We start from the raw sequence: 55800 nt of genomic DNA, 5'->3' as shown, positions 1-55800 counted from the left end.
ACTGATCGGGCTTTGGCGTTTTATAGGCACCGTTCGTCGCGGCAGACGCAACTTTTCTAAACCTTTGTGGCCGTAAAAATTCAGATTCTATGCGGGCCCTGCTCGCTGCAATCAATCATAAGAGGAAGAGAATCATGCCTACCTCAAAAACCCCGAACATGGGAAGCACCGCCAACGACCGTAACAAGGCTTCTGAAGCCGGCCGTAAAGGCGGGAAAACCACAACCTCCAACGTCGATAAAGAAAAAGGCGAAGCCGGTCGCAAAGGTGGTCAAACCCCCCCAGGAAGTGGCCGCAGCTAACCAGTGATCGAGAGGCGGGGGCGCAAGCTCCCGCTTGAATTTTTTAAGGAGGCACAATCAATGAGCCGGATAACCAGCCGATTCCGCACCGCCAGTTTCGCCGTGCTGCTGGGACTTGGCGCCAGCAGTGCCTTTGCCCAAACGCCTGCCGAATTCATCAACGAAGCCTCTGCCAAAGGCATCGCCGACATCGAAGCCAGCCGCCTGGCCCATCAGAAAACCTCCTCCAAAGATGTCAAGGACTACACGATCCAGGTGATCAACGACCGCACCACGGCCAACCAGCATCTGGCGAAAATTGCCAAAAAACTCGAGCTGCCGATTGCCGGCAGAGAAGAAGTGGTGAACAAGGCCAAGACCCTGATGCCCGATGTCCAGGAAGGCGAGGCGTTCGATGAGGCCTATGCCGCCAGTCAGGTGAAATCCACCGAAGAGGCCATCCAGCAGTTGCAACAGGAAGCTCAGACTACTCAGGTGCCTGAAATAAAATCCTTCGCCGAAGAAACCCTGCCCAAGCTCGAATACCATTTGCAAAGAGCCAGGGAGTTGCAAGCCAGCCGATAAGGCTTGATCAGATTTCGCATGTTGGCCGGGCTCATCCCCGCGCCAACTGGCCCTCTCAAGGAGACGCACCATGTCGACTCGCCGAGAACCCAATCAATATGCGATGCAGAACCCGCTGACCCAATACCCGCAACCCGAATTTCCCGATCAGCCGCAGTCTGCGCCCGGCATCGATCAAGACATGATTCCGCAACCCGATCACGGTGAGCACAGCTACCAGGGCTTCGGTCGACTCGCCGGGCGCAAGGCGCTCATTACCGGTGGCGACTCGGGCATCGGTCGTGCCGCCGCTATCGCCTTTGCCCGCGAAGGGGCCGATGTGGCGATCAACTACCTGCAGGTGGAGGAGCGGGATGCGCGGCAGGTCATCGAATTGATCGAAGCCGAGGGGCGCAAAGCGGTTGCGATTCCCGGTGACATCCGCGACGAAGCGTTCTGCAAAAAACTGGTCAGCACGGCGAATGAAAAACTCGGTGGTCTCGACATCCTGGTCAACGTTGCCGGTAAACAGGTCGCGCAAAAAGCCATCGCCGAGATCACCACCGAACAGTTCGATGCCACGCTGAAAACCAATATCTATGCGATGTTCTGGATCTGCAAAGCCGCACTACCGCTGATGCCGCCGGGGGCGACAGTGATCAACACCGCGTCGATCCAGTCTTATGACCCCTCGGCCACCTTGCTCGACTATGCCACCACTAAAGCGGCGATCGTCGCCTTCACCAAGGCCCTGGCCAAGCAAGTGATCGAGAAGGGGATTCGGGTCAACGCGGTCGCCCCGGGTCCGATCTGGACCGTGCTGCAACCCAGCGGTGGCCAGCCCCGGGAAAAAATCCCGACCTTTGGTGGCCACACCCCGATGAAACGCCCCGGCCAGCCGGCCGAATGTGCGCCGTTGTATGTGCTTCTGGCCTCGCAGGAGTCCAGCTACATCACCGGCGAAGTCTTCGGTGTGACCGGTGGCAATCCGCTACCTTGAGCAACTGTGACAGAGGCCTGCGAGTCGCCGAAAGCCACCCGCAGGCCGCTGCTCAGCACTGATTCCAATCCTGTTTTGGCTTTTCATTAGGGGCAGTGCCGTCCAGCGATTTCGCTTCGTCTTCACCCATTTTCCGGTACTGCTTCCTGAGCGCCTCCAATTGCTTGAGGTCCAGCCCTTCCAGGCCCAGCATTGCGTTCTGCGCATCCTCGGTGACCCGCAGCAATTCATCGACCTTCAGGTGCAGGATATCGGTATCGCGGTTTTGCGTGTTCTGAATCAGGAACACCATCAGGAAGGTAATGATCGTGGTCGAGGTGTTGATGATCAGTTGCCAGGTGTCATTGAAATGGAAAATCGGGCCACTCAGTCCCCAGAGGAAAATCAAGGTGATTGCGCCCAGAAAAGTCTTTGGGCTGCCCGCCCACAGGGCCAGTTTCTGTGAGATTTTTGCGAACTTCATAGCCGTGTTCCTTATTGGGATGCGCCTGATTTTCAGACAGCGACGGCTACGCGGAATTTCTTTTTACAACGCGACATTCAATCAAACTGACGCTTGTCGCCAAGCGGACTAAAAGTCGCAACCATTTGCTTCCAAACCGGGTCACAACTCAAAGTCCCCTACACCGGAGCACCCTCATGAACATCGCCCGCGCCCTCTGCCTCACCTGCTGCCTGTTTGCCCTGCAAGGCTGCTTCGACAACTCGGACAACGAAACCAAAGACAACACCGACGGCACCAAATCCTCGGTGCAGATGCAGGAGTCGGGTGACGATAAATAGGTGGAGGATGTCCCAAAAGATCGCAGCCTGCGGCAGCTCCTACGCCGACTATGTTTCACCCGCAATATGTGGCAGGTGTACGCAAAACCCCTGTAGGAGCTGCCGCAGGCTGCGATCTTTGCGATCTGGCATACGCCGGCGAGTCTCCTACAAGAAGTCACGGTCACACGTACAATATAGAAAACCGGCAGGAGCCGGTTATTTAAAAAAGCCTTCAACTCGCCAGCTTCACCTCAACCCCCCAACTGAAGTAACCCACCACCTCGCACCTAGTGTTAACCACCATAAAACTCAACTCGCACTTCTCCACACCAGCGGCCAATTGTTTGCATTGCCAGTAGTGGTCATCAGCGTTGTGGCTGACCGGTTGGGTTGGATTCTCGGGGTTGGGCGCTGGCAAGGTCAGGCCGCTGTGGACGATCAGCTGTGGGGGCGAAAGCACGCCGGCATCGCCCAGCGTAATCTCGTAAAGCACCACGCTGTGTTCAGCCTGAAGACCTACGGTACGGCCACGGATGCGGAAGGTATTTCCGTTGATACTGTTGAGTGTAATTATACTGTCATTTTTAACGGTTGTTTTGGTGTGAGTACCCCCCGCGACGAAGATGAATCCGTCTTCAATCAACGTCGGGTTATCCGGTTCAAGGCTGGGTTGCGGGTAACGTGACAGCAAGGTTTCAGCGTCGACAATAAGCAACACATGGTTGCTGGGTTCAGCGCTATCTGAAGGGGAGACCAGCTTGTCTGTGGACATCACGGATTCCTTTCATGATGTTGGCGAGTTGCGACAACCGCTCCGGCTCACGCAAGACATCCAGTTCCAGACGGGGCGGCAACGAGATCGGAAAGCCCCTTGTCGCCAAGGGGCCGTCAACGTCAGTTACGGATAGTAATGAACGGATCCCACGAGCAGCAGCCGACGACCTGGCAGTCGCGATCCACGATCAGGAAGTGGAAGTGGTACGTCACGCTGCCGCAGGACAGGGTTTCCGAAGACCAGTAATGGTTATCGACTTTCTGGCAGCTGGGGACGGACGGATTGCTGGTGTTGGGGACCGCGACGCAGGCGGTAGCCTTGCGCGGCGTGGGTGTCGAGATCAGTTCATTGCCCTGGTTACCGATGAACTTGTAGAAAATAACCGCGGTTTCAAAGCTCTGCGACAGGCTGGTTTCGCGCCAGCGAATCAGGTCGCCGACCTGGGCCTTCAAATTGAGTTCGCCACCGGCCTGGCCACTGACCACGTTGTTCTGGTTGGTGACCATGTACACATGGTTGACGTCGATAAGCGTCGGCGAAGCGGGGTTCTTGCTGATGTTCGGGTAGTTTTTCAGAATGGTTTCTGTATCGATAGAGACCAACACATCCGTGACTCTGGACATCATAAAGCTCCTTTTCATAGTGATCGCCTGGCATCAACCAGACGCGACAGCACAAACTCCATTGCGGCTGTTGTAACTTCACACTACTAATGGAACCCAGCGATTACAGGGTACGAGCTGGCCTGGCTCCTGCCTTGAATACGACGGTCCGGGTTCCTTCCAACAGGCCGCGGTAGGACTATAGGTCGCAAATCGAGGCTGTCAAAACAGACGGCTGTAAGCTCGACGAATGGTACGATTTCCGACTAATTGGAAATTAAAAAACCATGATCGAGAGCGGTTTTGTAAGTTGTGTGAATCAGAAAGAAACATCCCGATGTCACGTTTTACCACCCGCGTCGCAAAGCCCGACGCAAATTGCCATCTTCAGCGCCGGACCTGACTCAACCCTTACGACCTTGGCGTAATCACCTTCACCACATCATCAACCACCGCCTTGCTCATCTCGAGTTGCTGCAAGTTTGGAGGCAAGAGGAAATCTTGCCCTGATATTCGGGTGGTCAGCGATCAAATCGAAAGTAACAATTAACTTAGGAAACTCTGAAAAAGACTTCCATCTCTGGTGAAATACCCATCTCACACGAATCGAACGGTTGAGCCCCGATGAAACAGATGTCCTTCGCCGATGCCGAGTATGCCGGTAAACGTAAGCAGACCCGCCGCGAGCGCTTCCTGATCGAGATGGATCAAGTCGTGCCCTGGAAGGGTTTGATTGCCTTGATCGAACCGCATTATCCGAAGGGTGAAGGTGGTCGTCCGGCGTATCCGTTGCTGGCCATGTTGCGGGTTCATCTGATGCAGAACTGGTTCGGCTACAGCGATCCGGCGATGGAAGAATCGCTGTATGAAACGACGATCCTGCGCCAGTTTGCAGGGCTGCATCTGGATCGAATTCCTGACGAAACCACGATTCTCAACTTCCGCCGCTTGCTGGAGAAACATGAGCTGGCGGGTGGGATTTTGCAGGTTATCAACGGTTATCTGGGTGACCGTGGATTGATGTTGCGTCACGGAACGATCGTGGATGCGACGATCATTCATGCACCCAGCTCAACCAAGAATAAAGACAAGAAACGCGACCCCGAGATGCATCAGACCAAGAAAGGAAATCAGTACTATTTTGGAATGAAATCCCACATTGGCGTTGATGCGGATTCGGGCTTGGTTCATAGCGTTGTCGGTACTCCCGCCAACGTGGCGGACGTGACACAAGTGGATCAATTGCTTCACGGAGAAGAAGTTCACGTCTGTGGCGATGCCGGTTACACCGGGGTGCAGAAACGCCCAGAACATCAGGATCGCAAGATGATTTGGTCGATTTCTGCCCGGCCCAGTTCGTACAAAGAGCATGGCAAAGACACGGTGATCGGTAGCGTGCTACGCGGGATTGAGTATGCGAAAGCGCAAGTCAGAGCCAAGGTTGAGCATCCGTTTCGAGTGATCAAGCGCCAGTTTGGCTATACGAAAGTGCGCTTTCGTGGTCTGGCGAAAAACATCGCTCAGCAGACGACGTTGTTCGCCTTGTCGAACCTGTGGATGGTGCGAAAACGATTGTTGAATGCAGGAGAGGTGCGCCTGTAATGCGGGCTAATCGCCCTGAAACAGCGCGATTAGAGGAAAAATCATGAATTAAAGAGTGGAAAGGTCCGATTTTCGACCGAATCAGCGTTTTTTGAACCTCTCACAGAGAGGGCATCAAAAATCGGTGGGTACTTCAGACCTTCCCTTACTGGGGTATTTGGATTTCCGGGGTACTTTTTAAGTTCAGAGCATTGTCGTGCCTGCTATTACTGTCAGGCGTGAGGTTGCCTTGGTTCGTCAGACTTAATTAACGAAGGCCATAACATAATTACCCCAATCCCAAGGGAATCAGGAGCTTCATGACATGGATAGCAACCCTTTAATAACAACCGAACGCCATCATGGTGTCCTACAGAAACTGTCGCTTCATCTGCTGACGGGGGCAGTCGTCACTTTAGCGCTGATGATGGGAGCTGCCAGCGCCTACGCCGCTGCTACCACGACCATCGGGCCGTCGTTGGAGATCAAGTCGATACCGGCAGGCGATAGCACTTGGTCCTATTACGAGGGAGGAGAGGGGCCCACCTTATTGCTCGTCCATGGTTTTTCTTCAAACAAGGATGTCTGGCTTTCACTCGCGCAGAAGCTGGTCACGCGTTTCCATCTCATCATTCCTGACCTGCCAGGCTGGGGCGAATCGACACGCATTGAAAATGGAAACTACGACATAGATGCACAGGCGGCGCGGCTTGATGCATTCATTCTTGCGCTCGACTTGCAAAACGTCGTGTTGGTCGGCCACTCCATGGGTGGCGCGATCGCAGGTGCCTATGCGGTTGACCGCCAAGGCCGGGCCAACCGGTTGGCCCTGCTTGGTCCGCAGGGCTTGAGTTTCGACGAGAACGACTTCATTCGCGATCTGGACGCCGGCAAGAATCCGTTTGTGTACGACGATCGCGCAGGCGTTGAGCGCACGGCGGACCTCGTGTATCTAAATCCTCCCGTTATGACGAATCAGCAAGTGGACGCAGCCATTGCAGGCAATCGGGTAAATCGAAATTTCATTGAAACCACCCTCAAACAGATCCGTAACCCAACGCAATGGCTTGCACTCGATTCCCGTTTGGGAAAGATGTCCTTGCCAGTGCTGGGAATTTGGTGCCGTGAGGACAAAGTGATTGATATCTCGGCTTCGGAAACCTTGCGAAGCGGACTTGCCGACAATCGATTGAAGGATAATTTCACTCTTGAAGGCTGCAATCATTTACCGATGATTGAGCGCCCAGGAGAAACAGCAAAAATTCTTACCGACTTTGTTATCGGGAATTGAGGCTTTCTCGGGAGAGACCGGCTTTCTCGGCAATCTCGGCCATACCACCTCGAGCCTCTACCACGTGACGGAGTGCGGCGAGGAAGCCGACTTCACCTGCTTCTTCGTCAAGTTCTTCGAATGCAACCCAAAGATATTCAGCGGCAAACTCTGGATCTTTACGGATCATTTCGACGACAGCCTCATCGTGGCTACGTGTTCTGCTCATGGCTTTCTCCTCTGATAATCGCCAGCCTTGTCGATGGGGAACGCGCGCTGAGGCCTGTCTCTTGTCAGTATCCAAGATACTTGGTCGTATCGATATCAACTACAGCCCAAGTGCAGCCGGCGTATTGCGGATTGGCCGCATGAACGGTGACGTCATTGGCTGGGGGGATCGGAGCACCGTCCTCAGCCAGGATTTCGAAGTGACCTTCGATGGCTTCCTGAGCCATGAGAATCACATTGTCTTGATTGTCGCAGGCTGAAAAGCAACCAGGAACATCAGGCACTTCGATGCCCCAAGCGTGCCCGTCATTGCTTATTGAAATGGCAATTGGATAAAGCATATTCGTGTTTTTTCCATGGTCGGTGATTAGCGTTGAAGGGGAGAAGTGTAGAGGTGAAAGAGGGGGGGCGGGGAGACGGGAAAAGAGACTACGATGGGTTTCTGTATTTCTGAATCTTTCGAAACGTTAGCGCAGTCGTACGTTCTGGGTCAGATTTTCGACAGGACTCAATATACGTTGGTTGCGCTGGCGCCTTCGCGGGCAAGCCCGCTCCCACAGGTATTGCGCAGGCCTTGTGGGAGCGGGCTTGCCCGAAATCGATATTTCAATCCATCAAAGCAGCCGTGGCTGATTCTTAAGAGAAAGTGCAGGCGTTGTTGGCAGCGTCCATTGCACCTGCCTAGGCTCAAGCTTCCACAAGAAACATAACGTGAGGTGCGTCATGAACCTGAAAATCTTGAGCTACACGGTGATAGCCCTTGTGCTGTCAGGCTGCGTCTCTTCGGGTGGCGCTCCCACAAAACCCGTCCCCCCCGCTGCCAAGGCTCTGAATGACGCTCAGATCCGAAGTGCTTTTATCGGGAACAAGCTCAACAATGTTCAAAAACCCACGTCGATGAGCTTTAACGCTGATGGAACGGAGATCTTCCAGCGCTCTGGCGCGAAACCTCAAACGCTATACTGGACCGTCAATGACGGGGTTCTTTGCTTCGCGGCAACGGGATTACGTACTGAGTGTTATCGAGTGAAAGCACATAACAAAGATTACTGGTTCGTTGAGCCAGACAGCGGAGAACCGCGTTATCAATACACCCTGACTCCCCAGTGAGGCGCGGTAAGGATAGCGGGAATTTTTTCGGCGGCTTTGCAGCGATTGCCCGAATGAGATCGGTCTACCCGTCAGCACAAAGAACCAAACCGACAGGAGCGCACGATGAGTTGGTCTGCCAAGCAATATGTTGCGTTTGAAGATGAGCGCACGCGTCCGGCACGTGATCTGCTGGCCGCTGTACCCACGATGCAAGCCCGTTCCGTCATCGATATCGGGTGCGGCCCCGGTAATTCAACAGAGTTATTGGCGGCGCGCTTTCCAGATGCAACGGTCCGCGGGCTGGACAGTTCGCCCGACATGATCGAAGCCGCCCGCAAGCGCCTGCCGAATGTTCAGTTCGACACGGTGGCCATCGAAGCGTGGGATGAGCCAGGTCCGTTCGATGTGATTCTGGCCAACGCCGTTCTGCAATGGGTGCCTGACCATACGACCCTGCTGCCGTCCCTTGCGGCTCGGCTCGCTCCGGGTGGCAGTCTGGCCATTCAGATGCCGGATAACCTCGACCAACCCGCCCACCGCCTGATGCGCGAAACGGCAGCCCAAGGCCCATGGGCCGACAAGCTCGCCGGCGCCGCTGGCCAGCGTCCGGCGATGGCCGATGCAAACAGCTACTACGGATTGTTGCGTTCAAGCTGTGCCCGGGTGGACGTGTGGCGCACCACCTACCATCACCCCCTCGCGGGCGCCGCTGCGGTGGTGGAGTGGTTCAAGGGCAGTGGCTTGCGGCCCTTTCTTGAACCACTCGACGAAGCTGAGCGTGAGGAGTACCTGATGCGCTATACCGCGGCGATCGAACGGGTCTATCCGGTGTTGGCTGATGGCGAGGTACTGCTGCCCTTTCCACGGATGTTTATTGTGGCGACGCGGTAACAGCAGCACTTGAACGGCGCCCACAAAAAAACCGGCCACGTGGGCCGGTTTTTTGTTGTCTCTGCATCCCCCGTCAAACCATCGCGACGTTGGACTCAATAAAGTGGAGCGGGTGGCGGGAATCGAACCCGCGTGATCAGCTTGGGAAGCTGGAGTAATACCATTATACGACACCCGCTCAGAGCGGCTGACTTTGTACCAGATGTGGGCGGGGATTTGAAGTTTTTCTTTGTGTTTTACGCGGATTTTTACGGATAGCGGCGAGCAACCTTCAGTCGTCGACGGCGGCTGGGGTCAGCGCTGACGATTGGTGCAGAGGTGAAATGACGACCGCATTGCGGTCTTTCGCGGGAAAGCCACGCTCCTGCAGGTGTTGCGTGATTCCTGAGAGCGCTAGCTGACCCGCGATGACGCTATTTCAAATGGCCAATGCATGGTGGTCCTGGACGTACTGGTAACGCGGTCGGTTTTCGTGTTGGGCCGGTTTCAGGAAACCCAGCAAGGCGTTGCGGCTGTCTCGGCAGGCTGACTTGTGTTCCATGTCGAGAAAGTGCCCGGTGGCCTGGAGGGTGCTGAAGGTGCTGTGCTGCACGTGGTTGCCAAAGATTCGCGCGTCGGCGGCGGCGGTGTACTCGTCCCATTCACCATTCATGAACAGCACCGGTATGTCGATTTTCTTTGCGGCGTTGATGTAGCACAGGCGATCGCTGTTGAGCACGTTGCTGATGTGGAAGTGCATCTGCCCGTATTCGTGCTCGGCCAGGGTGCTGACGTGGCGGTAGTTGAAGCGCTTGAACAACGACGGCAGGTGTTTGCCGATGGTGCTGTTCACCAGGTTGCCGACCCGGTCGCCATCCCGGCTGCCAAGATAGTCGACACCGCGTTCGAGGTAGTCGCGCATCGGTTCGTTGATCACTGGGGAGAACGAACTGATCACGGCTTTTTCGATGCGCCGTGGACGGTGTGCCAGGGCGACCAGGGTCGCGGCGCCGCCCCATGAGAACGACATCACATGATCGGCGGCGAAGTGGTCGATCAGCTCCAGGAGAATCTGCCCTTCGACTTCCTTGGTGAGCATTTTCTCATGCAGGTTGTGGGCTTTGGACTTGCCCGCGTAGGGCTGATCGTAAAGCACGACGTTGAACTGCGGGTGCAGGTTCTTCACGGTCTGGGCAAACGATGCAGTGGTGGCCAATGAGCCGTTGACCAGAATGATGGTCTTTTCTGCGGCGTCTGCGCGATAGAACTCCGTGTAAACCCGGTACTGACCCTGTATGTCCAGCACAGCGATTTCTGGCCTCATGTCATAAGACTCCTGGCAAGCGTGTATGCGCGCAATGAGATTGCACGAACTTTGTGACAGGTAGGCATACGCCTGGAATTTAGAGGCCCATGTCGATCCGTTACAGCCTGGTCGACGGGTATTGTTATTGGCGGGCAGTCTGTCGGGGGAGGTGGAGTCTTGAGGCTCTCTGCCGACAAAAAGTTTCTTAGAAGTATGTTGGTGACTCATCGGTCACAATTCGGCCGACGGCTTGATTCAAGCAGGGTGCGACTCATCCTGCAAGTGCCGTTGGTGAGTTGATCGGCAACTTTCTGCTGAATGGTAGTGACTTGGCAGCGGGTTTTAGATGTGCTGGATTTCTTCGGCCGTCAGCGGGCGGTATTCGCCGGGTGCGAGGGCGTCGTCGAGCACCAGCGGCCCCATGCGTTCCCGATGCAGGCGCAGGACTTTATTGTTGAAGTGGCCAAACATCCGTTTCACCTGATGGTAGCGGCCCTCGACGATGCTCAACCGCGCGGATTTTGCCCCCAGCACGAGCAGTTCAGCCGGCTGGGTGGTGAGGTCTTCGAAGGCGAAGTACAAGCCTTGAGCGAAAGTCTGTGCGTACTCGGGGCCGATCTGCTGTTCGGTTTCGACGTAGTAGATCTTCGCCAGTTTGGTCTGCGGCTGGGTCAGGCGACGCGACCAGCTGCCGTCGTTGGTGATCAACATCAGGCCAGTGGTGTTGAAGTCCAGCCGCCCGGCGATGTGCAGTTCGTGCTTGTCCGGCTCATCCATCAGGTCGAGCACGGTCGAGTGTTCTGGATCGCTGGTGGCGCTGACGCAGCCCGGCGGTTTGTGCAGCATGAAGTAGCGCGGCGGCTTGCCGGCCTGCAGCACTTCATCGTCGCACTCGACGCGGCTGAACTCACGCACATCGAAGTGCGGGTCGCTGACGACCTGGCCGTCGACCTTGATCCGCCGTTCCACCAGCAACAAGCGCACTTGTTTGCGGTTGAAGCGGGGCAGGTTGCTGAGGAAACGGTCAACGCGCATGACTATCGGCAGATCGGAAAAGGGCCGCGTATCTTACGCCATTGCCCGGGCGGCTGCTTGCAACTGCACCTCGACCTGGGCGCAGCCTGGGCACAGGCAGGACGTATTGCGCAATTCTGCGGGCAGCGCCTGGAGCACTGCCGGGTCGATGCTGACGGCATAGCACCAGCAGGCCTGGTCGGCGGTTCGCGGATCGGCCAGGCTGCAGTCGTTGCGGGCGCCGCAGGCTGGGCAGAGGTCAGGTTTGTTCATAGATGAAGTGGGGTGTTTCCACGCAGGTTCGGTTACGGCCAGATTGTTTCGCACGGTACATTGCCTGGTCGGCACGCGATAGCAGGTTGTGCAGGGTGTCGTCCTCTTGCAAGGTGGTGAGGCCGATGCTGACGGTGACCTGCAGCGATTGCCCCTGATAGGTATAACGCTGTTGTTCGATCTGTTGACGGATCTTCTCGGCAATCATCAGGCCTTTGCTGCTATCCGTGTCCTTGAGCAACACGATGAATTCTTCTCCACCCCAGCGGCAGACAATGTCGGACTGGCGCAGGCAGCTTTCCAGGTCGCGGGCGAAACCGCTCAGCACCTGATCGCCGGCAAGGTGGCCATAGGTGTCGTTCAAGCGTTTGAAGCGGTCCAGGTCCAGCAGCAACGCGGTCAGTGGTTTCGGTTCGCGCTGGGCTTCTTGAATGGCCTGGATCGCCAGCAGGTCGAAGCCGCGGCGGTTCGGCAGGTCGGTGAGGCTGTCGAGGGTGGCATAAGCTTCCAGTTTGCGCTGGTAGCGGTTGACCACGCGGTTGAGCAGGGCCAGTACCGCCAGCGTGACGACCAGGCAGATCAGCAGGTTGAGGTACAGCGACTGGCGGATCTCGCTCAACGCACTGTCTTCGCGTTTGTCGACGAACAGGTACCAGTTCAACTCGGGGATGAACCGCACGTTGAGAAAGTGCCCCTGGCCCTGAGCCGAATACTCATAGCTGCCGCTGTGGGGTTTGGGCAGTTTGCTCAGCAGGTCTTTCATGCTGTCGAGTTCGTTGAGGGACTGGCCGACCCGCGCGCCTTGCGGTCCACCCTCGGCACCGGTGAGGACGATGCGGCCGAAGGTGTCGACGAAGTACACGCTGCGCTGGTAACGCTGCTGGTACTTGTCGATCAGCTTGATCACCGCATCGACGGTCAGGCCGACACCGGCCGCGCCGATGAACTGGTCTTTGTAGTCGTAGACTTTGTAGTTGATGAAGAAGGTCAGGCTGTCGTGGTTGGCCAGGTCCGGATCGACGTTGATCTCATACGGCTCGGTCATGTCGCGCACGCGGAAATACCAGGCGTCACGGGGTTCGTTGGCGCTGACTTGCTTGAGCACGCCCTTGGCGTGGTAGTAGGTCAGGCTGCTGTTGGAAACGAAGAATGCGGTGTAGGCGTTGTAGTGGGTCATGACCTCGTTGAGGTAACGGGTCATTTGCTCGGGGTCGCGTTCGCCAGCGACGACCCAATCGCGCATGAAGGTGTCGCGAGCCATCATCGAGGAAATCAGGATCGGTCGGACCAGGTCTTTCTGGATCTCCGAATAGACCGTGTCGGAGGTCAGCGGTAGCTCGGTATTGACGATGCTGTCGCGAATCGACGCCCGCGAGGCGTAGTAGCTGAGCAATGAGGTGGCGAGGAAGCCACAGCCCAGCAACGCGATCAGTGTGAGTACCAGCGAGCGTTGCGAATACAGCGCAGAGCGAAGCAGCATAGCGATTCCGTTGGCAGAGACCGAGTGCAGGCATTCTAATAGCACGGGACGGAAATAACTGCTTCATTTGCAGGGGTATTCGGCCGATCAGCAGTCGCAGCTTGTGTTGACTGCGATGCCGACTTGCCCGCGAATAGTCGCCTCAACCGCGGTTTTGCAGATACGCTCGCCACCCGCCCAGGTGACTGATATCCGTCGCCCCTTCCAGTCCATAAGGTTCACAGATGAACCCGCTCTCCCAGCGTCCGTCGGCCAGCTGCACTTTACCCAGCCCGAGCGGTGCGGGAATGCCGGTCAGAAACGAGCCCAGTTCACTGCTTGGCAATTCCCAGACTTCTACCGCGATCGCCACGCCTCCTTCCACCACGCGGACCATGCCCGGGCGCAACAGTGGGCCGCCGGCCAGGGCGTAGAGTCGGTAGTGCGTTGAGCTTTGAGTGGTTTCAACCAGCCGACCTCCGCGTTGCTTGAGCTGCCAGTTCAGTGCCAGCCCCTCCAGGTGTGCACCACACACCACCAGTCGGGCGCGGTCGTTGCGGGCCGGGTTGACTGGGGCGGGCGAGGTCGAGCCTTGCTGACGTTGCAGGGCATCGGCCACGCTCAGCAGGTACTGATCGGTAAACGCTCGACCAAACAGGGTCACACCCCACGGCAAGCCATTACTCATGAAACCGCTGGGCACGGCGACGGCGGCGTAGTCCAGCAGGTTCATGAAGTTGGTGTAGTAGCCCAGTTCCGAGTTGCGCAGTACCGGTTCTGCTGCAAGCTCGGCCAGGGTCACCGGGCGGCCGATGGTCGGGGTCAGTACGCAGTCGAGGTTGTCCAGGGCTTTGTCGCACAACGCTCTCAAAGCCTGCAGACGGTACTGGGCGCGAAAGGTTTGCACGCCGTCGACCGCTGGTGCCTTGGCCAGCACGGCGCGGATCACTGGCAGTACGGCTTGCGGATTGTGTTCCATCAGCTCACCGGCCACGCTGTAACGCTCGGCCACCCACGGCCCTTCATAGAGCAAACGGGCGGCTTCGAGGAACGGCGACAGGTCGAGTTCCACTGCTTCACCGCCAAGGGTCTTGAGCCGTTCGATAGCGTCAGCGAACAGTAGCGGACCTTGCGTGCAGCCGAAAAACTCCAGGTCTTCAGCCCGTGGCACTCCAAAGCGAAATGGCCGTGGAGTGCCGAAGGCCGATCCGTCATTCCACGACGGGTTGCTGCGGCTGTACTCGTCACGTGGGTCCGGTCGGGCGGTCAGGGCCAACAACTCGCTGGCCTCGCGGGCGGTGGCGGTAAAGGTCGTCACGCAATCCAGGGTGCGACAGGCCGGGACCACACCGGCGGTGGAGATCAGCCCTTTAGTGGCCTTCAACCCCAGCAGATTATTCAACGCCGCCGGCACTCGGCCGGAGCCTGCGGTGTCGGTGCCCAGGGCAAAGCTGGCGACCCCGAGCGCCACGGCCAGGGAGGAACCGGCACTGGAACCCCCCGACGGATATTCCGCCAATACGCTGTTCGGGCAGACGCCATAAGGCGAACGACTGCCATTGAGGCCGGTGGCGAATTGGTCGAGATTGGTCTTGCCCAACGGGATCGCGCCCAGGGCCAGCAGTTGTTCGACTATGGTTGCTGAGCGCTGCGGCACATAGGCGAAGGCCGGGCAGGCGGCGGTGGTCGGAATGCCTGCCAGGTCGATGTTGTCCTTGATCGCGAAGGGCACGCCGTACAGCGGCAGGCTATCGATGTCGCGGCCATCCAGGGCGCCGAGGTACAGCTCCAGTTCGGCAACGCTGAGCAGGTGGATAAACAGGTGATAGTCCGGGTTCAGCGCCGTGGCCTTTTCCCGCAGGCTCAGCAGCAGTTGCCGAGGCGTGGTGCTGCCGGCGCGGTAGGCGGCACGCAGGGCGTCGAATTGCAGATTGATGGTCATGGCTTATAAGTCCTTATTCGATTGATTCAGTCGAGTTCCAGCACAACGACCCGCTGCCCGGCGCGCACCGCGGAGCCGGGTTGCACGCGGATTTCCCGGACCACACCGGCCATGGGCGCGAGTACCGGGATTTCCATCTTCATCGACTCCAGAATCACCAACACATCTCCGGCTGCGACCCGGCTGCCGGTTTCCACCTGGACCTGCCAGAGGTTGCCGGCGATGTGGCTGTCGACACTTTGCTGGCCGGTTTCCAGTGGTGCATCTTCAGCCTGTTCCGGCGCCAGTTCCTCGCTATCGAAATGCGCCTGGCCGCTGGCGATCCAGCGTTCGCGCTCTGCATTGAACGCGCTCTGTTGCTGCTGACGAAACGCGGCGATGCTCCCGGCTTCTTTGTTCAGGAAGGCCTGATAGTCGGCAAGCTTGAGCTGGCTCTGTTCGATGCTCAGCTCAAAGCGCCCCAGTGGGAAATCGCGACGAATCTGCAGCAGCTCATTGGCGCTCACTGGGTAGAAGCGGATCTGGTCGAAGAAGCGTAGCAGCCAGGGTTTGCCGTCGAACGCGGCAACCTCGCGGTAGCGGTTCCACATCTGCAGAGTGCGGCCGACGAACTGATAACCGCCGGGGCCTTCCATGCCGTAGACGCACAGGTAGGCGCCACCGATGCCCACCGAGTTTTCCGCGGTCCAGGTCCGTGCCGGGTTGTACTTGGTGGTCACCAGCCGGTGCCGTGGATCGAGCGGGGTGGCGACCGGCGCACCGAGGTAGACGTCGCCCAGGCCCATCACCAGATAGCTGGCGTCGAACACCGTGCGCTGCACTTCGTCGAGGTTGGGCAGGTCGTTGATGCGGCGGATGAACTCCAGGTTGCTCGGGCACCAGGGCGCGTCCTTGCGCACGGTGGTCATGTATTTTTCGATCGCCAACTGGCAGGCCGGATCATCCCAGGACAGCGGCAGATGGACGATGCGCGATGGCACTTGCAGGTCTTTGGCGGCGCACACCGCATCCCATTCTCCAGAGACTATGCCGAGCAGATCGGCCAGTGGCAGTTGCTCGGGTTGGTAATGCACTTGTAGCGAACGGATACCCGGCGTCAGGTCGATCACGCCGTGCAGGGCTTTGGCTTCCAGCGCCTGCATCAGCGCGTGGGCACGGAAACGCAGCACCAGATCCAGCTCGGGGGCGCCGATTTCCAGGAGTAGATGGGTATCGCCGCTGAGGCGGGCGACGAGGCGGGTGTCCTCTTGCCCTAGATCCAGAACAACAGGCGACACCAACCCCTGTAGGAGCGTATCACCTGTGGCGAGGGGGCAAGCCCCCTCGCCACAGTTGTTGTGTATTGCCAGGGAGCGAGCGGTGGCCAGGTCGACCGGGAAGAACCGCACCTTGTCCCCGGCCTTGAGCTGCCCCAGCTGCCAAAGATCCGCCTCGATCACGGTCACCGGGCAGACGAACCCTCCGAGACTCGGGCCGTCGGGGCCGAGGATGACCGGCATGTCGCCGGTGAAATCCACCGCCCCGATGGCATAGGGGTTGTCGTGGATATTCGAGGGGTGCAGCCCGGCCTCGCCACCGTCGGCGCGGACCCATTCCGGCTTGGGTCCGATCAGCCGTACGCCGGTGCGGCTGGAGTTGAAGTGGACCTCCCATTGAGTGGCGAAGAAGGTCTCGATGTAGCCTTCGGTGAAATACTCCGGCGCGCCGTGGGGACCGTAGATCACTCGAATCTGTCGCACTTCAGGCAACTCGACCACCTGTTCAACCGCCAGGCTTTGCCCGGCACTGTGGTCACTCAACGGGCAAACATGCAGCACGTCCCCGGCACGCAAGGCACGCCCGCCATGGCCGCCGAACTGGCCGAGGGTGAAGGTGCTTTTGCTGCCCAGATAGTCCGGCACCTGCAGCCCGCCACGCAGGCACAGGTAGCTACGTGCGCCGGCTCCAGCAATGGTGCCCAGGCTCAGGGTGGCACCGGCCGGGATCAGCAGGCTGGTGTTCATCGGCACGGGCTGTCCGTTCAGCATCAGCGCAATCACCGCTCCAGTCACCGCCACCACGGCTTCGCAGTTGAAGCGCAGCAAGGGCCCGCTCATGGTGATTTCCAGCGCCGCCAAACCTTCGTCGTTGCCCAGCAGAAGATTGCCCATTCGCAGCGCGCGGCTGTCCATTGGCCCCGATGGCGGCACACCGACCGCCCAGTAACCGAGGCGCCCGGGATAGTCTTGCACGCTGGTCTGGGTCCCGGCGCTGAGCACTTCAAAGGTGTTGGCCTGGTAGACCAGTCCTTCGAGGCAACGGGTCCAGGGCTGACCGCTGGCGAACGGCGCGTCCAGCAGAATTTGCTGCAAGTAATCACAGTTGGTTTCCACGCCATACAGCAGGCTGTCGCCCAAGGCTTGATGCAGATCGGCGCAGGCCTGTTCACGGGTCGGCGCCCAACTGATGAGCTTGGCGATCATCGGATCGAAGTACGGCGCAATCTCGCAACCGGCCTCGACCCAGGTGTCGATACGCAGTTTCTTGCCGTCGGCGGCCGGGAAATTCACGGCGGTCAGCAGGCCAGGGCTCGGCTGGAAATCCCGGCCTGGATCTTCGGCGTACAACCGCGCCTGGATGGCATGGCCTGCAGGTTTCAAGGTGCCGCTCAGCTCGCTCAATGGCGGCAGATCACCGGCCGCCAGTTGCACCATCCAGCGCACCAGATCCACCCCCCACACTTGTTCGGTGACGCCGTGTTCGACCTGCAAGCGGGTGTTCACTTCCAGAAAGTAGAAACGCTGGGCGTCGCTGTCGAAGACGAATTCCACGGTGCCGGCGCTACGGTAGTTCACCGCTTTTGCCAGTTTGATCGCCGCCATGCACAGTTCTTCGGCCATGCCTTCAGGGAGGTTCGGTGCCGGGGTTTCTTCGAGGACTTTCTGGTTGCGCCGCTGCACCGAACAGTCACGCACGCCGAGGGCGATCACTTCGCCCTGGCCGTCTCCGAACACCTGAACTTCCAGGTGCCGGGCACGCTGGATGTACTTCTCGATAAACACCCCGGCGTCGCTGAAGTTGTTCTGCCCGAGGCGCTTCACCGCTTCAAAGGCATCGCTCAACTCGTCTGCGCTGCGACACACGCGCATGCCGATGCCGCCACCGCCGGCGGTGCTTTTGAGCATTACCGGGTAGCCGACCTGAAGACCTGCAATCAGCGCAGCCTCGAGGCTGTCCAGCAACTCGGTACCTTCGAGCATCGGCACACCCTGTTGTTTAGCCAGGGCGCGGGCGGTGTGCTTGAGGCCGAACACCCGCAGTTGTTCTGGCGTCGGCCCGACGAAGGCAATATGGGCCGCTTCGCAGGCTTCGGCGAACGCGGCGTTTTCCGAGAGAAAGCCGTAACCGGGATGAATCGCCGTCGCGCCGGAGGCTTTGGCGATGGCGAGGATTTTTTCAACCGCCAGGTAGGTGGCCGATGCGGCGCCTTCACCGAGGCTGTGGGCTTCATCGGCCTGCAGGATATGCAGGCTGGCGACATCGGCCTCGGAGTACACGGCCACACCCTTGACCTGCAGTTCACGCAGGGTCCGCAGAATGCGGCAGGCAATGGCGCCACGGTTGGCGATCAACAGTTTTTCGAACATGGCAAAACCCCTGGAGGCTGATGGCAACTCAGTCTCGACCTGGGATGCGGGCCGTCCCGCAGTTTTCGATGGGCGCCGGGGTCGTCCCTGGCGGCAAAATCAATTGGGTTTAACGGCGATCACTTGTGGCGAGGGGGCTTGCCCCCGTTGGGCTGCGAAGCGGCCCCAAAATCTGCAAAACCGTTGTGTCAGGTACACCGCATGGGCCGTTTTGCGACTGCTGCGCAGTCGAACGGGGGCAAGCCCCCTCGCCACAGGATTTTGCGTCGCCTTGGTTATTTAATGCATTGCCCCGAGCGGCTCTGGCACAGGGCAAACAACCAACGGCGCAGGCGTGCGAGTTTCAGTTCCATACCAGTAGCTCCGCAGGGGTCGGGTTGTAGGCGTTGCACGGGTTGTTCAATTGCGGGCAGTTGGAGATCAGCACGATCACGTCCATCTCGGCCCGCAGGTCGACGTACTTGCCCGGTGCCGAGATGCCGTCTTCGAAGGTCAGGCCACCGTCGGCGGTCACCGGCACGTTCATGAAAAAATTGATGTTCGGCCCGATGTCGGCCTTGCCCAGTCGCCCGTCATGGGCACAGGCCCGCAGGTAGTTGTCGCGGCAGCTGTGCATGTAGCGTTTCTCCAGCGCGTAACGCACGGTGTTGCTCTCCTGGGCACAGGCACCGCCGAGGGTGTCGTGCCGGCCGCAGGTGTCTTCGACGATGGTCAGCAGCGGCCGGCCGAGGTTGGAATAGAGCACGCTGCCGGTGCTCAGGTAGACGCTGTTTTGCCGACGCAGAGTGCGCTGCACGTCGTAGCGTTCCCTGGGGTTTTGCAGGCTGTAGAACAAGGTGTCGACCGCCTGATTGCCTTCCAGGTCGAGGATGCGCAGGGTCTGGCCGGCCTTGACCTCCATCAACCACGGTTCGCCGGACGGGATGGTCGCGCGGTACACCGCGGCTTCAGGATGCTTTTCGGTGCTGGCGATGGCTAAAGACATGGCTGATCCTCAGGCGAACAAACGGTCGGTGTTGATGAAGCCGCGCTCGTTCGCAGGAAGCGAGGTGCGGCAGTGCTCGGCGACGCTGGAGTCGGCGTTCATCCAGCTCAGCTTGAGCGGCTTGGGCGCGTATTCCGGGTTCGGGTCCATGGGATGCTGCAGGGCGGTGAGTACCATCAGGGTGTCCATCGGCGCATAAAGCTCGATGTAGTCACCGGCTTTGGAGTTGCCTTCGATGAAGTGGAAACACCCGTCGGCATCGACGCTGACTTTGCTGAACAGGTTGAGGGTCATCAGCAGGTCGGACAGGCCCAGGCCCCATTTGCCCAACTCCACCAGCAAGTTGTCGGTGCCATTGCGGTAGAAGCCGTTGCGCAGCTCCTGAAAACGCCCCTGGCCGTATTTTTCCGCGACTTCCTCCGCGCAGAGCACGCCGCCGATGCTGTCACTCCAACCACAGGTGTCGGCAGTGATCGCCGCCAGCACCCGGCCCATGTCCGAGTACAGGCAATGGCCGCTGGTGAGTTTGGCGGTGTGTTGGCATTTAAGGCTGTCGGGCAAGTTCAGCCGCTCGGTTTTCTCGTTGGCGTTGAGCAGGGTAAGGCTGACATTGGCGCCACCGCGAAGGTCAGTCAGACGCAGCAGTTGACCGCGTTTAAGCACGAAGGAACGGTGACCTCCGCCGGGAAGCATTTCTTCGGCGAAGGGTCGGAACAGTTGAGTCGAATCAGTCATCTGAAATAGTCCTCTCAAGCGGTGCGAAGCTTGCCCGCCAGCGCAGCCGGCAGGGCGTCGACGGCTTTGCTGTTGGCGCGGCGGTCGCTGTTCAAAGGGATGTCGTAGGTGATGCGTGCGCCATAGGCGCCGGGGGCGTGCGGGTCGAGGCGGACCTTGTCGAACACCAGCAGGCGGGTGCCGAGGCTGAAGCCTTCGGACAGATCATGAGTGACCATGAATACCGTCAACTGTGTCTCGCGCCACAGCTCCAGCAGCAGGCTGTGCATGTCTTTGCGAATGCCCGGGTCGAGGGCGCCGAAGGGTTCATCGAGCAGTAGCACCCGGGGTTTCATGATCAGTGCCTGGGCGATGGCCAGCCGTTGCTGCATGCCGCCGGACAGCTGCGCGGGGTATTTGTCCAGCGAGTGACCGAGGCCGACTTTGTGCAGCAGCACGGATGCCTGCTCACGCGCCTCACGCTTGGCGCTGCCGAACAAGCGCCCCAGCAGTGGCGAACGTGGCAGTTCAAGACCAAGGGCGACGTTGTCCAGCACCGTTAAATGCGGGAACACCGAATAACGCTGGAACACCACGCCACGGCTGGCATCCGGTTCGCTAGCCAGCGCTTGGCCGTCCAGCAGGATCTCGCCACGACTGGCTTTTTCCTGGCCCAGCAGCAGCCGCAGAAAGGTCGATTTTCCGCAACCCGATGCCCCTACCAGGGTGCAGAACTCGCCCTCGTTGACGCTGAGGTTGAGCCGTTCGAGCACCACCTGATCGGCGTATTGCTGCCAGACGTTGTTCACGGTGATGAAGCTCATGCCCGCGCTCCTTCATACCAGGGGAAGGCCCGCTGGGTCAGGCGTTTGAGGCCCCAATCCATCAGCCAGGCGAGCAGGGTGATCCACACCACGTAAGGCAAGATCACGTCCATCGCCAGGTAGCGGCGCACCAGGAAGATCCGGTAGCCCAGGCCATCGGTGGAGGCGATGGCTTCGGCGGCGATCAGAAATAGCCACGCTGAACCGAGCATCAGCCGCAGGGAGATCAGCAAGCGAGGCAGCAGTTGCGGCAGCACCACCCGCAGAATCACGGTCCAGGTCGAGGCGCCGAGGGTCTGCGCCTTGATCAGCAACTCGAGGGGAATTTCCCGGGCGCGCTGTTCCAGATCGCGGGCCAGGCACGGGGTGATGCCGATCACGATCAGCATCACCTTCGACAGCTCGCCGAGGCCGAAGACGATGAACAGAATCGGCAGGATCGCCAGCGGCGGCACCATCGACAACACCGTCAGCAAAGGCGACAAGGGCGCGCCGAACAACGGCAGGGTCCCGGCGGCGATGCCCAGGCAAAGCCCGGCCAGGGCGCTGATGCCCAGGCCAATGGCCAATCGACGCAGACTGGAAGCGCTGTCCTGCCACAGCAGGTAGTCGCCACTGCGCGGATCGGCGCTGAAGGCCAGGCGTTTCACCGCGTCGGTCATTTGCACCGCGCTGGGCAGCAGCTTGTCGTTGGGGTTGTCCGTCAGCCGCTCGGCCGAGCCCATGAAATAGGCGAACAGCACCAGGGCGAACGGCAGGATCACCAGCAGCAGGCGACTCGGGCGATCCGGGTGGCGATTGATCAGGCGCATGGCCGTGTCCTCCGCAGGCTTAAAGTTTGCTTTCGGCGGCCAGCTGCACGTAGCTCGGATCGAAGTGCAGCTTGAGGTTGGTCTTGTCGCCACTGGTCACGCCATTGGCGAAGGACATGCCGACGGCACTGGTGTCCTTGGCGCCTTCACCGAGCAGTCCGTGCTGGAAGGAAAACTCCGCGACCTTGCGCATGGTGTTGGGCAGTTGGGCACTGGTGGCGAAATCGAGGGCTTCCCTGGGCGTGGCAAACAGCTTGGTGGTGTCCAGTTGCGACTGGAAACCCGGCAAGTCGGTGCCCGATGCCTTGGCCATATGTTCCAGCGCTGCGTTGCTGGCGGCGGATTTACCGCTCATCAGGCCGACCACTTCAAACCACGCGCCGGTGAGTGCCTTGCCCAGTGCCGGGTTGTCCTTCAGGGTCTGGGTGTTGACCACCATCATGTCCATGATTTCGCCGGGCACCTTGCTCGAGTCGAACACCTGGGTAACCCCAGGCTTGGCTTTGATGTCCGAGAGCATCGGGTTCCAGGTGGTGAGGGCTTGTACCTCGTCGGTGTTGAAGGCCGCCGAGATATCGGCGTCGGAGGTGTTCACTACCTTCAAGTCTTTCTCGGTGAGGTCGACCGAGTCCAGCGCCCGCGCCAGCAAGTAGTGGGAGACCGACAGTTCGACCAGATTGACGTTCATGCCTTTCAGGTCGGCAACTGTCTTGCCTTCACCTTTGAGAACGATGCCGTCGTTGCCATTGGAGAAATCACTGACGATCAGTGCGGTGCTTTCGACGCCACCGGCGGCGGGAATGGTCAGCGCGTCCATGTTGGTCATGGTGCAGCCGTCAAACTGGCCGGCGGTGTACTGGTTGATGGATTCGACGTAGTCATTGAGCTGCACCACATCGATGGTAATGCCGTACTTTTTCGCCCACTTGTCGACGATGCCTTGGCTGCCGGCGTATTCCCAGGGCATCCAACCGGCGTAGATAGTCCAGCAGACGCTGAAGTGGTCTTTCTGTGCGGCTTGGGACGAGAAGCTCACGATGGCCGCGAAAGCGGCGGCGAGCAGGGTGGGTAAACGAAGCTGGGACATGGATGGTTCTCCAGTTGATCAAGGGCGGACAGGAGCAACGCGGCACCGTTAACGGTGGCTTGTCTCCCGGGCTTTTATCCCGCCGTGTAACCTCAACTGGAGGTCGCCGACTCTCGGACCAGCCACTCGCCTAAGCGAGCCGGAACCCTAGTCAGCCATTGCAAATTGTGGTGCCGCGAACCTGTGATGACTCCTGCACGCTTATGACTAAGCGAGAGCCGTGCCAAGTATTGCCGAGCCCCGATCCAGAGGGCTTGGCGCAAATGTCTGACGAGCGGGAAGGGCAATCCCTGCATGGTTGTGGTGCTTGTCCGCACTGGGATGGGGCGATCATGGCTGTAGGCTAGTTGTATCAGCGTATTGCGGAGGCGCACCAGATACCGTTTTGGCTGTCAGATGTTTCGACGGTTGACTATTTGTTGATTGTCGCCGACCAGCGTCGCTGGTGTGTGCCCATTAGCGGTCCGGGAGGCCGCCATGTATCGACGACTTCTTCTGATTGTTGTACTGGGTTTGTCTCTTTCTGCGTGCGCGCCCTACGATGGAGGATCGAGCTACTACCGTTCTGATGTCTATACCTCGCCGAATCCGGGCTACTACGGAGGCGGGTCTTACTACCAGGACCGGAGCCGCTACTATGCTCCGCCAGCGCGATACTACTCGGCGCCCAGGTATTACCAGCCTTCTCCAAGGTATTACCAGTCGTCTCCACGGCATTACCAGTCTTCACGGCACTACCAGTCTCCACGGCATTACCAGTCTCCACGGCATTACCAGCAGGCTCCACGCTCGGTACACCGGTCTTACCCGAATCGTGGCTGGGATTCCCATCACCGCCAGAGCGACAATCGCCACGGCGATCGCCACAATCGAGGTGAGCGCAACGGACGTGGCGATCATGGCGACCGAGGTAATAGAGGAAGCCATAACCGCTAAAACCTCCCATAAAAAAGCGGCGCATCATGCGCCGCTTTTTTTATGTGCGCCCAGCATGGGCGCAATATTGTGGGTGAAAGTCCTACGGATTGATTTTTTTAAATAGAGGATAAGGCTTGTGACCTGTAAGACTTGACAGTAGACAAGCAGTTATTTTTTCGAGAGTCTGCATGCGAGGATGGTGTGAAATTAGTGGATCGAACGAAAGCCTAGTGCATGTAATGAGTGTGGAGTAGCCGCCATGGAAGAGGTCAGTAACGTAGCGAATGCAAGTGTCGAAAAAATGGGCGCTTTTGCGAACATGCTGGTCGAATACGGATCTGCTTTTGGTCTCAAGATTATTTCCGCCGTCGTGTTCTGGATTGTGGGGCGGTGGATAATAAATTTAGTGGTCGAGTTTGTGCGCCAGTCCATGACGCGGCAGAAACTGGACCCTACGGTCCTGCGCTATGTCGGGTCTTTTGTGACCGTCACTTTGAATATTATTTTAGTCATTGCCATTCTGGGCTATTGCGGCATTGAAACCACCAGCTTTGCGGCCATACTGGCGGCAGTTGGCTTGGCTATCGGGATGGCGTGGTCAGGTTTGCTGGCGAATTTGGCGGCTGGCGGCTTCATAATTGTGCTGCGCCCGTTCAAGGTGGGAGACGAGATCAGTGCGGGCGGCGTCATTGGTACGGTAGCCGAGATCGGACTTTTCGCGACCACCATTATTACGGCGGATAATGTCGTGACGTTGGTCGGCAATAATAAGATTTTTTCCGACAACATTCAGAATTTTTCCAGCAATTCTTTTCGTCGCGTTGAATTGACCGTTGCGCTGCCTATCGAGCAGGATGATCAACTCGTTATTGCTTTGCTCAGGAGACGGTTAAGTGCAGTTCCTGATGTGTTGGTTGAGCCGGGAATTGATATCAGGGTCTCCGAAATTACCGCAGATATATTAATGTTGGTGGTACGCTCATATTGCCATAATGACCATTATTGGTCGGTTTATTTTGCCGCGAACGAAGTTATTCGGGATGTGCTGAAAAATAGGGCTGACGGCGCGGCTTTGATTGAAGGATAGTTGAGCATAACCGCTAACCCCTCTAACGAAAAAGCGGCGCATCATGCGCCGCTTTTATGTTCAGTAGTCGGACAAATCCGCCAGCGGATGCCGACCTTCCCACACCTTGTGGAAATGCGCCTCGATCACCGCATCCGGAATCGTATTGATATCCGGCCAATGCCAATGGGGCTTCTGATCCTTGTCGATCAGGCGGGCGCGCACTCCTTCACTGAGCTCTGGATGGCGGCAGCAGTTGAGGCTCATGGTGTATTCCATCTGAAATACTTCGGCCAGTGACAGGTGGCGGGCCCGGATGATCTGCTCCCAGACCAGATGCGCGGTCAGTGGGCAACCCTCGCTCAGGGTCTTTGCCGCCCGACTGAGCAGCAGGTCGTGGTGATCGCGCAGCAGGCTGATGGCGCGCCAGGCGCAGCGCACATCGCTGACATCCAGCAGCTCATCGATCTGCTGGCGCCGCGGCAACCATTGCGGCTCGGGCATCTGCCCGACGGCCTCCTGCTGCAGAGCCTTGAGCAGGCTGTTGAGTTGCATGGCGGTCTGTTCCTGCCAGTTCAATTGCAGCAGGCCTTCGATCAGTTCCTCCTGCTGTTCATCCAGCAGAAAGCGGTCAGCCAGATCCAGGTCGATTGCATCGCGGCCATTCATATGGGCCCCGGTCAGGCCGAGGAACAATCCGAGCTTGCCCGGCAGGCGCGAAAGAAACCAACTGGCACCGACATCCGGGTACAAACCGATACTGATTTCCGGCATGGCCAGGCGGCTGCTCGGGGTGACGATGCGGATACCGGCACCCTGCAACAAGCCCATGCCGCCGCCAAGCACGTAGCCATGCCCCCAGCAGATCAGTGGTTTGGGGTAGGTGTGCAGGCTGTAGTCGAGGCGGTATTCCGCCGCAAAAAAATGTCCGGCCAAGGGCGGGACTTCACCGGGATGAGCACGGCAGGCTTCAACCAGGCTACGGACCTCGCCGCCTGCGCAAAACGCTTTGGCGCCATTGCCGCGTAACAGTACGCAAACGATCTCCGGGTCTTTTGCCCAGGCGTTCAGACGCTCGCTCAAGACATGGATCATCGGCAAGGAAAGGGCGTTCAGGGACTTTTCGGCATCCAGGCTGGCGATGCCGATTCGCGCGCCGTCGGTGCCGGTCAGTTCTTCGAAGTGCAGATTCATCGTGACCTCGATTTGGAATTTAAGCGTTCAGTATGATCGCAATGCAGGAAAGTGCCGGTTCTGCTTCAGATCAATTGACAAGCGTGGCGGGCTTTCTTAGGGTGCGCCCATTGTTTTTGTGGACCTTGTGATGACTTCCGACGACCGTATCAAACTCGAACCGAGCTGGAAGGAGGCACTGCGTGCCGAATTCGACCAGCCTTACATGGCAGAGTTGCGCACTTTTCTGCAACAGGAGCGCGCTGCGGGCAAGGAGATCTATCCGCCGGGACCGATGATTTTCAACGCGCTCAACTCCACGCCGCTGGACAAGGTCAAGGTCGTCATTCTCGGCCAGGATCCGTACCACGGCCCGGGTCAGGCTCACGGGTTGTGCTTCTCGGTGCAACCGGGCGTGCCGGCACCGCCGTCGCTGGTGAACATCTATAAAGAGTTGAAACGCGACCTGAACATCGACATCCCGACCCACGGCTGCCTGCAAAGCTGGGCCGACCAAGGCGTGCTGATGATCAACACCACCATGACGGTGGAGCGGGCCACCGCCAACGCCCACGCGGGCAAGGGCTGGCAGCACTTTACCGATCGGGTGATCGAGATCGTCAGCGAACGTCAGCCGCATCTGGTATTTCTGCTGTGGGGCGCCCACGCCCAGAGCAAGCAGAAGCTGATCGACGCGACCAAGCACCTGGTGCTGACCTCGGTGCATCCGTCGCCGCTGTCCGCTTATCGCGGGTTCTTCGGCTGCGGGCACTTCAGTCGGGCCAACAAATTTCTCGAGCAGAACGGCGAGACGCCGATCGAATGGCGATTGCCGCCGGTTTGACCGCCGCTTCCTCTGTGGTAGCACAAATCTTGTGTTCGCCTCAGGTCTTCTCCGGCGACCTGTCCCAATACCGAAACAACGGCTCCGCCAGAAACAACACAAACAGCAAGCGCATCACCTGCATCGCCGTCACCAGCGGTACCGACAGTTGCAGGGTTTCGGCGGTCAGGCTCATTTCAGCAATGCCGCCGGGCATCATGCCCAGGGTCAACGAGCGTAAATCCAGCTGAGTCAGAGCACTCAGGCCGAGCGCCGCCAGGGCAGCGATCAACATGGTCAATGCCGTGCCGATCAAGGTCCGGCCCATGAACGATGGTGCGCGACGGAAAAACTGTCGGTTGAAGTGACAACCCAACCCGCTGCCGATCAGCCATTGGCCGATCTGGCTGCCACCATTGGGCAACCCGATATGCAGATCCCAACTGATGCTCACCGCCGCACTCACCAGCAGTGGCCCGAATAGCCAGGGATTGGGTTGACGAAGACGTTCCCAGAGCCAGGCGGCCAGGGCACCCGCAGGGAACAGGATGGCCAGCCACCGCCAGTCGACGGCTGCCGGATGCAAAACCGGCGCACCGTCGCCCAGCAAATACTTGAAGGCCGCCGGCACACACAGCACCACCACCAGCACCCGCAGACTCTGCCCCGCCGCAACACGGCTGAGCACCGCGCCATTGCGTGCGCCGAGGTTGACCATTTCCCCGGAGCCGCCGGGCATGCTGGAAAAGAACGCGGTGGCGCGATCCTCCCCGGTACGCCGCATCAACCAGACCCCGACCACAGCGGACAGGCTGGTGATTAACGCACCGAAGAAGATCAGACCGAAGTGGCTCATGACCTGCTCCATCACCACCGGGGTGAAGTGCAGGCCGATACCGATGCCGACTACCCACTGGCCGCATTTGCGCCCGCCAGGGATTTCCGCCAGTTGCCAAGGTGTCAGGCAGCGCACCAGGATGATCGCCAGCAACGAGCCGACCATCCATGGCAGCGGCCAGCCGATCTGGCTGGCGAGGTAACCGCCCAGCAGACCGACCAGCGGAGTTCCCCACCAGTTTTTGAAGGAGATCTCAGGCATTAGCCAAGGCACGACGCTGCGCGGAACGCTTGCGCCAGATCCGCAGGATTGGCATCAGCAGCATGATTGCGGTCAGCACCCAGACGCCGAAAGTGATCGGACTCGACCAGAGGATCTCCAGCGCTCCATTGGAAATCGACAGCGCCCGACGCAGATTCTGCTCCATCAGACCGCCGAGGATAAAGCCCAGCAGGACTGGCGACAGCGGGAAGTCGAGCTTGCGCAGGATGTAACCGAAGATGCCGATGCCGATCATCAGGAACAGATCGAAAGTGGTGGCATGCACCGCGTAGACACCGATCCCGGTGATGATGGCGATCACCGGCACCAGTGCCCAGTTCGGCACGGCGAGGATGCGGGTGAAGATACGGATCATCGGAATGTTGAGGATCACCAGCATGACGTTGGCGACGAACAACGAAGCGATCAGCCCCCAGACAATGTCCGGTTGCTGTTGGAACAGCAGCGGGCCCGGGGTGATGTTGTACAGCGACAGCGCGCCGATCATCACCGCAGTAGTGCCGGAGCCTGGAACGCCGAGGGTCAGCATCGGCACCAATGCGCCGCAGGCAGCACCGCCGATGGCGGTTTCAGGTGCCGCGAGACCACGCTTGTCGCCCTGGCCGAACTTGCCGCTGGCACCGGCGATACGTTTCTCGGTCATGTAGGCCACGGCACTGGCCAGGGTCGCGCCGGCACCCGGCAACACGCCCATGATGAAACCCAGCAAGCCGCAACGGATATTCACCGTGAATACCGACGCTGCTTCCTTGAAGTTGAACATCATCCGCCCGGTGGCTTTCACCGCTTCCTGGCCGCGATGGGTTTTTTCCAGCAGCAGAAGGATTTCGCTGATGGAGAACAGACCCAATACCAGCACCACGAACTGAATGCCGTCGGTGAGGTGGATGTTGTCCCCGGTGAAACGGTACACGCCACTGTTGGCATCGATCCCGACACTCGACAGAAACAGGCCGATCAGCGCCGCGATAAACGTCTTCAGCGGACGATCACCGGCCATGCCACCAAGGCAGACAATGGCGAAAACCATCAGCACGAAGTATTCCGCCGGGCCGAAGGCGATCGCCCATTTCGCCAGTATTGGCGCGAACAACACCATGCCGCAGGTGGCAATAAAGGCGCCGATGAACGAGCTCCAGGCCGATAGCGACAATGCAACGCCGGCAAGACCCTGGCGAGCCATCGGGTAACCGTCCAGAGTGGTCATCACAGTGGAGGCTTCACCCGGGATGTTCAGCAGAATCGAGCTGATGCGGCCGCCGTATTCGCAGCCCAGATAAACCGCCGCCAACAGAATCAGCGCCGACTCCGGCGGCAGGCCGAGAGCGAAAGCAATCGGGATCAATAGCGCCACGCCGTTGATCGGACCCAGACCCGGTAGCAGGCCGACCACGGTGCCGATCAGAGTGCCGCACAGCGCAGTTACCAGGTTGTAAGGTGTCAATGCAACGCCGAAGCCCTGGCCGAGATAATTCAGGGTATCCATATCAATTCTCCAGAACGTCGAGCAGGCCCAAAGGCAGTGGAACGTCCATTACCCGGTCGAACAGCAGGTACAGACCGATACTCATCAGACTGATGATCACCACGCTGGGCAACCAGCGACCGCCATACAGGCGCGCCATTGGAATGCCGATCAGGATGCTGGAGACAATGAACCCGAGGGGTTCGAAGGTCCCGGCGAACACCAGCAACAGCACCACACAGATGCCGATCTTGGTCAGGGTTTCGCGGTCCAGTTGCGGATCGTCTTCGCTGTGCACAATGGGGGCCGGTCGAAAGATCATGTAAAGCAGACCCAACCCCATCAGGCCGAGCATCAGCAGGGGAAAGGCCCGGGGCCCGACCGGTTCGTAGGAAAAGGCCGCCTGATACGGCCACGCCATCAGTGTCAGGCCGACACAGACCAGCAGCAGCACCGAAGCGAAGATGCGTTGTAAGAGCATGGGAAACTCCTGGGTTGCGCCCCTGAATACCCGGGGCGCAACCGCTAGACAGAGGCGATCACTGGATCAGGCCGAACTCTTTGGCCAGTACTTTGTAGTCGGCGACCTGTTTCTTCACGTAGGTGTCCAGCTCCGGGCCGGTCATGGCGAAGGGGAACAGTTCGCGCTGATCGCGCAGCTTGGCGAAATCTTCCGAGGCCAGCAGTTTGTCGAAAGCGGCTTTCCACCACGCGTAGTCTTCGTCGCTGACTTTTGGCCCGAGGTAGAAACCACGTACTACCGGCCAGACGATGTCGTAGCCCTGTTCCTTGGCGGTCGGGATGTCTTTCATTTCCGGCTCGTCCAGACGCTTGTCGGAGAACACCGCGAGCAGGCGCATGTCCCCGCTCTGGATGTGTGGCATGGAGTCGGAGATGTCGGTACTGCCGACCTGGATGTGGCCGCCGAGCAGGGCAGTGGCGATTTCGCCGCCGCCTTCGAGAGCGACATAACGCAGGTCGCGCGGGTTGATCCCGGCAGCTTTGGCGATCAGTGCCGTCTGCATCCAGTCCTGGCTGCCGACGGTTCCGCCGGAGCCGATCACCACTTTGCTCGGATCTTTCTTCAGCGCCTGGACCAGATCATCGAGGTTCTTGTAGGGCGAGTCGCTTTTCACGGCGATGGCACCGTAGCTGGTGCCGACAGCTGCCAGCCAGCGCACGGCGTTTTCATCGAAGCGGCCGAACTTGCCTTGGGCCAGGTTCAGCAACGAACCGCTGGACCAGGCCACCAGGGTCCCGGCATCGGCTGGACGCTGGGCGACCACCGCGTTGTAGGCCACCGCGCCGACTCCGCCGGGCATGTAGGTCACACGCATCGGTTTGCTCAGCAGTTTTTCGTTGACCAGCGCGCTTTGCGCCAGTTTGCAGGTCAGGTCGAAACCGCCGCCGGGGGAGGCCGGGGCGATGCATTCCGGGCGCTTCGGCTCGGCGAGCAATTGGCCGGCGAACAGCATGCAGCTGGCGGCTAGAGCAACTTTACGCAGTGATAAATTCATTGTGGTCTCCAGAGAAATTGTTGTTTTGTGGGTAGGAGCTGCCGCAGGCTGCGATCTTTGGCCCTTGGCGTTTGGATCAATTACCAAAGGGCAACGCTATAGCTCACCAGCAAACGCATTTCATCCGCGTCGCGGGCCGAGTAATTGGAACGGTAGGTGGCATTGCGCAGGCGTACGGCAACGTCCTTGAGGGCGCCGCTTTGCACTACGTATTTGATCTCGCTGTTGCGTTCCCACTCTTTACCCGAGTCACCGTTTTTCAGCTTGATGTTGTCACCGCTGATGTAACGGCTCATGAAACTCAGGCCGGGAATGCCGAGCCCGGCGAAGTCATAGTCGTAACGGGCCTGCCAGGAGCGTTCTTCGGCTTCGGCGAAATCGTTGATCTGGACGAAGTTGACCAGGTACGGATCGCTGCCATCGACATAGGGGAAGGCACTGTCGCCGGACATGTGCTGATAGCCGGCGCTGAGTTTATGCCCGTTCAAGGCATAGCTGACCAGGCCGTTAAGGGATTTGTTGTCGATATTGCCGCCACGGGCCGCGCCCTGGTCGTCACTGATGGCCAGGCGCAGGTCGGTGGCGAAAGTGCCGGGACCGAAAGGTTGCGAAGCGATCACGCCGAGGAAGTGCTGGTTGTACACCTCATCGAGTTGGGCGTAGTGGTAGCTGCCGGTGATCTTGTCGGTGAATTTGTAATCCAGGCCGCCGAAGTTGAAATGCTCGCCGGTCGCACCGGATACGAAGCGGCCGTTCTTGTTGTTGAGGGCGATCTCCTCGTAGTTGCTGTCATCGCGATCCTTGGCCTGGTTCAGACGTCCGCCGGTGAAGGTCAGATTCTTGATTTCTTTAGAGGTCAGCATGCCGCCTTCAAAGGTCTGCGGCAGGATGCGCCCATCGTTGGCCTTGAGGATTGGCAGTTCCGGGATCAGGCTGCCGATCTTCAGTTCGGTGGCGGAGATTTTCACCTTGCCGGTCAGGCCGAGTTTGGAATACTCGTCGGCGGCACGTCCGTCATCGTGGGTCGGCAACAGTCCGGTGCCGGTGCGGTCGGGGCTGGAGTCGAGCTTGACCCCGAGCATGCCCAGTGCGTCGACGCCGAAGCCTACAGTCCCCTCGGTGTAACCCGATTGCAGGTTGAGCATGAAACCCTGGGCCCATTCGTCACGCTTGGATTGCTGGGCACTGGTGCCACTGCGAAAATCACGATTGAAATACATGTTGCGGGTTTCCAGCGTGGCGCTACTGTCTTCGAAGAAGGCGGCGTGGCTGAACGGCGAAAAGCTCGCGAGGGCGGTGGCGCTGGCAAGGGCGGTCTGGCTGAGGCGGGAAAAACGAACAGGCGGGCGAGCCTGTGGCTGCGTGGACAGCATCGTGAAGTACTCCGTTATTGTTCTTATTGGCGAAAACGCTTCGAGGCGTTTTTCGGTCACTACCCTTCAAGCAGTTACGGCAGTCGAAACTGTCCGTGTCTGGACTCTAACCGGCCAACCTTTCGCTAACCTTTCAACTGACTTTCAATGTTTACAGGCTTCACAGCGGCGGATGCGGCTGTAAACTCCGCGCCAAAGAATGGAGTCGACCGATCCCTGAACGAGGTACAAATCCATGCGTGTTCTTCTCGTCGAAGACCATCTGCAGCTGGCCGAAAGTGTCGCCCAAGCACTGAAAAGCACCGGCCTGACCGTCGATGTGCTGCACGATGGGGTAGCCGCCGACCTGGCCCTGAGCAGCGAGGAATACGCGGTGGTGATCCTCGACGTCGGCCTGCCGCGCATGGATGGCTTCGAGGTACTGGCGCGATTGCGCGGGCGTGGGAAAAACCTGCCGGTATTGATGTTGACCGCCCGCAGCGACGTCAAGGATCGGGTCCATGGGCTCAATCTTGGTGCCGACGATTACCTGGCCAAACCTTTTGAGCTCACCGAACTGGAAGCGCGGGTCAAGGCCCTGCTGCGTCGCAGCGTGCTCGGCGGCGAGCGGCAGCAGCGATGCGGGGGCCTGGTGTATGACCTGGATACCCGACGCTTCACCCTTGACGATGACTTGCTCACGTTGACCTCCCGCGAGCAGGCGGTGCTCGAAGCCTTGATCGCCAGGCCAGGGCGTGTGATGAGCAAAGAGCAACTGGCTTCCCAGGTGTTTGGCCTCGACGAAGAGGCCAGCCCCGACGCGATCGAAATCTACGTCCACCGTCTGCGTAAGAAACTCGATGGTCAGTCCGTGGCAATCGTCACCTTCCGGGGGCTTGGCTACCTGCTGGAAACCCGCGATGCATAAGCCCAGCAGTCTGCGTTGGCGGTTGCTGTGGAACCTCGCGCTGCTGCTGGTGGTATTGATGCTGGCCAGTGGTCTGAGTGCGTACTGGAATGGTCGGGAAGCCGCCGACACCGCCTATGACCGGACCTTGCTGGCTTCGGCGCGGACCATCGCCGCGGGGCTTTCCCAGCGCGACGGCAGTCTCAGTGCCGATGTGCCCTATGTCGCCCTCGACACGTTCGCCTACGACAGCGCCGGGCGGATTTATTACCAGGTCAACGACATTAACCAGAAGTTGATTTCCGGCTACGAAAATCTGCCCGGGCCGCCGCCGGGTACCCCACGCACCGACGATTACCCGGCGCTGGCGCGCTTCTATAACGCCAAATACCAAGGGCAGAACGTGCGGGTGGTGAGCCTGCTCAAGGCTGTCAGCGAGCCGAATATGAACGGCATGGCGGAGATCCGCGTGGCAGAAACCGATGAGGCGCGGGTCAGCATGGCTCGCAGTCTTGCGGCCGATACCTTGCTGCGTCTAGGCATGCTGGCGATCGGCGCCCTGATGCTGGTGTGGTTTGCGGTCAGCGCGGCGTTGCGACCGCTGGAGCGCTTGCGCACGGCGGTGGAGGAGCGTCAGCCGGATGATTTGCGGCCCTTGCCGTTGGTGGAGGTGCAACACGAATTGTGGCCGCTGGTGCGCGCGCTCAACCACTTTACCGAGCGTTTGCGCGGGCAGTTCGAGCGTCAGGCGCAGTTCATTGCCGATGCCGCCCATGAGTTGCGCACGCCACTGGCGGCGCTCAAGGCGCGGCTGGAGTTGGGTCTGCGCGCGAAGGAGCCCGAGACCTGGCGCACCACGCTGGAAAGCGCCGCTCAGGGCACCGACCGGCTGACTCACCTGGCCAACCAATTGCTCTCGCTGGCCCGTATCGAAAACGGTGCCCGGGCAATTGCCGAAGGCGGGGCGCAGTTGCTCGATCTCAGCCAGTTGGCCCGTGAACTGGGCATGGCCATGGCGCCGCTGGCGCACGCGCGGGGGGTTGCCTTGGCGCTGGAGGCGGATGAGCCGGTGTGGTTGCGGGGCGAACCGACTTTGCTTAATGAACTATTGAGCAATCTGGTGGATAACGCATTGGCCCATACCCCGCCAGGCGGCAATGTGATCTTGCGGGTGACGGCTCCTGCGGTGCTCGAGGTCGAAGATGACGGGCCGGGGATTCCCCAGGAGGAACGTGATCGGGTGTTCGAGCGTTTTTACCGAAGCAGCCAGCAGGGCGCGGGTTCAGGACTGGGCCTGGCGATTGTCGGTGAGATCTGCCGCGCCCATCTGGCGCAGATCAGCCTGCACGATGGCGCACAGGCAGGGTTGAAGGTTCGGGTGAGTTTTGTTGCCGGGTAGGGGCTGAACACAATATCTGTGGCGAGGGAGCTTGCTGTGGCGAGGGGGCTTGCCACCGTTCGGCTGCGAAGCAGTCGTAAAACCAGATTATGCGGTGTGTCTGATACAGTGGGGGTTGCGGATTTTTGGGCCGCTTCGCGCCCCAGCGGGGGCAAGCCCCCTCGCCACAATTTTTCCGCATCGCAATAGTAATCAATAAAACATCGACCGCGCCTCTTCCAGATCACGGCACATCACTTTGTCTTCGGGATCAATGCCCAGCTTTTTGAAGGCCGGTACGTTGATGACGTCGATCCTGGCCAGTGGGTGGTCGGTGTCTTTATGGCAGTACAGCGTCGCGATTTGCACCAGATCGACATAGTCGACTCGCTCTGACTGGCGCTTGAAGTCCAGGTATTGCCCCGGTAGCTTCACCAGCATTTCCGGAAACTCCCAGGCACTGAGCAGCTTGTCGCCGAGCAACGGATGAATCTGTTCGATCACATGGTTGAGGCTGACCGGGTCCGATAGCAGCTCATAGTGATCTTCGGCGTAGGTCAGGATCGGCAGTACCCCGATCTGGTGCACCAGTCCGCCTAGCGCCGCTTGATCCGGCTGCAATTGAGTCCGGTGACGGCCCAGGGCATAACTGACGCCGGCCACCTGCAGGCTCTTGCGCCAGACATCGCGCATTTTCCGCTCCACTACCTCGGAACGGGCATGGAAAATCTGCTCCATGACCAGGCCAATGGCGAGGTTGCTGCTGTAGTTGACCCCCAGCCGGCTGACCGCGGTATGCAGGTCGGTCACTTCCTGGGCGGCCCGCAACAGCGGGCTGTTGACCACTTTGATCAGCCGCGCCGATAGCGCGGTATCGCGGCCAATCACCTTGCTCAGGGTGCTGACGCTGATGTCCGGATCTTCAGCGGCCCGGCGAATCCTCAGGGCCACTTCCGGTAACGTTGGCAGAACCAGGTCATCGTTATCGATGGCCACAACCAAATCCTGTTGGACCTTTTCCGCCAGCTCGCTCATTTCTATTCTCTAGGGTGCTGCAAAAGGTGCTGCAATTAACGCTGGATTTCGCGATCACGGTCCAGTTGGTAAGGCAGGTCGAGCAGTTGCAGGGCGGGCCCCTCGAGCGCGCCAAGATGGATGATGCCACCTTCAGCGGCTTCGGCTTGCAGCACGGCCAGCAGCTCAATGCCTTGACCGGCCTGGGCGGCAATCACCACTTCGCCGATGGAGCTGCCGTGGGTTGGGGAGAACAATTGCGCGCCGGGCTCAGGCAGTTCGCTGGCGTCCAGTTGCAGTCGATATAGCCGACGCTTGAGTTTGCCCAGGTATTGCATGCGCGCGACGATTTCCTGGCCGGTGTAGCAGCCTTTCTTGAAGCTCACGCCGCCGACGGCTTGCAGGTTGATCATTTGCGGAATGAACAGTTCGCGAGTAGTCGGCATGACCTGGCCGATGCCGGCGCGAACCTGCCCCAACAACCACTGATTCAGATCGCCCTCGACCAGTTGCGCGGAGAATTGATCGCGCAGGGCTTGAGCCTGATCCGCCGCCGCCCAGAGTTCGGCTCTATCAGGGGACACGCGAATGGCGATCAGACCATTGGTGCGCACTACCGCATCGGCTTGCGGCGGCAGAGCAAGACCCAGTGCGGTCAGCGTGGCATCCGCCTGGCCAAGGCCGAAGCGAACCCAGGCGGCGCTTTCGTCAGTCAGTTTCGATTTGGAGAATACCGCGTACTTTTTCAGGTCCGCCAGTTGCGGCTCCAACAGTTCGCTGGCCATCGCCAACAGGTAGCCATCACTTTCCGGCAGGATGCGAAAGCTTGATTGCATGCGACCTTTCTGAGTGCAGCGCGCACCGAGGCTGGCCTGGGTATCGCTCAGGTAATTGAGGTTGCAGGTCAGTTGCCCCTGAAGGAACTTACTGGCATCCGGGCCACGAACGGCAAGAACGCCTTCGTGAGACAAGGTGCAGAAAAAAGCAGAATCAGCCATGGGTCATCGCAGGTTAAAAAGTCTGGAGGACATCATAAGGGCGTGCCCTTGAAATGGGTAGTTTCCAAAGGATAGCGGATGGCCGACCAAAGCCGAGTGTTCGTCGCCGCCTCGGGCTGTATACTTGCGCTCTATTTGAGGAGCGCTCCATGGTCGAAGATGTTGAACTGAATCGCCTCTATTGGCACAGCCGCCGCGGCATGCTTGAGCTCGATGTATTGCTGGTGCCATTCGTGAAAGAGGTCTACCCGCACCTGAATGCCAAAGACCGCGAATGCTACACCCGGCTGCTCGAATGCGAAGATCAGGACATGTTCGGCTGGTTCATGGAGCGCGCCGAATCGGAAGATCCCGAGCTACAACGCATGGTCCGAATGATTCTGGATCGTGTCCAGCCCAAGTAATCATTTCGAATGCCGCTGGCATGCCTCACGGCAGTTGCTGGCGGCTTATCTCCTGGCCCAGCTGTTCGCGCTGGGTTCGTTGTTTCTGCTATCCATACCGCTCTGGGCGAGCCTGTCCGGGATGGTCATGTGCCTGGCCCATGGCCTGTGGGCGCTGCCACGGCAGGTTTTATTGAATCATCCTTCGTCTTTTCGCGGTTTGCGCCGGGATGCCGACGGCTGGCAACTGTGGAGTGCCGCTCATGGCTGGCAACCGGTGCAATTGCGACCTGACAGCCTGGCCCTGCCGCTGATCGTCGTGTTGCGGTTTCGTCTGCGTGGTGAAAGGCGGGTGCGGGCGATCTGCGTGCCCCATGACTCGCAGGCGGCGGATCTGCACCGACGCCTGCGGGTTCGACTCAAATTCAGTCGGCGTAGGTGGGGGGCACCAGAATAGTGTCGAGGGCGATCGGCAGCATGTCCGGGTAATCGAGGGTGTAATGCAGGCCGCGGCTTTCCTTGCGCTCCATGGCTGAGCGGATCATCAGTTCGGCCACCTGGGCCAGGTTGCGCAACTCGATCAAATCGCGGCTGACTTTATAGTTGCTGTAGAACTCATCGATCTCATCCAGCAGCAGGCGCACACGATGCTCGGCCCGTTGCAGGCGCTTATTGGTGCGCACGATACCGACGTAGTCCCACATGAAACGCCGTAATTCATCCCAGTTGTGCGCAATGATCACGTCTTCGTCGGAATCGGTGACCTGGCTGGCATCCCAGGCGGGCAGGGCGAGAGAGTCCCGAATATGTGGCAGTTGCTCAAGAATGTCTGCCGCTGCCGAGCGGGCATAGACGAAACACTCCAGCAATGAGTTGCTGGCCATGCGATTGGCGCCGTGCAGGCCGGTGAAGCTGGTTTCGCCGATTGCGTACAGACCCGGCACATCGGTACGACCCTGTTGATCGACCATCACCCCGCCACAGGTGTAGTGCGCCGCCGGAACCACCGGGATCGGCTGTTTGGTGATGTCGATGGAGAATTCCAGGCAACGCTCATACACGGTCGGAAAGTGGCTCTTGATGAACGCTTCCGGCTTATGGCTGATGTCCAGGTATACACAATCGACGCCGAGGCGTTTCATCTCATGGTCGATGGCGCGGGCGACGATGTCCCGCGGCGCCAGTTCGGCCCGAGGATCGAAGCGCTGCATGAAGCGTTCGCCGTTGGGCAGCTTCAGGTGTGCACCTTCGCCGCGCAGGGCTTCGGTGATCAGAAAGCTCTTGGCTAGCGGGTGATAGAGGCAGGTAGGGTGGAACTGGTTGAATTCCAGGTTCGCCACCCGACAACCCGAGCGCCAGGCCATGGCGATGCCGTCACCGCAGGCGCCGTCGGGGTTGCTGGTATAGAGATAGACTTTGGCTGCGCCACCGGAGGCGAGGATGGTGAAGCGCGCGCCATAGGTGTCGACTTCGCCGGTGCCACGGTTGAGCACATAGGCGCCAAGGCAGCGCTTGCCGTCCAGGCCCAGGCGTTTTTCGGTAATCAGATCAACGGCAACCCGTTGTTCCAGCAGTTCGATATTCGGCCGTTGTTTGGCCTGGTCCAGCAAGGTCTTGAAAATCGCCGCGCCGGTGGCATCGGCGGCATGAATGATGCGTCTGTGACTGTGACCGCCTTCGCGAGTCAGGTGGAACTCGAATCCGCCGTCTTCGGTGCCGGATTGTTCATCGCGGGTGAAGGGCACGCCCTGGTCGATCAACCATTGGATCGCCTCGCGGCTATGCTCGACGGTAAAGCGCACCGCATCTTCATGGCACAGGCCGCCACCGGCATTGAGCGTGTCATCGACATGGGACTCAATGGTGTCGGTGTCATCCAGCACGGCGGCAACACCGCCCTGGGCCCAGAAGGTCGAGCCGTTGGCGAGGTCGCCCTTGCTCAATACGGCAATGCGCAAATGACCGGGCAAGGTCAGCGCAAGGCTCAAGCCGGCAGCGCCGCTGCCAATGACCAGTACATCGTGTTGAAACTGTTGGCTCATTTCAGGATTCCGCTCAATGCGATCCGGGTCGGGGTAGGCGCAAGACACCTGGATCGGCGAGTCAAGACAGCCACACAGCCCACTAGTATATAGAGGGGTGGATCGGCACAATAGCCGGGTAGTCGTGGCATTGTGAGACTACGGTGGCTGATAGGTTGTTCTCAGCTTGAGCAGGCGCCCGTTGATTTACCAGTTAAATCGACGATCAGATAACTGTATCGAGGATGAAACAACCTTTTTCCGTTCCTGGATGCACAATGTTCGCGTCGCAAGGCTATAAATATTGGGAACTTTTGCTGAACCGACAGGCTCAATAGAAGGTTGCCCGATGGAAAGTGGCAGCGTCGAAATCATGCAGGACCGGCATATCAGTCATTGCAGGTGAATTCGACGACAAGATTATTCGCGCAGCCGGCCTTTTGCCAGAGCTGTGCTTTTCGTGCGTGCCAAATTAGAGCGTGCAGGAAACTTGCTTGGAGGGGGAGAACTTTTGCGAAAAACCCGAGTCTATGTTTGCAAGGTTGATCGATTGGGAATGCAAGCCTCCTGCAAGTTTAACGAGGAGTGTTCATGCTAACCCAGGAAGAGGATCAGCAACTTGTAGAGCGCGTTCAGCGTGGCGACAAGCGAGCTTTCGATCTGTTGGTGCTGAAATATCAGCACAAAATTCTCGGGTTGATCGTGCGTTTCGTGCACGACACCCATGAAGCTCAGGATGTCGCACAGGAAGCCTTTATCAAGGCTTATCGTGCACTTGGTAATTTTCGCGGCGACAGTGCGTTTTACACGTGGCTGTACCGCATCGCCATCAACACGGCGAAGAACTATCTGGTTTCACGCGGCCGCCGGCCGCCGGATAGCGATGTCAGTTCTGAAGATGCGGAGTTCTACGACGGCGATCATGGTCTCAAGGATCTCGAGTCGCCAGAGCGTGCATTGCTGCGGGATGAGATCGAAGGCACCGTCCATCGAACCATTCAGCAATTACCAGAAGATTTGCGTACGGCCTTAACTTTACGTGAATTCGATGGTCTGAGTTACGAGGACATTGCGAGCGTCATGCAGTGTCCGGTGGGTACCGTGCGCTCCCGGATTTTCCGCGCTCGGGAAGCCATTGATAAAGCCCTGCAGCCGTTGTTGCAGGATTAACTGAGACAGCGGCGACAGCCAAGAGAGGAACCGCCATGAGTCGTGAAGCCCTGCAGGAATCGCTGTCCGCGGTGATGGATAACGAAGCGGACGAACTGGAATTGCGTCGGGTGTTGAATGCCTTCGACGATGTTGAAACCCGTGATACCTGGGCTCGCTACCAAGTCGCTCGTGCTGTCATGCACAAGGATTTGTTGCTTCCTCGCCTGGATATCGCTGCGGCAGTTTCTGCTGCTCTGGCTGACGAAGCCGTGCCGGTCAAGGCAACACGCGGTCCATGGCGTAACCTGGGTCGTCTGGCGGTTGCCGCTTCGGTGACTGTTGCGGTGTTGGCGGGTGTGCGTCTGTACAACCAGGATGAGATCGCTGGGGTCGAACTGGCTCAGCAATCGGCTCAACCAGGCCTGGCCGTACCACAAGTTAAAGGCCCGGCGGTATTGGCAGGCTATAGTGAAGGCTCGGATGCCACTGGTCCTATGGCCAACGGCGTACTGCAAGCTCAGCCAGGGCAGCGTTTGCCAGGCTACTTGCGCCAACATGCCCAACAAGCTGCACTTAAAGGCACTGAGAGCGCTCTGCCTTATGCCCGTGCGGCAAGCCTGGAAAATCGCTAATTAAGGAGGATTATGCGCGCCATACCTCTACTTACGCTTCTGCTCGGTGGCTGGTTCATTGTTCCAGCCCATGCCGACGAAGCTCAGGACTGGTTGACCCGTCTGGGTCAGGCTGAACAACAGCAAAGCTTTCAAGGTACTTTTGTCTACGAGCGTAACGGTAGTTTTTCTACCCATAACATCTGGCATCGCGTCCAGGATGGCAAGGTCCGCGAGCGTTTGCTTCAGCTCGACGGCTCGGCTCAGGAAGTCGTGCGCATTGATGGGCATACTCAATGCGTCAGCGGCACCCTGATAGCAGGGCTTGGGGATGCCCCCGACGCTTCTGCTCGCACACTCGATCCTCAAAAACTCAAGAATTGGTACGACCTTGCCGTGATCGGCAAGTCGCGCGTGGCCGGTCGATCGGCCGTGATTGTTTCGCTGACACCTCGCGATCAGCATCGGTACGGGTTCGAACTGCACCTGGACCGTGAAACGGGTCTGCCATTGAAGTCATTGCTGTTGAGTGACAAAGGGCAGTTGCTCGAACGCTTCCAGTTTACCCGGCTTGATACCGCGGATATGCCCGGCGACAGCGAGTTACAGGCCAGTGGCGAGTGCAAGCCTGTGGCCCTGGGCAGTGACAAGGCTTCGGCGGTGAAGACTTCCCAGACCTGGCATTCCGACTGGCTACCGCCAGGGTTTGAACTGACCAGTAGTTCTGCGCACCGGGATGCGGACACCAAGATCCTGGTCAATAGTCTGATGTATGACGATGGCCTGGCGCGGTTCTCGGTGTTTCTCGAGCCTTTGAACGGCGAGGCGGGCACTGATACTCGAACCCAGTTGGGCCCGACTGCCGCGGTATCGCGTCGCCTGACCACATCGCAAGGTGAAGTGATGGTGACTGTGGTCGGTGAAATTCCGATTGGCACTGCTGAACGGATTGCGCTTTCGATGCGCAACGAAGCCCCTGCGTCCAAGCAGTGAGCTGTTTCGATGCTCATCAAACGCTCGTTGGTTGTGTGAGAGGTCACCAATGCGTGCTTCACAATTGAGCTCTCGATTGAGCTCTTTATTGAGCTGTCGAAATGTTTGGTGAGCATTTCAATTTGCAAAATACCCGGATTTTTTTTATAGGTCAGAGCCTCTCGGCTCTGGCCTTGTTTGTTGTTCCCGGAACAAAACTACCGGCGTATATTTCCTCGGTGTTCTTGCTCCATATCGCTTAACCATGCTCGTTGTAACGGGAGCCGTATGTCGATTCCACGCTTGAAGTCTTATCTATCCATTGTCGCCACCGTGTTGTTGCTCGGTCAGACGGTCGCCGCCCAGGCGGCCGAGCTGCCGGACTTCACGCAACTGGTCGAGCAGGCCTCGCCCGCGGTAGTCAATATCAGTACCACGCAAAAACTTCCTGATCGCAAGGTTTCAGGTTCTCAAATGCCTGATCTGGAAGGTCTGCCGCCGATGTTGCGGGAGTTTTTCGAGCGCGGTATGCCCCCGCAGCCACGTTCGCCCCGTGATCGTCAGCGCGAAGCTCAATCCCTGGGCTCGGGTTTCATTATCTCGAATGACGGCTACATCCTGACCAACAACCATGTGATCGCCGATGCCGATGAAATCATCGTGCGTCTTGCCGATCGCAGTGAATTGAAAGCCAAGCTGATCGGCACTGACCCACGTTCCGACGTGGCGCTGCTGAAAATCGAAGGCAAGGACCTGCCGGTCCTGAAGCTGGGTAAATCCCAGGATCTGAAAGCCGGGCAATGGGTAGTGGCAATCGGCTCGCCGTTTGGTTTCGACCATACCGTGACCCAAGGCATCATCAGCGCCATCGGCCGTAGCCTGCCGAACGAAAACTATGTGCCGTTCATCCAGACCGACGTGCCGATCAATCCGGGCAACTCCGGTGGTCCGCTGTTCAACCTGGCCGGTGAAGTGGTCGGCATCAACTCGCAGATCTACACCCGCTCCGGCGGTTTCATGGGCGTGTCATTCGCCATTCCGATCGATGTGGCGATGGACGTTTCCAATCAGTTGAAGAGCGGCGGCAAAGTCAGCCGTGGCTGGCTGGGTGTAGTCATCCAGGAAGTCAGCAAAGACCTGGCCGAGTCCTTCGGGCTGGAGAAACCGGCCGGTGCGCTGGTGGCGCAGATCCAGGATGACGGTCCGGCAGCCAAGGGTGGCTTGCAGGTGGGTGACGTGATCCTGAGCATGAATGATCAGCCGATCGTCATGTCTGCCGATCTGCCACACCTGGTGGGCGCGCTCAAGGCCGGTTCCAAGGCCAACCTGGAGGTCATTCGTGAAGGCAAACGTAAAAACGTCGAGCTGACCGTCGGCGCTATTCCGGAAGAAGGCAAGGAGCTGGACTCCCCTAAATCCGGCGTCGAGCGCAGCAGCAACCGACTGGGTGTTGCGGTGGCTGAACTGACCGAAGAAGAGAAGAAGGCCAACGACCTCAAGGGCGGCGTGGTCATCAAGGAAATCCAGGATGGTCCTGCTTCCTTGATCGGCCTGCAGCCGGGCGATGTGATCACTCACCTGAACAATCAGGCGATCACTTCGACCAAGAACTTCACCGATATCGCCAAGGCGCTGCCGAAGAATCGTTCGGTATCGATGCGGGTTCTGCGCCAGGGCCGTGCCAGCTTCATCACCTTCAAACTGGCTGAATAACCGGGTAACCGTTTATTTGCGGCATTAAAAAGCCCGTCTCGAAAGAGACGGGCTTTTTTGTGGGCTTTGATTCGTCCTGTAATGCCAATCAGTCAGGTATCGGACGGCCCGAAAAGATCGCAGCCTGCGGCAGCTCCTACACCTACCGAGTAAAGCTTCGATATCGCGGAAAAACATCGATCACTGTAGGAACTGCCGCAGGCTGCGATCTTGGCGATCTCCCTCTCGCCGAAAGCCTTTGGCTTATATCGAAGTACTGTGGATTTCTCTTAACTGCCAGGTACCAGGCAAGCCACGCTCCCACAACAATCAGCGCATCATGTCTTTGACTATTTGCTCCTGTTCCATCAACTCCCGCTGCCGCGCATCGATTCTTGAAGACAGCGGGAAGTTGGTGCCAGCCCGGCGCTTGGCGAAATCGAGTTGCTGGAGGGCCTGACTATAGTCGCCAACCAGCGCGAAGTATTCGGCCCGGGCCTGATGCAGGCCGATGATATTGCCGGATAACCCTCGGGTTTCTGCCACCATGTACCAGACATCCGGATCGTCCGGGCGAGTCTTGAGCAGGTTGTCGAGCGCTTTTTCGGCATCGGCGGCGCGGTTCTGCTTGAGCAGCAAGTCGACTCGCACATCGTTCAGCGGGTAGTTGCCTGGGTATTGGGTCAGCATCCGATCCACCCGCGACTGGGCATCCGGCAGGCGGTTGTTGGTGATATCGAGATCGACCTGCGCCAGGTTATAGGTGATGTCATTCGGTGACTTGGCCAGCAGCTGCTTGAGGTTTTCGCGAGCCTCATTCAACTGTCCACCTTTGATCTGGGCGATCGCCAGGCCATAGCGGGCCACGTCGTTCTTCGGATTTTCATCGAGCTGGGCGCGAAAGCGTTTGGCGCCCAGTCCGGGGGTTTCTTCATAGACCAGCTGGACCCGGGCGCGGATCAACTGATAGCGCAGGGTATCTTCGGTGCCGCCCGCCGGGGCCTGTTCGGCGCGGTTACGCGTGTCGGCGATCCGCGATTCGGTGACCGGGTGAGTCAGCAGGAATTCCGGTGGCTTGGCGTCGAAGCGGTACTGACGGGACAGCCGTTCGAACATGGTTGGCATGGAGCGCGGGTCGTAGCCGGCCTTTTCCAAGTTGAGAATGCCGATACGGTCGGCTTCCTGCTCGTTCTGGCGCGAGAAGCGCCGTTGTTCCTGAATCGCTGCGGCCTGGGTACCGGCGATCGCGGCAATCCCGGCGTCCCCGGCACCCGCAGCGGCAATGACAATCCCGGCCAGCAGCGCGGCCATCATCGGCACCTGCATGCGTTGCTGAGCTTCCACGCCGCGAGCAAAGTGGCGTTGCGACAAGTGCGCCAATTCGTGAGCCAGTACTGAGGCATATTCGCCTTCGGTCTGCGCATTGAGGAATAGCCCGCCGTTGACCCCGACAATCCCGCCCGGCGCCGCAAAGGCGTTGAGTTGCGGGCTGTTGATCAGGATGAACTCCAGGCGCCGATCGTTGACCTGGCTGGTCTCTACCAGCTTATAGACGCTGGTCTCGACATAATCCTTGAGTTGCGGATCATTGAGCTGAGACACCTGGCTGCGCAACAGCGCCAGCCAGGCACGCCCCAATTGGTGTTCCTGTTGCGGCGAGACGATGGCAGAACTGGCGTCGCCGAGTGACGGCAGGTCGTCGGCGAAGCCCGGTGAGGCGAGCAGGCAAGCGAGCGTCAGCAGGGTAGGGCGCAAAAAAGTCATGCACAAAGCCTTAGTCGACAAAGAGCTTACTGTAGCCGGACACTTGGCCCGGGACCAGATATTCTAGGCAGCTCTAAATACCCCGCCCGGAGTGAATCGATGACCGAAGCTGTAGAGTACGACGCCGAACTGGACGCCAGTGGTTTGAACTGTCCGCTGCCATTGCTCAAGGCCAAGCTGGAACTCAATCGTCTGCCCAGCGGTGCGGTGCTCAAGGTAATCGCCACGGACGCCGGCTCTCAGCGCGACTTTCGCACCTTTGCCCGTTTGGCCGGTCATACGCTGCTTCGCGAAGAAGATGAAGCCGGTGTCTATCGCTACTGGTTGCGCAAAGCCTGAGTTCTGCCTCGGCCATTTTTAAGGATTATTGATGTTCAAGGTGTTACGCGACTGGATTCAGCGCTATTTCTCTGATGAAGAGGCCGTGGTGCTGGCCGTTCTCCTGTTCCTGGCTTTTACCGCGGTGTTGACCCTGGGTGGGATGCTGGCGCCGGTTCTGGCGGGGATGGTCCTGGCCTACCTGATGCAAGGCCTGGTGAGCACCCTGGAACGCCTGCGCTTGCCCGGCGGGGCCGCGGTTGGCCTGGTGTTCGCCTTGTTCATGGGCGTGTTGCTGGTGTTCATCGTGGTGGTGGTGCCATTGCTCTGGCATCAATTGATCACCTTGTTCAACGAGTTGCCGGGCATGCTCGCCAAGTGGCAATCCTTGCTGTTGTTGCTGCCGGAGCGTTATCCGCATCTGGTGTCCGATGAGCAGGTATTGCAGGCCATCGAAGTGGCACGCGGCGAAATCGGCAAGTTCGGCCAATGGGCGCTGACGTTCTCGCTGTCCAGCCTGCCGTTGCTGGTCAACATCATGATCTACCTGGTGCTGGTGCCGATCCTGGTGTTTTTCTTCCTCAAGGACCGGGAAATGATCGGGCAATGGGTTCGTGGGTATCTGCCCCGCGAGCGCACATTGATTACCCGGGTCGCTCAGGAAATGAACCGCCAGATCGCCAACTACATTCGCGGCAAGGTCATCGAGATCTTCATTTGCGGTGGGGTGACCTACATTGCCTTCGTCGCCCTGGGCCTGAACTACTCGGCATTGCTCGCGCTGTTGGTCGGGATTTCGGTGGTGGTACCGTACGTCGGGGCGGTGGTGGTGACAGTGCCGGTGCTGCTGATTGCGCTGTTCCAGTGGGGCTGGAGTGATCAGTTCATCTATCTGATGGCGGTCTACGGGATCATCCAGACACTGGATGGCAACGTGCTGGTGCCGCTGCTGTTCTCCGAGGCGGTCAACCTGCATCCGGTGGCGATCATCTGTGCGGTGCTGTTGTTTGGCGGGTTGTGGGGCTTCTGGGGGATCTTCTTCGCGATTCCGCTGGCAACCCTGTTCAAGGCCGTGCTGGATGCCTGGCCGCGCAAGGAGCCGATTGTGGCGCCGTTGTTGTAAAGGTCATTGCCGGGCAGGAAATCGGTGGTTAAAAGATCGCAGCCTCGCTTCGCTCGACAGCTCCTACGCAGCTCCTACGGATTTGCGTCCGCTCGCCATCGGGTTGATCCGGTCGGCGGCGTAGGAGCTGTCGAGCGAAGCGAGGCTGCGATCTTTTTGGGGCCCCGACTATTCGGCTCAGGCCTTGTTCAAGGCCTGAGCCGCAGCCAGCACCGCATCCACATGACCCGGTACTTTCACACCACGCCATTCCTGGCGCAGGACGCCATCCTTGTCGATCAGGAAGGTGCTGCGGTCGACGCCCATGTATTCCTTGCCGTAGAGCTTCTTCAGCTTGATCACATCGAACAGCTGGCAGATGGCTTCATCCTTGTCGCTGATCAGCTCGAACGGAAATTCCTGCTTGCACTTGAAGTTCTCGTGGGACTTCAGGCTGTCGCGCGATATGCCGAAGACTTCGGTATTGGCTGTCTTGAACCCGGCGTACTGATCACGAAAGCCCTGGCCTTCGGTGGTGCAGCCAGGCGTGCTGTCCTTCGGATAGAAGTAGATCACCACTTGCTTGCCCTTGAGCCCGGCAAGGCTGACGGTTTGCCCGCTGGTCGCAGGCGCTTCGAAGTCGGCGACAGGTTGGTCGATGGCAACGGCCATGAAAGCTTCCTTACATTGGGTTCTGTGGGCGCCACGGTTCGATCAGCGCGTCGAGATTCAGTGCGTCGGCGAAATCCAGGAACTGGTCGCGCAACCAGCTGATCTGCACGCCGGCCGGCAAGGTCACGGTGAAGGTCGCATTGAGCATGGTGCCGCCGGTCTGGGGTGCCTGATAGGTGTCGCAGGTCAGGTTTTCCAGCTCGACGTTGTGGTCGATGAAGAATTGGCACAACTCGTTGACGATGTCCGAGCGATAGGCCGAACTGACATACGCCACATAAGGCAGCGCCTCAGGGCGGTTTTCCAACGCAGCACTACGCACCACGTTGACGGTGAAGGCATGTTTCTTGGCCAGGGACGGCAAGCCGGCTTCCAGGCGCGCCAGGGCGTCCCAGGTGCCGGAAATTTGCAGGACCAGCGCGCTGCATTCGCCGTGGCGAGTCAGGCGGGAGGTCACCACGGCACAGCGATTTTCATGGCTGGCGCGGCACAGGACGTTAGTCAGCTCCATGGGGTTGGCGCCGAGGGCACTGATGACAAGGAATTGTTCGCGGACTGTGGGGGTGGACATGCAGCATTCCTAAAACGATGAGCGGTCGATACTTTTACGGGCTCGAGTGCGGGGAGCAAGCGTCCGGATACGAATTCGGAAACCCTGAATCCATAGGTTGCGACGAGCTCCAGCAAGGCGAGAGCGAAGGGTGGCAACGCAGGATCGGGGCTTCGGAGGCCGAAAAGGGAGGCTCAAACCTGGCGTATAAGCTTATCAGTACCGATCAAAGTCTGAAGGGTAGCGAAAACCATCGCTCAGGGGAATGGCGCGAGCGCAGTACTTCGCTTGTACAAGCATCTTGGCGCCAGTACCATTACCGCTCTCTTTTTCCGGCAGGAGCGGTTGCATGATTGCGGGCAGTATGGTGGCACTGGTCACACCCATGGATGCACAGGGTCGTCTCGATTGGGACAGCCTGAGCAAACTGGTGGACTTCCACCTGCAAGAGGGCACCAACGCCATCGTGGCGGTCGGCACTACTGGTGAGTCGGCCACCCTCGATGTGAACGAACACATTGAAGTGATTCGTCGCGTGGTAGCTCAAGTTGCAGGGCGTATCCCGGTGATCGCCGGTACCGGCGCCAATTCGACGCGCGAAGCGATCGAACTGACCACCAACGCGAAAAACGCTGGCGCCGACGCGTGCCTGCTGGTAACCCCTTACTATAACAAGCCGACCCAGGAAGGCTTGTATCTGCACTTTCGTGCCATTGCCGAAGCGGTCGACATTCCGCAGATCCTCTACAACGTGCCCGGCCGTACTGCGTGTGACATGCAGGCCGAGACCGTGATCCGTCTGTCGACCGTGCCGAATATCATCGGCATCAAGGAAGCCACGGGTGACATGCAACGCGCCAAGGACATCCTGGCCGGCGTCAGCAGCGACTTCCTGGTGTACTCCGGTGACGACGCGACTGCGGTCGAACTGATGCTGCTCGGCGGCAAGGGCAATATCTCGGTGACCGCCAACGTTGCGCCGCGGGACATGAGCGACCTGTGCGCTGCCGCGATGCGTGGCGACGCCGTGACCGCCCGGGCGATCCACGAAAAGCTGATGCCACTCAATAAAACCCTGTTTATCGAATCCAACCCGATCCCCGTGAAATGGGCCCTGCACGAAATGGGCTTGATGCCGGACGGTATCCGTCTGCCGCTCACCTGGCTCAGTGCTGCCTGTCACGAACCGCTGCGGCAGGCCATGCGCCAGTCCGGCGTATTGGTTTAATTGAGGAAGTACTACGCATGAAGCGAATGGCCGGACTTTCCGCACTTGCCTTGATTATCTCCAGCACCAGTGGCTGTGGGTGGCTTTGGGGCCCGGAAGGTTACTTCCGCGACCGTGGCAGCGATTACCTGGAGGCGCAACAGACTGCGCCGATGCAATTGCCACCGGATGTCAGTACCTCCAAGCGCCTCGACCCGCTGTTGCCGATCCCGCGTAACGTGGCCGACGACAGCGTCAAGGGCGAATACGAAGTGCCGCGTCCGCAGCCGCTGACGGCCAGCGCCGATGCCAGCGCCTACAGTCTGCAGAAAACCGGCGAGTCGCGCTGGGTCACGGCGCAGCGTCCGCCCGCTGAAGTCTGGCCAGTGGCCGTGCAGTTCTTCCAGGACAACGGTTTCCGCCTTGACGAACAGCGCCCGCAGACCGGCGAGTTCACCACCACCTGGCAGCGCTCCGATGAGCTCTCCGCGTCGTTGGCCAAACGCCTGAGCGGTTCTACAACGGCGTCCGACAGCGAATTCCGGGTTCGGGTCCGTATCGAACCGGGTGTGCAGCGCAATACCAGTGAAGTCTATGTGGTCAGTGCCGAGCGTGATGCCGGCAGTACCGCCAATACTGAATTCACCAACCGCTCGGTCAATACCGGGCTGGACGCGGTGCTGGTCGATGAAATGCTCGCGAGCATGAGTCGCATCTCCGAGAAGGGCGGTTCGGTCTCCCTGTTGGCCGCACGTGATTTCGATACGCCTAACCGCGTCAGCCTCACCGAGGACGGCAGCGGCAACGTGGTGCTCAACCTTGGTGAAGATCTCGACCGTGCCTGGTCGAGTGTCGGCCGCGCGCTGGAGCAGGGCGAATGGCGGGTTGAAGACATCAACCGCAGCCTGGGCCTGTACTACATCAACCTCGCTGAAAAAGCCGAGACCAAAGACAGCGAGCCAGGTTTCTTCGGCAAGCTGTTCGGCAGCAAGCCGGCGAAAGAAGAAGTTGAAGCCCGCGCCGAGCGTTATCAGGTTCGCCTGAGCAAGGTGGGCGACACCGTGCAAGTCACAGTCGAGAAAAACATCAACACCGTTGCGCCGCCAGAAGTGGCGCGCAAAGTGTTGAGCGTGATTCAGGACAACCTGGGCTGATCAAATGCGTTTTGCCGTTCTCGGCAGTGGTAGCCAAGGGAATGGCACGCTGATAGCCAGTAATGACACGTACATCCTGGTGGATTGTGGTTTCTCCCTGCGCGAAACCGAGCGACGCCTGCTGCGTCTGGGTGTAAGCCCGACTCAGCTGAGCGCGATTCTGGTGACCCACGAACATGCCGACCACGTGCATGGCGTGGGTTTGCTGTCTCGGCGCTACAATCTACCGGTCTACCTCAGTCGCGGTACCTTGCGCGGGATGCGCAAACCGGTTGAACCCACAGCTTTTCTGGCCGGCGGCGAGCAACTGCAGATTGGCGCACTGAGCATCGGCGTCATTGCCGTGGCCCATGATGCACAGGAGCCGACGCAATACGTATTCAGTGACGGTGAGCGGCGCTTCGGCCTGCTGACCGACCTGGGCTCGTATTGCAACAAGGTGCTGGACGGCTATCGGGACCTCGATGCGTTGATGATCGAGTCCAACCATTGCCGTGACATGCTCGCCCGCGGTCACTACCCGTACTTTCTCAAGCAACGGGTGGGCGGGGAGCTGGGACATTTGAATAACCATCAGGCGGCATTCCTGGTGGCCGAGTTGGGCTGGCAAGGCCTGCAACACCTGGTCCTGGCCCATCTGAGCAGCAAGAACAACCTGCCGCAGCTGGCCCGGCAATGTTTTGTCGACACCCTCGGGTGCGACCCGGACTGGCTGCAACTGGCCGATCAAGATTCAGGGCTCGACTGGCGACATATCGCCTAGCCCACCTACTTAGCAAGCGGAGCCCATCATGGAAAAACGTGAAGAACTCTACCGCGGCAAAGCCAAATCGGTTTACAAGACCGACGACGCTGACCGCTTGATCCTGCTGTTTCGCAACGACACCTCGGCGTTCGACGGCAAGCGCATCGAGCAGCTCGACCGCAAAGGCACGGTGAACAACAAGTTCAACGCCTTCATCATGCAGAAACTCGAAGAAGCCGGCGTGCCGACCCAATTCGACAAACTGCTGGGCGACAACGAATGCCTGGTGAAGAAACTCGACATGATCCCGGTCGAGTGCGTCGTGCGTAACTACGCCGCCGGCAGCCTGGTCAAACGCCTGGGCGTCGAAGAAGGCCTCAAACTCGAGCCTTACACCTTCGAACTGTTCCTCAAGGACGACGCCAAGGGTGACCCGTTCATCAACGAATCCCACGTCGTGGCATTCGGTTGGGGCACGGCGGAGCAACTGGTGCGCATGAAAGAACTGTCGCTCAAGGTCAACGAAGTCCTGAGCAAACTGTTCGACGACGCCGGTCTGCTGCTGGTCGATTTCAAACTCGAATTCGGCGTGTTCTCCGACGGATCCATCGTCCTGGGCGACGAATTCAGCCCGGACGGCTGCCGTCTGTGGGACAAGGAAACCCGCAAGAAAATGGACAAAGACCGCTTCCGCCAGGGCCTCGGTGACGTTATCGAAGCCTATGAAGAAGTCGCCAAACGTCTGGGCGTACCGCTTTAATCGACGCAAGCGACTGATAGCACGGAAAAATTTTGCTCAGGGGCTTCGCTTCTGGCAAAGGTGCTGTTATGATGCGCGCCGTTGGAGAGATGCCAGAGTGGCCGAATGGGACGGATTCGAAATCCGTTGTACCTTCACCGGTACCTAGGGTTCGAATCCCTATCTCTCCGCCATACATAGAAAAGCCCCGCAAATCAATGGTTTGCGGGGCTTTTTGTTTTCCGATTGTACTACTCGGTTGTACTACTCAAGCCATGCAGTTTTGGAGTGATACGACGCTCAATTCTTCGCATGTCTGTCAGCCAGTTGCTGTGCAACGTCTAACGCGAATTTAAGGACGTTTGCAGCCTCTGCAAACGCCTCTGGATCGTTCGTCCCTTCGTAGATGATCCCGCCTTCTGTCACATCCTGCACAACGCTATCGGCGTACTGGTAGAAGCTGACTACCAACTGAGCATCCTCCGGTGAGAGGTAGCCCAGCTTCCCGAGATTGGCGACATAGACTCTGCAATAGTGCTCGGGAATTCGTACCTGCAATGACGTCGCTGGGCGCTGGTCTTCCGGTATTGCACGTAACTGGTTCCCCGTCTCGATCAGGCCGGAAAGGTAGTTCCGCTCTACGGCGATCTTCCTCAATGCCAGTACCTCTGCAACTATAGCGACACACACGCTTGTGCGTTCCTGCCAGCGTTGCCAGAACCAGCCACCGGCAGCTACCGTAGCGGTGAGAAGCAAGCCTGCGGTGCTGATGATTTCACTCGTTTGCATTGCATTCTTTTCCTTTGTAAAGAAAAACAGTTGGCTTGGGGGAGGGGAGTCGCACGGTGCGTTCTCACCCTCGAATTGATTTGATAGGTGAAGCGAGGATAACGGATGAGCGAGCGGAGCGAATGGTGGTTAAAAGCGCACCATGAAGCGTCTGACCGGATGGACTACTTCATGCTCGGGGCGATCTTGGTGGGTGAACTGGCGTAGTGCCGCTGTGGCAATTTCAAAATCCCGCGAAAATCGGGATAGCACTTCTGATGCGTTCTCCAAAAAACCCGCCGAAAATAAAGACTCCGAGTTTGGAGGGCGTCCCTCTACTTCTGAAAACGGTCGGCATGTCCCAGGCGCTAAGCACGGCACGAGTAGGCCCAACGGCAACTCGACAAATATGAAAATAAGTTGGGAGGCTTCGAGGTTTTGTTGGTCTTGTAACGAGATGATGAATGCGGGTATGAGGCAGGTTGCAGCCGGGGCGGTGAAATTGTTGCCGGGGTGTGGCTGGTGGGGTTGCCACCTATCTCTAAATCCTTGATTCTACAGGGATTTCTCAGTGAAAAATCTCGAAGTGTGACAGCGTTTAGGTACACCAAAGTGGTGCGCTTTGCTGACGATCTTACCTTGATCATTTTTCTCTCGCCAACAAAACTGCTCGAACAGCGTCGGCGATGCTCATGGGTCTTCAAAGCCTTTGAAGAAAGCTGATGTATCTCGAAGGTACGGCCATCTTGCCCGTGTTTAGCACTGCGATCGCAGATGGCCATGCCAAAATTTCAGTTTTGAGCTGGAGTGGTCGCGGCATCTGGTGAGTTCGCTGCGGCTGGCACTGGCCTCACTGCTGCTACGGCTGGAATCGTTTTAGTCATCGCCTTTCCTGCTAGTTCCCTGACTTGATCCGCGAAGTTTGGGACTGCTTTCAGTGCCTGCTTCACAAGGTCGGATGAGGCTAATTCATGCCATGGGCTGCCATGGGTGTCCGGTTCTACTAGGCGTAAAGGAAGTTCGTCTAGGCGGGATAGGGCTGATCCCAGGAGGCGGGCCTCCATGTCCTTGTCGAAACGTGCAGCCTCTCGACGGAAGCCTTCGTAGGCTCGGGATATCGATGCCTTGAAAGCGTAGTCTTCTGCAAGGCGGAATCGTTGCCCAATTTGCTTAGTTGACAACCATGCGAACCAAACTGGTGCGGCGACAGAGAGCAGTGATAGTAGTAGATTCAACAATACAATTGAGGTGGGTGCGTCAGGCAGCTTTAGCAACTCTGACAGGTTGTGAAGTTGGGTTGAACCGAAGTAACTGCCTGCTGCTAGGGCGCTAATCAGTCCGCCCACCCAAACCCACATCGAGTTAGCGAGGCTTTTGGATCGTTCTGAGAATGCGGCAGCTAGTCCGACGCTCGTTGCAGCCGAGTAGGCGGTCTCGCAGCGGGTGAGAACTGCTTCCGCGTCCTCTAGCTTTTTCTTCAGTGTTGCGTCTATTTCAGTTGCTGCTTGGTGGAAGGCTGTCAGTTTTGTTTGGTCTTGCTCTGCCTCTTGAACCAAGTCTGCAATCTGAGAGCGTGCTTCCGAAAGTGAGGCTAAATCTGTCGGAAGTTGATCGGCCGCATGGTAAGCCTGTTCAATTCTTCCCACCATGTCTGTGAGTGAAGCGGTGCGGGGCTGCAAGCCATTGATTTTCGCTTCCATCCCTCGAACCTGTGTTGTTGCCTTTCGCAGGTCGATTAACACTTCCGCCCGATTGTCCAGCGGCTTCAACGTATTAAGTGCTCTACGGAGACCATTTAGCGTAAGGGTGTAGGCAGGTACTCCCACAGCGGGATTTCCCCACATGTTTGGGATGGTCTGTGTTTGCAGGTACTGAAGGCGTCGATGGTAATCGTTGAGGGTTGGTTCACAGCTACCGAGGTCATCGCTCCCGTACTGGTCAATCAGATCAATAAGATCCTGGGCGTCATCAATAAAGTCCGATTTAGCTAAGCCAGGAAAGGACCAGTTGCCGTGGCCTATGCTAAACGGCTCATCGCTGGGGATCTTTGTCTGCAACTGACCAATAATACCGGTGAGTTCATTCTTTATATTCGTCAGTGCGCTATGCATTCCGCCTCTCCTTGAGTGGGGTGTTCAGTCTTGATGTTAGGTGGCTATTAGTACGACGACTATTGGATTTTGCAATAGGGCGAGGAGGGTGTGCAGGCAGGGTTCCGGTCTTGGCAGGTCGACGTTCTGAGACAGGCTGCTGTCCGCCAGGTGATAGCGCAGCAGGCAGAATTTCAACCTATGCACTGGAAGCGACGTGCGTTCTACTTCGCTGCATTGGTTGGGTCGTAAGTATCCGGTTTGCCACCCATCACCCACAGATTGAACCGCATCGCCTATCGAGATACTGTTTTTACATACAGTATTTGGTGCGTGCGTGATGAAAGACGATTTGATCGATGATTCTGGGTTTGAGCTGGGTATGCCGACGCACGTGGAGATGCTTCAGCACCAGAGCACCCTACTGCGTGCCGAGTTGAAACGACTCGTAAAGACTTGAGGAAGGCCCACCAGAACATCGCTAAACACATCGTCATGCACCGGGATAGCTCAACAACATTCGCGGCGTTGACTCGCCCCCTTAGCAACCATGACCGGCAGTGATCGGCCAAGACCGGTCGTTGGAAGAGGGGGAAGTATAGTATTGTCGTCTAGTCTAACGAACCCTCAAAGGTATGAAACCGAAAAGATGTTCAAAAATCATCTTCAAAAATATTTAATAGATCATCCAAAGCTTTGTCCACGCCTAGAGCAACTCGACGAGCGTTAGCATAGAGGCTTTCCATTATTCTATATGCGCCGTCCAACTCGTCCCTTATCTGAACATCCGAAACGCTTTCAATTACTAACCCTTCATTATTTATAATGGTAAGCCAATAATCTACACCCATATCTGCTTCGGAATGTGACAATCTAATAGAGTAGTTAGCGAATGATGCTTGAAAAACCTCTTCACGCTCCGTCACCTCCCACTCGATTTTTCCAGCGTTAGTTTGCCTGACAACACCTTGAATTAAGCGGACAATTTTAGATTCGCTCATCTTAAACACCCCTCCCGATCTCGTTCTTAATTCGCACCAACAGGGTTTGAATTAAATC

General features: G+C 58.5%; 56 protein-coding genes, 2 tRNA genes, 1 pseudogene and 1 riboswitch (1 of these 60 only partly in view). Of the genes and pseudogenes, 26 read left to right on the top strand and 33 right to left on the bottom strand.

All coding sequences use genetic code 11. The features are described 5' to 3' along the window. Positions 1–134: 134 nt before the first annotated feature. From ACA064_RS24820 to ACA064_RS24810, 3 genes are all read left to right on the top strand, one after another. Positions 135–302 (top strand): con-10 family general stress protein, encoded by a 168-nt coding sequence (locus ACA064_RS24820; RefSeq protein WP_497670488.1) that lies wholly within the window; start codon positions 135–137, stop codon positions 300–302. 60 nt (positions 303–362) lie between these two features. Further along, on the top strand, positions 363–866 hold the full coding sequence (locus ACA064_RS24815) for a DUF4142 domain-containing protein (protein WP_497670487.1): 504 nt from the start codon (positions 363–365) through the stop codon (positions 864–866). A gap of 70 nt (positions 867–936) precedes the next feature. After that, a complete protein-coding gene (locus ACA064_RS24810) occupies positions 937–1845 on the top strand; it encodes an SDR family oxidoreductase (RefSeq protein ID WP_497670486.1) in 909 nt (302 codons plus the stop codon). 52 nt (positions 1846–1897) lie between these two features. Here the strand turns inward: ACA064_RS24810 and ACA064_RS24805 are convergent, their stop codons facing one another. Continuing rightward, entirely contained in the window at positions 1898–2308 is a 411-nt protein-coding gene (locus ACA064_RS24805) for a low affinity iron permease family protein (RefSeq protein ID WP_497670485.1), read from the bottom strand. Positions 2309–2484: 176 nt separating this feature from the next. Here ACA064_RS24805 and ACA064_RS24800 point away from each other — a divergent pair, with 176 nt between their 5' ends. Then, positions 2485–2628, top strand: a complete 144-nt coding sequence (locus tag ACA064_RS24800) for a hypothetical protein (protein WP_497670484.1) — start codon at positions 2485–2487, stop codon at positions 2626–2628. Positions 2629–2842: 214 nt separating this feature from the next. Here ACA064_RS24800 and ACA064_RS24795 read toward each other — a convergent pair whose 3' ends face one another. Both ACA064_RS24795 and ACA064_RS24790 read right to left on the bottom strand, forming a co-directional pair. Then, complete coding sequence (locus ACA064_RS24795) at positions 2843–3382, bottom strand: AidA/PixA family protein (protein WP_497670483.1); 540 nt, start codon at positions 3380–3382, stop codon at positions 2843–2845. Between the two features lie 122 nt (positions 3383–3504). Continuing rightward, positions 3505–4008, bottom strand: a complete 504-nt coding sequence (locus ACA064_RS24790; protein ID WP_497674321.1) for an inclusion body family protein — start codon at positions 4006–4008, stop codon at positions 3505–3507. Between the two features lie 603 nt (positions 4009–4611). On the opposite strand from ACA064_RS24790, the gene ACA064_RS24785 reads away from it, so the two are divergent. Both ACA064_RS24785 and ACA064_RS24780 read left to right on the top strand, forming a co-directional pair. Continuing rightward, positions 4612–5589 (top strand): IS5 family transposase, encoded by a 978-nt coding sequence (locus ACA064_RS24785; RefSeq protein ID WP_497669155.1) that lies wholly within the window; start codon positions 4612–4614, stop codon positions 5587–5589. A 304-nt stretch (positions 5590–5893) separates the two neighbouring features. Beyond that, entirely contained in the window at positions 5894–6859 is a 966-nt protein-coding gene (locus tag ACA064_RS24780) for an alpha/beta hydrolase (protein WP_497670482.1), read from the top strand. Here ACA064_RS24780 and ACA064_RS24775 read toward each other — a convergent pair. Both ACA064_RS24775 and ACA064_RS24770 read right to left on the bottom strand, forming a co-directional pair. Then, positions 6846–7067, bottom strand: a complete 222-nt coding sequence (locus ACA064_RS24775) for a helix-turn-helix domain-containing transcriptional regulator (RefSeq protein WP_497670481.1) — start codon at positions 7065–7067, stop codon at positions 6846–6848. The two genes, ACA064_RS24780 and ACA064_RS24775, sit on opposite strands and share 14 nt — an antisense overlap. Positions 7068–7137: 70 nt before the next feature. Continuing rightward, a pseudogene (locus ACA064_RS24770) lies at positions 7138–7407 on the bottom strand (type II toxin-antitoxin system HicB family antitoxin); the annotation flags it as partial. 382 nt (positions 7408–7789) lie between these two features. On the opposite strand from ACA064_RS24770, the gene ACA064_RS24765 reads away from it, so the two are divergent. Next, positions 7790–8176 carry a hypothetical protein gene (locus ACA064_RS24765; protein WP_497670480.1) on the top strand — a complete coding sequence of 129 codons (387 nt, stop codon included), beginning with the start codon at positions 7790–7792 and terminating at the stop codon, positions 8174–8176. 105 nt (positions 8177–8281) lie between these two features. Further along, entirely contained in the window at positions 8282–9049 is a 768-nt protein-coding gene (gene tam, locus ACA064_RS24760; RefSeq protein WP_497670479.1) for a trans-aconitate 2-methyltransferase, read from the top strand. Between the two features lie 104 nt (positions 9050–9153). On the opposite strand, the gene ACA064_RS24755 is transcribed toward tam, so the two are convergent. The 12 genes from ACA064_RS24755 to ACA064_RS24700 form a co-directional block, all read right to left on the bottom strand. Next, positions 9154–9227, bottom strand: a tRNA-Gly gene (locus tag ACA064_RS24755). Between the two features lie 240 nt (positions 9228–9467). Continuing rightward, complete coding sequence (locus ACA064_RS24750; protein ID WP_497670478.1) at positions 9468–10352, bottom strand: alpha/beta fold hydrolase; 885 nt, start codon at positions 10350–10352, stop codon at positions 9468–9470. A gap of 324 nt (positions 10353–10676) precedes the next feature. Continuing rightward, positions 10677–11369, bottom strand: coding sequence for a pseudouridine synthase (locus ACA064_RS24745; protein ID WP_497670477.1), 693 nt, complete (start codon positions 11367–11369; stop codon positions 10677–10679). A gap of 33 nt (positions 11370–11402) precedes the next feature. After that, positions 11403–11621 (bottom strand): cysteine-rich CWC family protein, encoded by a 219-nt coding sequence (locus ACA064_RS24740; protein WP_497670476.1) that lies wholly within the window; start codon positions 11619–11621, stop codon positions 11403–11405. After that, positions 11608–13101: a sensor domain-containing diguanylate cyclase gene (locus ACA064_RS24735; protein ID WP_497670475.1), complete on the bottom strand. Its 1494-nt coding sequence runs from the start codon at positions 13099–13101 to the stop codon at positions 11608–11610. Before ACA064_RS24735 ends, ACA064_RS24740 begins: the two co-directional genes overlap by 14 nt. Positions 13102–13243: 142 nt before the next feature. Beyond that, positions 13244–15022 (bottom strand): allophanate hydrolase, encoded by a 1779-nt coding sequence (gene atzF / locus ACA064_RS24730; RefSeq protein ID WP_497670474.1) that lies wholly within the window; start codon positions 15020–15022, stop codon positions 13244–13246. A 26-nt stretch (positions 15023–15048) separates the two neighbouring features. Continuing rightward, entirely contained in the window at positions 15049–18648 is a 3600-nt protein-coding gene (uca, locus tag ACA064_RS24725; RefSeq protein WP_497670473.1) for an urea carboxylase, read from the bottom strand. Between the two features lie 343 nt (positions 18649–18991). After that, a complete protein-coding gene (locus ACA064_RS24720; protein ID WP_497670472.1) occupies positions 18992–19633 on the bottom strand; it encodes an urea amidolyase associated protein UAAP2 in 642 nt (213 codons plus the stop codon). A 9-nt stretch (positions 19634–19642) separates the two neighbouring features. After that, on the bottom strand, positions 19643–20368 hold the full coding sequence (locus ACA064_RS24715) for an urea amidolyase associated protein UAAP1 (RefSeq protein ID WP_497670471.1): 726 nt from the start codon (positions 20366–20368) through the stop codon (positions 19643–19645). Positions 20369–20382: 14 nt separating this feature from the next. Next, complete coding sequence (locus ACA064_RS24710; protein ID WP_497670470.1) at positions 20383–21171, bottom strand: ABC transporter ATP-binding protein; 789 nt, start codon at positions 21169–21171, stop codon at positions 20383–20385. Continuing rightward, entirely contained in the window at positions 21168–21983 is an 816-nt protein-coding gene (locus ACA064_RS24705) for an ABC transporter permease (RefSeq protein WP_497670469.1), read from the bottom strand. The genes ACA064_RS24710 and ACA064_RS24705 overlap by 4 nt, the downstream gene beginning before the upstream one ends. A gap of 19 nt (positions 21984–22002) precedes the next feature. Then, complete coding sequence (locus ACA064_RS24700) at positions 22003–23070, bottom strand: putative urea ABC transporter substrate-binding protein (protein WP_497670468.1); 1068 nt, start codon at positions 23068–23070, stop codon at positions 22003–22005. 61 nt (positions 23071–23131) lie between these two features. Further along, a riboswitch (guanidine-I (ykkC/yxkD leader) is annotated at positions 23132–23232 on the bottom strand. 315 nt (positions 23233–23547) lie between these two features. Between ACA064_RS24700 and ACA064_RS24695 the strand changes: the two genes are divergently transcribed. Both ACA064_RS24695 and ACA064_RS24690 read left to right on the top strand, forming a co-directional pair. Beyond that, positions 23548–24006, top strand: coding sequence for a hypothetical protein (locus tag ACA064_RS24695; protein WP_497670467.1), 459 nt, complete (start codon positions 23548–23550; stop codon positions 24004–24006). A 241-nt stretch (positions 24007–24247) separates the two neighbouring features. Beyond that, positions 24248–25075 carry a mechanosensitive ion channel family protein gene (locus ACA064_RS24690; RefSeq protein WP_497670466.1) on the top strand — a complete coding sequence of 276 codons (828 nt, stop codon included), beginning with the start codon at positions 24248–24250 and terminating at the stop codon, positions 25073–25075. 60 nt (positions 25076–25135) lie between these two features. On the opposite strand, the gene dspII is transcribed toward ACA064_RS24690, so the two are convergent. Then, entirely contained in the window at positions 25136–26248 is a 1113-nt protein-coding gene (gene dspII / locus ACA064_RS24685) for an enoyl-CoA hydratase/isomerase DspII (RefSeq protein ID WP_497670465.1), read from the bottom strand. Between the two features lie 130 nt (positions 26249–26378). On the opposite strand from dspII, the gene ung reads away from it, so the two are divergent. Beyond that, entirely contained in the window at positions 26379–27071 is a 693-nt protein-coding gene (ung, locus tag ACA064_RS24680; RefSeq protein WP_497670464.1) for a uracil-DNA glycosylase, read from the top strand. A 40-nt stretch (positions 27072–27111) separates the two neighbouring features. Here ung and ACA064_RS24675 read toward each other — a convergent pair whose 3' ends face one another. From ACA064_RS24675 to ACA064_RS24655, 5 genes are all read right to left on the bottom strand, one after another. Next, positions 27112–28149 carry an AbrB family transcriptional regulator gene (locus ACA064_RS24675; RefSeq protein ID WP_497670463.1) on the bottom strand — a complete coding sequence of 346 codons (1038 nt, stop codon included), beginning with the start codon at positions 28147–28149 and terminating at the stop codon, positions 27112–27114. Then, the gene (locus ACA064_RS24670; RefSeq protein ID WP_150642077.1) at positions 28142–29656 is read right to left on the bottom strand and encodes a tripartite tricarboxylate transporter permease; all 1515 of its coding nucleotides are present in this window, start codon (positions 29654–29656) and stop codon (positions 28142–28144) included. The genes ACA064_RS24675 and ACA064_RS24670 overlap by 8 nt, the downstream gene beginning before the upstream one ends. Position 29657: 1 nt before the next feature. Continuing rightward, the gene (locus ACA064_RS24665) at positions 29658–30116 is read right to left on the bottom strand and encodes a tripartite tricarboxylate transporter TctB family protein (protein ID WP_497670462.1); all 459 of its coding nucleotides are present in this window, start codon (positions 30114–30116) and stop codon (positions 29658–29660) included. A 58-nt stretch (positions 30117–30174) separates the two neighbouring features. Further along, positions 30175–31152, bottom strand: a complete 978-nt coding sequence (locus ACA064_RS24660) for a Bug family tripartite tricarboxylate transporter substrate binding protein (RefSeq protein ID WP_497670461.1) — start codon at positions 31150–31152, stop codon at positions 30175–30177. Positions 31153–31232: 80 nt separating this feature from the next. After that, a complete protein-coding gene (locus tag ACA064_RS24655; protein ID WP_497670460.1) occupies positions 31233–32525 on the bottom strand; it encodes an OprD family porin in 1293 nt (430 codons plus the stop codon). Positions 32526–32760: 235 nt separating this feature from the next. Between ACA064_RS24655 and ACA064_RS24650 the strand changes: the two genes are divergently transcribed. Continuing rightward, positions 32761–33432, top strand: coding sequence for a response regulator (locus ACA064_RS24650; RefSeq protein WP_497670459.1), 672 nt, complete (start codon positions 32761–32763; stop codon positions 33430–33432). Then, a complete protein-coding gene (locus ACA064_RS24645; protein WP_497670458.1) occupies positions 33425–34810 on the top strand; it encodes a sensor histidine kinase in 1386 nt (461 codons plus the stop codon). The genes ACA064_RS24650 and ACA064_RS24645 overlap by 8 nt, the downstream gene beginning before the upstream one ends. Before the next feature lie 192 nt (positions 34811–35002). On the opposite strand, the gene ACA064_RS24640 is transcribed toward ACA064_RS24645, so the two are convergent. After that, on the bottom strand, positions 35003–35824 hold the full coding sequence (locus ACA064_RS24640) for an HDOD domain-containing protein (protein WP_497670457.1): 822 nt from the start codon (positions 35822–35824) through the stop codon (positions 35003–35005). 35 nt (positions 35825–35859) lie between these two features. Next, on the bottom strand, positions 35860–36801 hold the full coding sequence (gene ygfZ / locus ACA064_RS24635) for a CAF17-like 4Fe-4S cluster assembly/insertion protein YgfZ (RefSeq protein ID WP_497670456.1): 942 nt from the start codon (positions 36799–36801) through the stop codon (positions 35860–35862). 149 nt (positions 36802–36950) lie between these two features. Between ygfZ and ACA064_RS24630 the strand changes: the two genes are divergently transcribed. Further along, on the top strand, positions 36951–37205 hold the full coding sequence (locus ACA064_RS24630; RefSeq protein WP_150642083.1) for an FAD assembly factor SdhE: 255 nt from the start codon (positions 36951–36953) through the stop codon (positions 37203–37205). Beyond that, positions 37189–37641 (top strand): protein YgfX, encoded by a 453-nt coding sequence (locus ACA064_RS24625; RefSeq protein ID WP_497670455.1) that lies wholly within the window; start codon positions 37189–37191, stop codon positions 37639–37641. The genes ACA064_RS24630 and ACA064_RS24625 overlap by 17 nt, the downstream gene beginning before the upstream one ends. Here ACA064_RS24625 and nadB read toward each other — a convergent pair. Beyond that, complete coding sequence (nadB, locus tag ACA064_RS24620; RefSeq protein ID WP_497670454.1) at positions 37610–39226, bottom strand: L-aspartate oxidase; 1617 nt, start codon at positions 39224–39226, stop codon at positions 37610–37612. The genes ACA064_RS24625 and nadB overlap by 32 nt on opposite strands. 570 nt (positions 39227–39796) lie before the next feature. Here nadB and rpoE point away from each other — a divergent pair. From rpoE to ACA064_RS24600, 4 genes are all read left to right on the top strand, one after another. Continuing rightward, positions 39797–40375, top strand: a complete 579-nt coding sequence (gene rpoE, locus ACA064_RS24615) for an RNA polymerase sigma factor RpoE/AlgU (RefSeq protein ID WP_150642086.1) — start codon at positions 39797–39799, stop codon at positions 40373–40375. A 35-nt stretch (positions 40376–40410) separates the two neighbouring features. Beyond that, a complete protein-coding gene (locus ACA064_RS24610) occupies positions 40411–40989 on the top strand; it encodes an RseA family anti-sigma factor (protein WP_497670453.1) in 579 nt (192 codons plus the stop codon). Between the two features lie 12 nt (positions 40990–41001). Then, on the top strand, positions 41002–41961 hold the full coding sequence (locus tag ACA064_RS24605; RefSeq protein ID WP_497670452.1) for a MucB/RseB C-terminal domain-containing protein: 960 nt from the start codon (positions 41002–41004) through the stop codon (positions 41959–41961). A 267-nt stretch (positions 41962–42228) separates the two neighbouring features. Then, positions 42229–43653, top strand: coding sequence for a DegQ family serine endoprotease (locus tag ACA064_RS24600; RefSeq protein ID WP_497670451.1), 1425 nt, complete (start codon positions 42229–42231; stop codon positions 43651–43653). Positions 43654–43962: 309 nt separating this feature from the next. Here ACA064_RS24600 and ACA064_RS24595 read toward each other — a convergent pair whose 3' ends face one another. After that, on the bottom strand, positions 43963–45396 hold the full coding sequence (locus tag ACA064_RS24595; RefSeq protein ID WP_497670450.1) for a M48 family metalloprotease: 1434 nt from the start codon (positions 45394–45396) through the stop codon (positions 43963–43965). Between the two features lie 99 nt (positions 45397–45495). On the opposite strand from ACA064_RS24595, the gene ACA064_RS24590 reads away from it, so the two are divergent. Together ACA064_RS24590 and ACA064_RS24585 are read left to right on the top strand one after the other, a co-directional pair. Beyond that, on the top strand, positions 45496–45735 hold the full coding sequence (locus tag ACA064_RS24590) for a sulfurtransferase TusA family protein (RefSeq protein ID WP_150642091.1): 240 nt from the start codon (positions 45496–45498) through the stop codon (positions 45733–45735). 31 nt (positions 45736–45766) lie between these two features. Continuing rightward, a complete protein-coding gene (locus tag ACA064_RS24585) occupies positions 45767–46837 on the top strand; it encodes an AI-2E family transporter (protein ID WP_497670449.1) in 1071 nt (356 codons plus the stop codon). 177 nt (positions 46838–47014) lie between these two features. Here ACA064_RS24585 and ACA064_RS24580 read toward each other — a convergent pair whose 3' ends face one another. Both ACA064_RS24580 and ACA064_RS24575 read right to left on the bottom strand, forming a co-directional pair. Next, the gene (locus ACA064_RS24580) at positions 47015–47488 is read right to left on the bottom strand and encodes a peroxiredoxin (RefSeq protein WP_497670448.1); all 474 of its coding nucleotides are present in this window, start codon (positions 47486–47488) and stop codon (positions 47015–47017) included. Between the two features lie 10 nt (positions 47489–47498). Further along, positions 47499–48059: a glycine cleavage system transcriptional repressor gene (locus ACA064_RS24575; RefSeq protein ID WP_150642094.1), complete on the bottom strand. Its 561-nt coding sequence runs from the start codon at positions 48057–48059 to the stop codon at positions 47499–47501. Positions 48060–48387: 328 nt separating this feature from the next. Here ACA064_RS24575 and dapA point away from each other — a divergent pair, with 328 nt between their 5' ends. From dapA to ACA064_RS24550, 5 genes are all read left to right on the top strand, one after another. Then, positions 48388–49266, top strand: a complete 879-nt coding sequence (dapA, locus tag ACA064_RS24570) for a 4-hydroxy-tetrahydrodipicolinate synthase (RefSeq protein WP_497670447.1) — start codon at positions 48388–48390, stop codon at positions 49264–49266. Positions 49267–49283: 17 nt separating this feature from the next. Then, positions 49284–50399, top strand: coding sequence for an NlpB/DapX family lipoprotein (gene bamC / locus ACA064_RS24565; protein WP_497670446.1), 1116 nt, complete (start codon positions 49284–49286; stop codon positions 50397–50399). Between the two features lie 4 nt (positions 50400–50403). Then, complete coding sequence (locus ACA064_RS24560) at positions 50404–51162, top strand: MBL fold metallo-hydrolase (RefSeq protein ID WP_497670445.1); 759 nt, start codon at positions 50404–50406, stop codon at positions 51160–51162. A gap of 28 nt (positions 51163–51190) precedes the next feature. Next, the gene (purC, locus tag ACA064_RS24555; RefSeq protein WP_497670444.1) at positions 51191–51904 is read left to right on the top strand and encodes a phosphoribosylaminoimidazolesuccinocarboxamide synthase; all 714 of its coding nucleotides are present in this window, start codon (positions 51191–51193) and stop codon (positions 51902–51904) included. Between the two features lie 83 nt (positions 51905–51987). After that, positions 51988–52077: transfer RNA gene (locus ACA064_RS24550), tRNA-Ser, on the top strand. A gap of 106 nt (positions 52078–52183) precedes the next feature. Here ACA064_RS24550 and ACA064_RS24545 read toward each other — a convergent pair. The 4 genes from ACA064_RS24545 to ACA064_RS24530 form a co-directional block, all read right to left on the bottom strand. Further along, a complete protein-coding gene (locus ACA064_RS24545; protein ID WP_497670443.1) occupies positions 52184–52672 on the bottom strand; it encodes a hypothetical protein in 489 nt (162 codons plus the stop codon). A gap of 770 nt (positions 52673–53442) precedes the next feature. Beyond that, on the bottom strand, positions 53443–54762 hold the full coding sequence (locus tag ACA064_RS24540; RefSeq protein ID WP_497670442.1) for a hypothetical protein: 1320 nt from the start codon (positions 54760–54762) through the stop codon (positions 53443–53445). A gap of 632 nt (positions 54763–55394) precedes the next feature. Continuing rightward, complete coding sequence (locus ACA064_RS24535; protein ID WP_497670441.1) at positions 55395–55742, bottom strand: hypothetical protein; 348 nt, start codon at positions 55740–55742, stop codon at positions 55395–55397. Between the two features lies 1 nt (position 55743). Continuing rightward, a protein-coding gene (locus ACA064_RS24530; protein ID WP_497670440.1) for a hypothetical protein crosses the window boundary here: on the bottom strand, positions 55744–55800 show its end. The gene runs 459 nt beyond the window's last position; the window shows 57 of its 516 coding nt (coding positions 460–516); its start codon lies off the right edge, out of view; its stop codon occupies positions 55744–55746.

Source organism: Pseudomonas sp. LBUM1658 (assembly GCF_059716055.1).
Note: the sequence above shows the minus strand (reverse complement) of the source record. Positions and strands in the feature narration are given on the sequence as shown.

Coding starts and splice junctions, on each gene's coding strand:
- ACA064_RS24820 (WP_497670488.1), top strand. CDS start 135: ATGCCTACCTCAAAAACCCCGAACATGGGAAGCACCGCCAACGACCGT.
- ACA064_RS24815 (WP_497670487.1), top strand. CDS start 363: ATGAGCCGGATAACCAGCCGATTCCGCACCGCCAGTTTCGCCGTGCTG.
- ACA064_RS24810 (WP_497670486.1), top strand. CDS start 937: ATGTCGACTCGCCGAGAACCCAATCAATATGCGATGCAGAACCCGCTG.
- ACA064_RS24805 (WP_497670485.1), bottom strand. CDS start 2,308: ATGAAGTTCGCAAAAATCTCACAGAAACTGGCCCTGTGGGCGGGCAGC.
- ACA064_RS24800 (WP_497670484.1), top strand. CDS start 2,485: ATGAACATCGCCCGCGCCCTCTGCCTCACCTGCTGCCTGTTTGCCCTG.
- ACA064_RS24795 (WP_497670483.1), bottom strand. CDS start 3,382: ATGTCCACAGACAAGCTGGTCTCCCCTTCAGATAGCGCTGAACCCAGC.
- ACA064_RS24790 (WP_497674321.1), bottom strand. CDS start 4,008: ATGTCCAGAGTCACGGATGTGTTGGTCTCTATCGATACAGAAACCATT.
- ACA064_RS24785 (WP_497669155.1), top strand. CDS start 4,612: ATGAAACAGATGTCCTTCGCCGATGCCGAGTATGCCGGTAAACGTAAG.
- ACA064_RS24780 (WP_497670482.1), top strand. CDS start 5,894: ATGGATAGCAACCCTTTAATAACAACCGAACGCCATCATGGTGTCCTA.
- ACA064_RS24775 (WP_497670481.1), bottom strand. CDS start 7,067: ATGAGCAGAACACGTAGCCACGATGAGGCTGTCGTCGAAATGATCCGT.
- ACA064_RS24765 (WP_497670480.1), top strand. CDS start 7,790: ATGAACCTGAAAATCTTGAGCTACACGGTGATAGCCCTTGTGCTGTCA.
- tam (WP_497670479.1), top strand. CDS start 8,282: ATGAGTTGGTCTGCCAAGCAATATGTTGCGTTTGAAGATGAGCGCACG.
- ACA064_RS24750 (WP_497670478.1), bottom strand. CDS start 10,352: ATGAGGCCAGAAATCGCTGTGCTGGACATACAGGGTCAGTACCGGGTT.
- ACA064_RS24745 (WP_497670477.1), bottom strand. CDS start 11,369: ATGCGCGTTGACCGTTTCCTCAGCAACCTGCCCCGCTTCAACCGCAAA.
- ACA064_RS24740 (WP_497670476.1), bottom strand. CDS start 11,621: ATGAACAAACCTGACCTCTGCCCAGCCTGCGGCGCCCGCAACGACTGC.
- ACA064_RS24735 (WP_497670475.1), bottom strand. CDS start 13,101: ATGCTGCTTCGCTCTGCGCTGTATTCGCAACGCTCGCTGGTACTCACA.
- atzF (WP_497670474.1), bottom strand. CDS start 15,022: ATGACCATCAATCTGCAATTCGACGCCCTGCGTGCCGCCTACCGCGCC.
- uca (WP_497670473.1), bottom strand. CDS start 18,648: ATGTTCGAAAAACTGTTGATCGCCAACCGTGGCGCCATTGCCTGCCGC.
- ACA064_RS24720 (WP_497670472.1), bottom strand. CDS start 19,633: ATGTCTTTAGCCATCGCCAGCACCGAAAAGCATCCTGAAGCCGCGGTG.
- ACA064_RS24715 (WP_497670471.1), bottom strand. CDS start 20,368: ATGACTGATTCGACTCAACTGTTCCGACCCTTCGCCGAAGAAATGCTT.
- ACA064_RS24710 (WP_497670470.1), bottom strand. CDS start 21,171: ATGAGCTTCATCACCGTGAACAACGTCTGGCAGCAATACGCCGATCAG.
- ACA064_RS24705 (WP_497670469.1), bottom strand. CDS start 21,983: ATGCGCCTGATCAATCGCCACCCGGATCGCCCGAGTCGCCTGCTGCTG.
- ACA064_RS24700 (WP_497670468.1), bottom strand. CDS start 23,070: ATGTCCCAGCTTCGTTTACCCACCCTGCTCGCCGCCGCTTTCGCGGCC.
- ACA064_RS24695 (WP_497670467.1), top strand. CDS start 23,548: ATGTATCGACGACTTCTTCTGATTGTTGTACTGGGTTTGTCTCTTTCT.
- ACA064_RS24690 (WP_497670466.1), top strand. CDS start 24,248: ATGGAAGAGGTCAGTAACGTAGCGAATGCAAGTGTCGAAAAAATGGGC.
- dspII (WP_497670465.1), bottom strand. CDS start 26,248: ATGAATCTGCACTTCGAAGAACTGACCGGCACCGACGGCGCGCGAATC.
- ung (WP_497670464.1), top strand. CDS start 26,379: ATGACTTCCGACGACCGTATCAAACTCGAACCGAGCTGGAAGGAGGCA.
- ACA064_RS24675 (WP_497670463.1), bottom strand. CDS start 28,149: ATGCCTGAGATCTCCTTCAAAAACTGGTGGGGAACTCCGCTGGTCGGT.
- ACA064_RS24670 (WP_150642077.1), bottom strand. CDS start 29,656: ATGGATACCCTGAATTATCTCGGCCAGGGCTTCGGCGTTGCATTGACA.
- ACA064_RS24665 (WP_497670462.1), bottom strand. CDS start 30,116: ATGCTCTTACAACGCATCTTCGCTTCGGTGCTGCTGCTGGTCTGTGTC.
- ACA064_RS24660 (WP_497670461.1), bottom strand. CDS start 31,152: ATGAATTTATCACTGCGTAAAGTTGCTCTAGCCGCCAGCTGCATGCTG.
- ACA064_RS24655 (WP_497670460.1), bottom strand. CDS start 32,525: ATGCTGTCCACGCAGCCACAGGCTCGCCCGCCTGTTCGTTTTTCCCGC.
- ACA064_RS24650 (WP_497670459.1), top strand. CDS start 32,761: ATGCGTGTTCTTCTCGTCGAAGACCATCTGCAGCTGGCCGAAAGTGTC.
- ACA064_RS24645 (WP_497670458.1), top strand. CDS start 33,425: ATGCATAAGCCCAGCAGTCTGCGTTGGCGGTTGCTGTGGAACCTCGCG.
- ACA064_RS24640 (WP_497670457.1), bottom strand. CDS start 35,824: ATGAGCGAGCTGGCGGAAAAGGTCCAACAGGATTTGGTTGTGGCCATC.
- ygfZ (WP_497670456.1), bottom strand. CDS start 36,801: ATGGCTGATTCTGCTTTTTTCTGCACCTTGTCTCACGAAGGCGTTCTT.
- ACA064_RS24630 (WP_150642083.1), top strand. CDS start 36,951: ATGGTCGAAGATGTTGAACTGAATCGCCTCTATTGGCACAGCCGCCGC.
- nadB (WP_497670454.1), bottom strand. CDS start 39,226: ATGAGCCAACAGTTTCAACACGATGTACTGGTCATTGGCAGCGGCGCT.
- rpoE (WP_150642086.1), top strand. CDS start 39,797: ATGCTAACCCAGGAAGAGGATCAGCAACTTGTAGAGCGCGTTCAGCGT.
- ACA064_RS24610 (WP_497670453.1), top strand. CDS start 40,411: ATGAGTCGTGAAGCCCTGCAGGAATCGCTGTCCGCGGTGATGGATAAC.
- ACA064_RS24605 (WP_497670452.1), top strand. CDS start 41,002: ATGCGCGCCATACCTCTACTTACGCTTCTGCTCGGTGGCTGGTTCATT.
- ACA064_RS24600 (WP_497670451.1), top strand. CDS start 42,229: ATGTCGATTCCACGCTTGAAGTCTTATCTATCCATTGTCGCCACCGTG.
- ACA064_RS24595 (WP_497670450.1), bottom strand. CDS start 45,396: ATGACTTTTTTGCGCCCTACCCTGCTGACGCTCGCTTGCCTGCTCGCC.
- ACA064_RS24590 (WP_150642091.1), top strand. CDS start 45,496: ATGACCGAAGCTGTAGAGTACGACGCCGAACTGGACGCCAGTGGTTTG.
- ACA064_RS24585 (WP_497670449.1), top strand. CDS start 45,767: ATGTTCAAGGTGTTACGCGACTGGATTCAGCGCTATTTCTCTGATGAA.
- ACA064_RS24580 (WP_497670448.1), bottom strand. CDS start 47,488: ATGGCCGTTGCCATCGACCAACCTGTCGCCGACTTCGAAGCGCCTGCG.
- ACA064_RS24575 (WP_150642094.1), bottom strand. CDS start 48,059: ATGTCCACCCCCACAGTCCGCGAACAATTCCTTGTCATCAGTGCCCTC.
- dapA (WP_497670447.1), top strand. CDS start 48,388: ATGATTGCGGGCAGTATGGTGGCACTGGTCACACCCATGGATGCACAG.
- bamC (WP_497670446.1), top strand. CDS start 49,284: ATGAAGCGAATGGCCGGACTTTCCGCACTTGCCTTGATTATCTCCAGC.
- ACA064_RS24560 (WP_497670445.1), top strand. CDS start 50,404: ATGCGTTTTGCCGTTCTCGGCAGTGGTAGCCAAGGGAATGGCACGCTG.
- purC (WP_497670444.1), top strand. CDS start 51,191: ATGGAAAAACGTGAAGAACTCTACCGCGGCAAAGCCAAATCGGTTTAC.
- ACA064_RS24545 (WP_497670443.1), bottom strand. CDS start 52,672: ATGCAAACGAGTGAAATCATCAGCACCGCAGGCTTGCTTCTCACCGCT.
- ACA064_RS24540 (WP_497670442.1), bottom strand. CDS start 54,762: ATGCATAGCGCACTGACGAATATAAAGAATGAACTCACCGGTATTATT.
- ACA064_RS24535 (WP_497670441.1), bottom strand. CDS start 55,742: ATGAGCGAATCTAAAATTGTCCGCTTAATTCAAGGTGTTGTCAGGCAA.